Here is a 56360-nt window from a genome sequence, read left to right on the forward strand (position 1 = left end):
TAGGGGATAGGCTTGTCCAGCACATACACGATAAAGTTAGGGATGCGGTACTCGTCGTCGAAGGTGGGGTTGGCGGCGAGTTCTTCGGCTGAGGGCACAGGCTCGTGGAGTGCGCGGAGTGTGAAGCCCGCATCTAGGAATGCCTCAATGTGACTCGACAGAGTGCGGTGCATGTTGACGATTTTTCTGCCGAACCAGTTGAATGTGCGAGGGCCTTCGTCAGTGTAGTTGTCCACAGGATAGAAGAGCTTGGTGTCGCCCTGCTTTATCCAGCCACCTTCCACGCAGCTTCGCATGGGGTGGATGTTGCAGACGACTAAGCGACCGCCCGGGCGCAGCACGCGGTACGCCGCGTTGATGGCGCCGCGATAGTCGAGCAAATCAACGAGGACTATATAGGACACGGCGATGTTGTAGGTGTTGCTCTCAATGCCCTTGAGAGTTTCGGCGTTGCCCAGCAGATATGTTTCCTCGTTGCTCAGAGAACGCGCCCGTTCGATGAAAGGTTCGGTGAGATCAACGCCGGTGACGGTCGCGCCGAGTTTCGACAGCAGGCGGCTGAACCTGCCCTCGCCGCAGCCAATGTCGATGACCGTCTCGCCCCGTACATCGCCGAGCGCATCAAGCATCCACCTGTCCAGCATGCCGGTGCGGCCGGCCTGGTCAGCCTCAATCCAGTCTTGCGCGGCATCGGTCCACTGGGTATGCAGTCGTTCCGGTAGTTCCATAGATTGCCTCCTGATTGCAGGAAATACGGGACGGCATTTTACATCACTCTAGGGACATGTGCACTCGATGAGATTGTAATCCAGAGATTCTAGCCCGTGTGACGAAAATTGGAGCGATTGCATACGCATTGCACGATAGTGTGCTATGCTTATGTGGCGAGCGGGAGTAGCTCAGTGGAAGAGTCCCTGCCTTCCAAGCAGGCTGTCGCGGGTTCGAATCCCGTCTCCCGCTCCACCCCGACCTCCCGCACATCCTGGCGACACGCTCAGAGGTTACTCAATGCGCTTTTCCGGCAAGCTCGTGATTATCATCGCCCTCGCGGTAACTATGCTGCTCGTGAGCAACATCATCGCCGTAAAGCCCGTATCGCTTTTCACACTGCCATTCCAAGTATTCGGTGACAACCTGTTCGTCGTGTCCGCGGCGATAATCTGCTTCCCCATCACATATATAATCAGCGATGTGCTGACCGAAGTGTACGGCTTTCGCGTGGCGCGCGGCGTGATATGGCTCAGCTTCGTGTGCAACCTCGTGATGGTGGTGATGTTCTGGCTGGGCGGCATGATACCCGCCGCAGTCTTCTGGGAAGACCAGTCCGCATATCAGGCGATACTCGGCGCGACAGGCTGGATACTGCTAGGCAGCTTCTGCGCGTTCATCGTGGGTGAGTTCGTGAACGCCACAGTGATGGTCGTGCTAAAGAACGCGACGCAGGGCAGGCACTTGTGGGTTCGCACAATATCGTCAACTATCGTCGGGCAGGGCGTCGATTCCGTGCTGTTCTTCAGCATCGCATTCGGCATATCGGGCTTGTGGCCTTGGCCGGCGGTGTTCGGCGCGATCCTATTCGCGTGGAGCGCCAAGACTGTGTACGAAATCATCGCCACGCCGCTGACATACCTGGTCGTAGGATGGCTAAAGCGCACCGAACGGATGGACATCTACGACGCGCCACGCTCTCTAAACCCCTTCGGCATATTCGGCGGCGAAGAATCCGACAGCGTGAATGCGGCAGCGATGGCGGACTAATCGCGTTAACGCGAGTGGTCTTTACATCTAGCAGAGAATATGACATCAAATGAGCTTCGGCGTTGGCTTAGGCGACAAGGATGTACACTTCATACTCACCGCGGTGGGAGTGGTCATCTCACTGTACGATTAGGCAATCGCGTATCACAATTGCCGATGCATGGGAATCGCAGGGAGCTTGGGCCAGGGCTAATTGCCAAAATCAAGCGAGATTTGGGGTTGAGATAATGCTTGCTTACCCAGTCATACTTGAGACGGATGCAGACTACATAATGGTGACCTCTCCGGATTTTCCCGAACTTACCACATTTGGGGATGACAGGGACGAAGCGTTGAGACGCGCCGTTGACGCCTTTGAGGAAGCCATCGCAGCGCGTATTCATGATGGGCGCGACATTCCGGCGCCTTCTGAGGGCGAGCCGATAGTTGAATTGCCCATAGTAACCGCCAAGAAGGTGATGGCTTATCAAAGCAACGATGTATCTGTAAGGACACATACGATGCCAAGACAAAATTAGACACGCGAACAAGAACTAGCAGTGCTATATCTCAAAGTTGAGATTGGAAAAAGCGGTTTGACGCAAAAGCACCCTACTATTGACAATCTTGCCAAGGCAATGGGACGCACTAAGAACGCCATCTGGATGCGAAAGTGCACTTTTGACGCCTTGGACAATTCAGTACCCGGAGTTGGATTGAGCAAAGTCTCCAATACATGGACTAAACCCGTGTGGGATGAGTACCAATCCAATCCCGATGCAACTCTTTCCAAAGCGAGGAAAGCCTACTTAAAACTGGTTAATGGCACCGGCTGACTATCGAGCAGGGAGAAACCACCATGAGACTCGAAGGCAAAGTCGCGCTTATCACGGGCGGCGCTAGGGGGATGGGTGCGGTAGAGGCGCGGATGTTTGCGAATGAAGGCGCGAAGGTCGGCGTTGCGGATATTGACGAAGGCGCAGGGCGTGCGCTGGCGTCGGAGATTGTCGGTGCTGGCAGCGAGGCGATGTTCGTCAGGCTTGATGTTACGGACGAAGCGCAGTGGTTGGCTGCCGTTGACGATGTTATTTCAGCATACGGTAGGCTCGACATACTGGTGAACAACGCCGGCATTTACGAGCATGGCACTTTGGAAGGGACAAGCGCCGAAAGTTGGGATCGCGTGTTGGACATAAACGGCAGGGGCGTGTTCCTAGGCACGAAAGCAGTCATTCCGGCAATGCGGGCGGGCGGCGGCGGGTCTATCGTCAATATCTCATCGGTCGCGGGGCTTATCGGCGGGCAAGGCACGGCGTACAACGCGTCGAAGGGCGCCGTGCGGCTGCTCACAGAGTCAACAGCTGTGCAATACGCAGCCGAAAATATCCGCGTGAACTCGGTGCATCCGGGTCCCATCGAGACGGACATGCTCGATGTGTTCTTCCAGAACGAAGCAATGCGCGAGCAGCGGGCAGCGGTAACTCCGATACCGCGTCTCGGCGTACCGGAAGATGTCGCCTACGGCGTGCTGTTCCTCGCATCGGACGCGGCGTCGTACATGACCGGCAGCGAGCTGGTGATTGACGGCGGACATACGGCGAGATAGTTGTCCCCGCGATAGCTGCCCCTCTGATATTATAGGCGAGTATAATGCGTCCATTCTCATTCTAGCCTCTCGCCATCGCGGGAGAAGGTGATTCATGCACAAACCACAGGGAGCATCGCACAATGACTACATCTAAGGCGGACGCGGAAGTTAGGCAGTTTGTGGAGAGCACGCCGAAATCGAAGGCGCTGCAGGACGAGGCGGCGCAGTATCTGCCCGGCGGCAGCTCGCGCGGCACAGCATACTTCGCGCCATATCCGACTTTCGTTGACCACGCCAAGGGACACCATGTTTATGATGTCGATGGCAATAGCTACCTCGACTTCATGATTAACGCGACCACGCACATCATGGGACACGCGCACCCCGACATCGTGGCGGCGCTGCAGGAACAAGCGGCGCGCGGCAATTCGTTCAGCGGTCCGACCGAAGCACAGGTGCGGCTCGCCAAGAACCTGTGCGAGCGAGTGCCGTCGTTGGAGACAGTGCGTTTCACGAATTCCGGCACCGAAGGCACGATGATGGCAATTCGCGGCGCGCGCGCATTCACCGGCAAGCACAAGATTGCCAAGTTCGAGGGCGGCTACCACGGCTCGCACGAGTATGTGTCCGTCAGCGTGCGCCCTTCGGCGGAAGCGCTCGGTCCCGATGCCACCACGCCCGTGCCGGAACATCCCGGACAGCCGCCAAGCGTTGCCGATGATGTGCTCACGCTGCCATACAACGACCTGCCAGCCTGCGAGACCATCATCCGCGAGAACGCTGACGAACTAGCCTGCGTCATAATGGAAGTGGTGTCATCGAGCTTCGGCTACCTGCCCGCCGAGTTGGACTTCCTACAAGGCATGCGCGCAATCACCGAAGAGTTGGGCATCGTGCTGATATTCGACGAAGTGCAGAGCTTCCGCGTGTCGTCCGGCGGCTCGCAGGAGATGTTCGGCGTGATACCGGACATGACGACATTCGGCAAGATTATCGGCGGCGGAATGCCCGTGGGCGCTTGGGGCGGCAGACGCGACATTATGGCGCTGTTTGACCCGTCCGCAGGCGCGCCGCTTGCCCACGCCGGCACATTCAACGCGAACCCGATGACGATGGTCGCGGGTGAGGTGGTGATGAACCACCTGACGCCCGAAGTGTACGACCGCCTGAACGCGCTGGGAGACACGCTGCGCGCCAAGCTGCGGGCGGTGTTCGACGAGCTGGAAGTGCCAGCGCAGGTAACGGGCGTGGCGTCGCTGTTCGGCATCCACTTCACGGACGAAGCTATAGTGGACTACCGCTCCACGCTGACCGGCGACTCCGACATGACGAAGGCACTGTTCACTGGCTTGCTGAACGAAGGAATCTTGATTCAGACCGGCGGCGCAGGCGCGTTGAACACACTGACGACGGATGCTGACGTGGACGCTCTGGTGGACGGCGTGCGTAGGGTGGTCGCGCGGGTGCGGTGAGGGATAAGTCTCCGACGGTCCTGGGGCGAATCATCCTACCTTTAGTGGCTTCCCACCGCCGGCGAACCTTCTCGCCCAATTTCTGGAGCCTCCGCAGTAGTGCGGGAATCGAACCCGCTTTCGTACCATCCAAGGATATGGCTCCGAAGCCTGCTGCGGGCACAATGGCCTGTCACACGTCCAGCGCTCGGGCTTTCTGGATGCCCCGTGGACACCCGACTCATCGCCGGGAACAGCATCACCTTAACCCTGCGTAGCAGTTTATTCAGTCACAGGATCATCGGAAACTTGCACCAGTATGACAATGGTTGAGCATCCGCACAAGGCATAACGTATGATATAAAACATTCATAAAGGGAATGTATTGTTTCATGCTCTGGCCGAATGCCTTTGCCTCAGGGGTTCAATCCTTGTGCTCCCCGATGAACTTCCCTACCACGCTGTTGAACTCGGCGGCGGTCTCGAAGTAGGGAGAGTGGCCGGCGGATTCTACGATGTGCAGCCGCGCGCCGGGGATGACCTGCGATACTTCTTTCAGCACGGCAAGCGGGAATATGCGGTCTTGCGCGCCGGCGACCATCAGCGTCGGGATGGCATAATCACCTAGCGCGTCCGGCGCGACGCCTATTTCGCCGGTGCCGGTGTCGCCGATGGGTGGGTTTAGAGCGGACATCTGCCGATACAGCAGCGCCATCGCCGAGTCGTTGTCAAACGCGTCGGGAGCGAGTGCGAGGTGCGGTTCGTTCCAAGCGATGGGGCGGTCGAGGTCTATGGTGCGGCTCTGCGCACGGGCGTCTCGCGCGGCGATGACACCCGGTGTCGTAACACCGCCCGGCGTGCCGGACAGCACTAGGCACGACACACGGTCAGGATGCGAGAGCGCGAACTGCATGCCCGTCCAGCCGCCCATGGACTGGCACACGACGACGGCGCGTTCCACTCCGGCATCGTCCATCACGGCTTGCATATCGCCGGCGAAGTGGCGCGCGTGCTTGTGCTGCTTTTCGCACTTCGACCTGCCCCAGCCACGATGATCGAACACGACGACCTTGTAATCGCGCGCAAAGTGCGCTATCTGCTGCCACCAAACGAGCGTATTGCCGCCCGCGCCGTGCGCAAACACGATAGACGCGCCCTCGCCGTGCGTCTCGTAGTAGATTATCGCGTTGTCGTTATGAACATAGGGCATGTTTTGTCCTTCCTAACCGGGGCGTGACCAGTGCCTAACTAGGGCTTATATTTGGCATCCTGCCCATCTTGTATATCAATGTAAGTTACCGGCTGCCCACATATCAGCCTAGTGCGCCGCAGTCTTTCAGCGCGGCTATTTCGGTGCCTGCATAGCCATATTGAGATAGTACTTCGTCGGAATGCTGTCCTAGCAAAGGCGCCGGCGTTCGCACTGAGCCGGGCGTGTCGGACAACTTCACGGGGACGCCGATGTTGCGTATGCCGCCTGCTTTCGGGTGTTCCAGCGCGACCGACATTTCACGTGACTGCACGTGCGGGTCGGCATAGACCTGCTCGATGGTGTAGATAGGACCGCACGGCACGCCCGCAGTCTCCAGAATCTTGACCCAGTGGCTTGTCGTCTTCGTGCGGAATGTCTCTTCCATTATCGGCGTGAGCGCCTCGATGCTGACCATGCGCTCCGGATTCGACGCGAAACGCTCGTCATCCAGCAAGTCTTCGCGGCCTATTGCGCGGCACATACGCTCCCAATTGTTCTGGTTCGCCGCGCCGATGTTGATATAGCCGTCCCGCGTTGCGAACGCCTGATACGGAGCAATCATGCGGTGCGCGGAACCAAGCGGACCGGCGACTTCGCCCGTCGCGAAGTATGTCGCGGACTCGTATAGTGTATAGGCGATGCCGGATTCGATGAGCGACGCATCAACATGCTGCCCTTTGCCCGTGCTCAGACGATTAATGTACGCGGTCAGGATGCCATAGGCGCAGAACATGCCGGTGTTCAGGTCTGCCATCGGCACGCCGACCTTCGCAGGTGGTGCGCCGGGGAAGCCGTTGATACTCATCAGCCCGCTCATCCCCTGCGCCACGAGGTCGAAGCCCGCGCGACTGCTGTACGGACCGGTCGTGCCAAAGCCGGACACCGTGCAGTACACGATGGCTGGATTGAGCGCGCTCACATCGTCGTAGCCAAGACCCATGCGGTCAACCACGCCGGGCCGGAAATTGTGAATCATCACATCGGCGTCTTCAAGCATGCGGCGCACGACGGCGATGCCCTGCTCAGACTTGAGGTCGAGCACGATGCTGCGCTTATTGCGGTTGAGTGTGAGAAACGCCGCAGACTCGCCCTCGATGAAGGGCGGACCGTAGCGGCGCGTGTCGTCGCCGCCGTTGGGCTTTTCGATCTTGATGACATCCGCGCCCATGTCCGAAAGCAGCATCGTGCAGAACGGGCCGGCTAGAATCTGGCTGAAGTCGATAACCTTAATCCCCTGCAGAGGAAGTCGCTTGTTCACTGGGCTACTCCAATAATCAACTGTGGATATACTAGATACAAGACTATTTCATAAGTCTCTTCCCCCTATTGGAGGAAGGTTAGGATGGGAGCAATAGGGTGAATCAGCGCCGGAGACGACATGCATAATACCCTACTCGCCCTTGAATACGGGCGTGCGGCGCTCAATGAAGGCGGCGCGTCCTTCGTGGAAGTCCGCGCTGTCGAAGTTGGCGAACGGCAAGTCTTCCTCTTCCTGCGACAAGCCTTCGCCGGACGGGTTACACAGCGTGATGTCGCGGATGCGCTTGTTGCGCTTGTGGCTGAGCGGCGCGAGTTCTGCCATCTCGCGAGCGAGCGCGTATGTATAATCGCGCAGTTCGTCCGCTCCGAGCAATGTCGTAATCAAGCCGATGCGGTGCGCTTCGTGCGCGTCAATCAGCCTGCCGCTGAGCAGGATGTACGACGCGTTGCCCGGTCCCACGAGTTGGACGAGGCGACGCATTTCGCCATAGCCGACGAGGATGCCAAGCCGCGCGATAGGGATACCGAAGCGGCTGTCGGCGGACGCGATGCGGATGTCCGTAGCCATAGAAAACTCACAGCCGCCGCCAACACAGAAGCCACGAATCATGGATATGGTCGGCTTGGACATCGCCTCCACAGCATCCATCGCGCCATCAAAAGCCGCCGCATAGACTTTGGCAATCTGCGAGTTGATGCGATACTGCTCGAAGTCCTTGATATCCGCGCCAGCCGAGAACGCCCTATCCCCCGCGCCGGTGAACACGACCACGCGCACCGAATCGTCGCGTTCCAGATCAATCGCAATACGTTGCAGTTCAAGCCAGCCCGCGTAGCTAATCGCATTGCGCTGCGTCGGCCTGTTGAATATCACCGTGGCAACGCCGCCATCGTGCTCGACCAATATATCGTTCTGTTCGTTGGAATTATCGCTCACTATCTCTTTCTCGCTTATGCTCACTTGTGTATTGCCTTCGTAGAAAACTCAGGCTAGAACGCAGGCTCCCAGATTGACTTTAGGTTTAGCGTAAAGCCGGGCAACTCCGGTTCTGAGGAAATGCTATCGGGGTTGTCCAATATCTCGGGCTGTGCGCCGAGGCGGTAGATGTGCGCTTGCCGTGTGGATGGGTCAAGCAACCAGCCTAGCCTTGCGCCGTTTGCTATGTATTCTTCCATCTTCGCCTGCAAAACGCTCAGTCTGTCGGATGGGGATCGCAGTTCGACAACGAAGTCGGGGCATATCTGCGTGAAGCCTCTCTTCTGCTCTGGTGTCAGCGCAGCAAGACGAGATTTCAGTACCCACGAGGCATCCGGCGAGCGAACAGCGCCGTTAGGCAGCGTGAAGCCCGCGCTAGAACCAAACAAGATTCCTCTGCTATCAGCCCTCGCCCAAACTCCTAAGTCAATCACGATTTCCGATTCGGTGGCGCCGGTTTCGCTGCTAGCAGGTGGCATTATTTCAATCACTCCTTCACAATTGCGCTCGATGCGCAGCACATCGTTTTGCGCGCAGAACTGCTCGAACTGCTCGTCGGTCATCGTTATCGCAGGCTCGAACTTGAGCGACAGGGGAGCGATGCCTTCTTCTGTTGCCGGGCTTTTCGGTGTCGCCTGGCTAACCGGTCTGGTAACCGTCTGCGTTGTCATAGCGGTTGTCATAGCGGCGTCTCCTGTGTTATCAATGCAGTGTGGCGTTCTTTCGTGAATCGCGGTGCGCACCTGCCTTAGCCAAACTGTGGGACAATCTCGCTTAGGAATGTGTCGAGTTGGCGCTCTTGCTCAAAGGATGCAAAGCGCACTATGACCGTTTGAGCGCCGGCTTCGCCGTACTGCGAAATGCGCTCGGCGACTCGCCGCGGATTGCCGAACGGCCCCCATCGGTCGCCCCAGATGTTCGCACCATAGTACTGGTGCAAGAATGTGTCGGCTTCCTCGCCGGCGGCGGCTTCGTCTTCGCGCAGATTCACAGTCATGTAGTATGTCGCCTCAGGCGCGCCAGGGTCGCCGCCGTACTCTGCCGTGTAGCCGCGCACCCGGTCCACCACGCGGGCGTATTCGTCCGGATAATCGGAGATGGACATGAAGCCCGCGCCCAGTTTTGCGGCTCGCTGGAACTGCCGCTCTCGTCCCGCCCGCCAATGGCACGCCACCAGGAACGGCACACCATCGGGCTGCAGCGCGCGTGGACGCACGCTGACATCATCGAGAGCAAAGTGCTTGCCTGCGAATGTGACGCCCTCGCCGCTTGTCAGGCGATTAGTGATTTCCAGCACTTCCTCGAACCTGCTTGCGCGCCTTGACGGCTTCACGCCGACATTGAGCCATTCCCGCTGCTGTGCGTCGTTGAACGCGCCGCCGACGCCTGCGCCGAGAATCAGCCGTCCGCCGGACACGGTGTCAACGGTCGCTGCCATTTGCGCGAGCGATACGGGGTGGCGCAGCGCGGGCAGCATCACCGCCGTGCCGAGCCGCACTCTTCGCGTGCGCATCGCAATCGCCGAGAGCGTGGTCAGCGGTTCGAGGCGCGGCTTTGCGGTGAGGCTGTCGCCGACCCAGACTGAATCCAAGCCCGCCTGTTCCGCCGATTCCGCCATCGCCAGCAGCGGCTCGATGCTTGGCGGCTCGTCGCTGCCCATCACCAGACCGCGCGTTGGGAGAAGTATGCCGAGTTTCAAATTCATAAGTCTTTCTCGTCGCTTGTTGGGGTTGAGAGTGCCTTCGCCTGCATCATTTTCGACAGGAAGCCCGGCTGAAGTCGATCACACAGGGCAAGGTCTTCGGGCGTATCCAAATCCAAGCCCAAGCCGTCGCTCAAGCATACAGCATATTGGATTCCGAGCGACGACGCCTGCCGCTTGTGCTTTACGAAGCTATCTTTGCCGAGCAGCGCGGGGAACGACAGGCATTGCGGTATCAGCATTGCGTTTGTGCCGCCGTCCTGTTGCGCCGGCGAGAACACGAGGGTTTCGCCGCCGCCGGACGCTTGCACAATTTTGTAGATGTCGGCGGCAGTGATGAACGGCAAATCCGCGGGCAGATAGAGCGCGGGCAATCCTTCGTCACAAGCGTTCTGCAGCGCGAATGTCAGCGAGTCGTTCAGGTTGTCGGCAGGGTCTTCGTGCCATACGGCACCGGCGCATTCTGCACCCTGACGCACAGCATCGTCGCCGCCGATAACCCATACTTCGCCGAGCGCCTGATGTGCCGCCACGACGACTCTGCTGAACATGGCGAGGCTCAATTCGGCGCGTTCAGTCTGCGACAGCACGCCTGCCAAGCGCGTCTTGGACTGGCTCAGCGGCTTCATAGGGACAACTGCGACAATGCCTCGCGCGGTCATGCGGCAAGCCCGCAGATGTATTCGGCGAGACGCACCTTGTCGTCGTCGGAGATCATCATCGTGTTCGTCACAGCGGCACGCATCCCGAGCGCCTCTATGTCCGGCGCGCGGTCGGCGTCCACATCATCAAGCACGAATATATCGCACAGCCCGCGATACTGCTTTGCCACGCCGACGCAGGACGATTCGATGCCAAGTTCGCCCATCATTTTGGCGGCGGGGCCCTTGATCGCCTGCCCGCCGACAATGGGGCTGACCGCGACGCGCACGCCGTCAAAGCACTCGATGGCGTCGCGCACGCCGGGCACCGCAAGTATGGGCGCGACGCTGACGAACGGGTTTGAGGGGCAGAACACCAGAGCATCGCAGTCTCGCAATGCCTGCGTGAACGACAGCGACGGCTGCGCCTGTTCTGCGCCTGCGAATCGGATGCTGCTGACGACAGGTTCACAGCGGTGCTTTACGAACCAAGTCTGCATTGGAAGTTCGCCGATGGTGGTCGTCAGCATCGTGCGCACGGGGTCGTCGCTCATCGGGACAATAGGATGCGCCACGCCGAGCGCCCTTCGCAGCGAGTCCGTAACAGCGGAGAGCGGCTCGCCTTGTCGCAGCAGGTGTGTCCGGCGGATATGGGTCGCGAGGTCTTTGTCGCCGAGGTTGAACCAGCTGTCCGCGCCATAAGCGTTCAGCCGTTCCAGCGCATTGAACGTCTCGCCTGTGATGCCCCAGCCCGTCTCCGGGTTGGACAAGCCGGCGAGTGTGTACATCACTGTGTCCACATCGGGCGACACGTAAAGGCCGTGAAACTCCTCGTCATCGCCCGTATTGACCACGACGGTAAGGTCGGAAGGCGGCAAAACCCTGGACAGCCCGAGCGCCAACTTAGCGCCGCCCACGCCACCCGCAAGCGCGAGGTAGTTCATGGGGCGCACTCACAGCCGGGGAATACGCGCGTTGCGTCCTCGCCTTGCAGAACAAGTTCGCCAAGTTCCGATAGGTTTATTGTGGATTCATCTATGCCAGTCTGCATCTTGCCCTCTCCCAGCGACCTTCCCCCAATTCTATCAACATTCTTGCGGCGGTTTCTAGCCTGCGCTGTGTTGTGAGACAATTTAGCAAGCCAATACATACCTCTTCCCTGTCGGCCCTTATGGGAGAAGGTTAGGAATGAGACAAGACACAACGACTAAACGCCCAGATTGCTACCCCTGCGACTAGGTTCTGTGGACATTTGCCCAGATACGCTCATCATGTCATTCCGAAACGTAGTGAGGAATCTAAAATCGTCGCATAACAGCCTACTTTAGACTTCAGATTTCTCGCTTTCGCTCGAAATGACAAGGAAATTAGAGCCATCGTCGAAATGTCCACAAAGCCTAACTATCGTCGATCAGCGAAGTCGCCGTTTAAGGCTATGATAAAATCCAACGAAACCTATATCAGCCTATAATCTCAGCGCGGCGAGGCACGACATCTATATCTCGCACATAAGCCTGACGAACTTTCGCAACTATGAGCGGCTGGAGCTTGACCTGCAGCCGGGAATGACCCTGTTTCAGGGCGAGAATGGCGCGGGCAAGAGCAACCTAATCGAGTCGCAATATATGCTGGCGGTGGCACGCTCGCCTCGCGCTTCCACCGACGGCGAGTTGATTCGGCGCACCAATGGCGCAAGCGAGTTCTACACGCAGGTCGCCGCCAATGTGCAGCGGCAGGACGATGTGGTGAACTTGCAGATCAACTTTCGCAGCACCATGTCGGGCGCGAGCGCATCTGCAACGCAGCCTGCGCTATCTACACAGAAATACTTCCGCGTGAACGGAGCGCCGCGCCGGGCGTCTGCGCTGATTGGACATCTAAACGCGGTGATGTTCAGCGCGGACGACCTTGATCTGGTGTACGGCTCGCCAAGCGTGCGGCGGCGATACCTGAACATTCTCATTTCGCAAATCGACAACGAGTATCTGCGCACGGTTCAGCGATACGAGCGCGTTGTGCGGCAGCGCAATTCCCTGCTGAAACAGATTCGCGAAGGCGCATCCCAAGTCGGCGAGCTTGCATTCTGGGATGACCAGTTGGTTGCAGAAGGCAGCCGCATAATGGCGCAGCGCATTGACACGGTGAATGCGCTGTCCGACGGCGCGATGCCGATATATGCAAATCTGAGCGGCGGCAGCGAACGGCTGACTGTCGAATATCAGCCGAATGTCGGGCTGCCGCCTGACTCGGAATCGGCGAGCGCCATAGCGGACGCATTGCGCGCGCAATTGGCGGAACGGCAGCGGCAGGAACTCGCGCGGGGCATCACGGTAACCGGGCCACATCGGGACGATATTGCGCTGGCGCTCGACGGACTGGACGCCGCAGGATTCGCATCGCGTGGGCAGTCGCGCACCGCGGTTCTCGCGCTGAAACTGGCGGAAGGCGCATACCTGAAATCAAAGCGCGGGCAGGAACCTGTTCTGCTGCTGGACGATGTGTTATCCGAACTGGACGCGGTACGGCGAGAGCAAGTGCTCGGACTGGCAGCACAGTATCACCAAACGCTCATCACCACAGCGGACGCAGACGCTATCGCCGCGCAACTGCCATTAAGGACTACGCGATTCAGCATTTGCGCCGGGCTGGCGCGACCGATCGACTAGGCGCAGGCGTTGCGGGCTGGCATTGGGGATGCGCTCAATGTCGCCTTGCACTTCCATGTCTAGCTTGACGGTGGTGGTGTACCAGCCGACTGAGCCGAGATTTGCGCGCTGTTCAGGATTCAAGCACGCGTCAACGAAGGATGGCAGGCTGCGGAACTCCACGCCGTCCGCGCTGCTGTCTAGGATGTCTAAGATGATGCCGCGCAGCAGGTCGTACTTCCACTTGTGGATGCGCGTTGGCTTTTTGCCGGGCGTGGGCGTGTGGCAGACTACCCTGGAGTCGTCGTTCATGAGTGAGTCTTGATCGCTTTACGCAGTCTTGCGTAAGGGACCGTTTGGGCGGAGTTCGTCGAGGATGGCTGTCGTCTCGGCGGCGAGACCGTCGCCGGACTTGCGGCGCTTGGCGAGCAGGTCGAGCGCGTATTCCGATACGCCGGCGCGAATCCGCAAGTCTTCGGGCTTGTAGCGCATGCAACGGCGCATCAGCACTTGTGCCGGACGGCGCGTCTTCTCGGTGCAACCGTATGCGTAGGGGCACATGTACGCATAGCAGGTTGTGATTTCACGGTGGATCGGTGGCACTCGGCTGGACGAAGGCGCGAGGTGCGTGCCAACGAAATCGTCGAGTGGCTTGTCAAGCGCGCCGGGCGTGGGCGTCTTGTAGAGTCGTCGCATCGGGGCATCGCCTCGCGGTCAAGTATGCTAGGTGCGACAAATGTTAAACGGAAAATTATACTTTTACAATACTTTTGAGCGGCGTCTTAAGAGCGTTTTTTTGTGTTTGGGTAGTGGACTCATCCTAACCATCCTGTACACCCCGTTAGATTCGTCTCTGCGTTTGAGCGTAGCGCAAAGCAAAAAGCCTTCCCTTATTGATGAGAGAAGGCCTTTAGGTGATTGTAGTGATGGCGGGTATGAAGCGCGCTATGCCGACTTCTTTTCTAGCATTAGCGGTGGGGTGGGCATCTGAACTATTTCGCCGTTTTTCAGGATTAGTGTTACGGGGGCGTTGCCCCAGATAGCGTCGGCGTCCACCGTGCAGCGGCGGACGTCCTTCATACTGGGCAGTTCGTACATCACATCAAGCAGCGTGTTCTCTAGGATGGTGCGCAAGCCGCGCGCACCAGTCTTGTGCTGCAGCGCCTGCTCTGCGGCTGCGGCGAGCGCGTCGTGTGTGAAGATTAGCTCAACGTCATCCATGTCAAAGAGCGACTGGTATTGACGCACAAGCGCGTTCTTCGGCTCGCTTAGCACCTTGATTAGCGCTGCCTCGTCCAGCGTGTCCAGCGTGGCGATGACGGGCAGGCGTCCCACGAACTCGGGGATGAAGCCATATTCCATCAGGTCGTCAGAGTTGACATGGTGCAGCACATTCTCTTCGGTCTCCGCGCTCCAGCTTGCCGAGCCGGTGAAGCCGATGGAATGCTTGCTCTTGAACACGCGCCGGTTGATGATTTCTTCCATGCCCTCGAACGCACCGCCGCACATGAACAGCACATTGTCGGTCTTGATTTTCAGGAAGTCCTGGTGCGGATGCTTACGACCGCCCTGCGGCGGCACATTCGCCTCGCAGCCTTCGATAATCTTCAGTAGCGCCTGCTGCACACCCTCGCCGGACACATCACGCGTGATCGACGGGTTGACGCTCTTGCGCGCTATCTTGTCTATTTCGTCGATGTAGATAATGCCTTGCTCGGCGCGCGCCACATCGTAATCCGCCGCCTGAATTAGACGCAACAGGATATTCTCCACATCCTCGCCGACATAGCCCGCCTCGGTGAGTGATGTTGCGTCCGCGATGGCGAACGGCACCTGCAATATGCGCGCGAGTGTCTGCGCGATGTGTGTTTTGCCGGAGCCGGACGGCCCTAGCATCAGTATGTTCGCCTTCTGTATTTCCACTTCGGACTGTGTCTGCGCGGAGCTGATGCGCTTGTAGTGGTTATAGACGGCGACGCTCAGGATTTTCTTGGCGAGGTCCTGCCCTACGACATATTCTTCGAGGCTTTCGTAGATAAGCTTCGGGTTTAGGCCAGTCGCCATCGGATTCGCAATGACGGTGGGCTGCGCGGGACCGTCTTCGGCGATAATCTGATCGCAGAGCAGCACGCACTCGTCGCAGATGAACACCCGGTCGGGACCTGCGATTAGGCGCTTAACCTGCGCCTGCGCCTTGTCGCAGAAGGAGCAACGGTAATCGGTCCTGCTAGTCATAATGCGGAAGCTCCGGAAAACTATCTGGGTTGCGACGCCGGCGGTAGATTAAGACGGCCGACGCCATGACACTATTGACACCAAATTGACGACATTACGGAGGATTATCGGATCATCGGGCGCGATGGTTATGCGCCGCTGGATGACGCTAGAACTTCGTCTATCAGCCCGTATTCTTGAGCCTGGTCCGCGCTCATGTAGTGGTCGCGGTCGGTGTCCTGCGCGATTTGGTCGTAGGACTGCCCTGTGGTATTGGACAGGATGGTGCGAATCTTATCCTGCAGGCGCAGGATCTCGCGCGCGGCGATTTCCACATCGCTCGCCTGTCCTTGCGCGCCGCCCATCGCCTGGTGCATATGGATGGTCGAATCCGGCAGCGCGAAACGCTTTCCCTTGGCTCCTGCGGTTAGCAGAACGGTTCCCATGCTCGCCGCCAAGCCAACGCAGATGGTGGAGACATCGGGGCGAATGAGGTTCATAGTGTCGTATATCGCGAGACCGGCGTATATGACGCCGCCCGGCGAGTTGATGTACAGGCTGACATCGCGCTCCGGGTCTTCCCTGTCTAGGAACAGCAGCTGCGCGATGATGGCGTTCGCCACTTGGTCGTTGATGGGTGTTCCCAGATACACGATGCGCTCTTTCAGCAGCATCGAGTAGATGTCGTAGGCGCGCTCGCCGCGTGGGCCAGACTCCACGACCATAGGAATGACATTCTCAGGCCCACCGCCCTGCAGCAATTCACTCGCGCTTAAATCTTCGGGCCTAAACAGCATCGGTATATCTCCTTGAAGCGTAGGGGTCATTCCCCCGGTCAGGTATATTGGTGATTTCAGGTGTGATAACGGTGTGACAGATGTAATCGTCTCCGGCGGTCCGATGTCGCCGGTTATGCGTTTGTTAAGCATTTGTTATGGGCGAACGGGTCTAGCCGCTCGTGGACTCGTCCTGTTCTGCGGTTGGTTCCGCATCGTCGTTGTCGTCGGCGTCGGATTCGGCGGGTTCGCCCGCTTCGGCAGTTGCAGCAGACTGGTCGGTATCGATCGCTTCGCCCTTGGCGATTTCTACGAGACGCTCCATCACCTTTTGCGAGTGCATCATGCGGCGGATGTTGGCTCGCATGTCGTCAGTAATTTCTGGAGTTTCGGGCGCGTCCGGATTCTGTTCGCGGTTTACATCAATGATGGTCTGAATGCGCTCGTCCACCTCGTCGTCCTCAACGTCGATGCCTTCCGCTTCGCCCAGCCTTTCAAGTGCGGCGGCGCGCTTAATTCGCATTTCCGCTTGTTCGCGCATTTGCTCGCGCAGTTCCGCCTCCGTACTGCCGATGGAGCGCATATAGTCGTCCATGCGGATGTTGATGCGGGCGAGCGTCTGCGCCTGCTCGTTCAGCATGTAATTGACTTCGTGCTGAATAATCACCGGCGCGATGGTCGCGGTCGCGCCTTCAATCAAGCTGTCGATTGCGGACTCTCTCAGTTCTTCGGCTGCGGCGTTTTCGGACTCAGCGTTGAGTTCTTCGACAACCTGCTCTCGCAGCGCTTCGAGCGAATCGTAGCCCTCGCCGATGCTCTTCGCGAATTCATCGTCGAGTTCCGGCATTATGCGCTCTTTGATGTCGCTGACGGTAACCGACACTTGCACCTGCTGTCCCGCAACCTCATCGACGGGAAAATCGTCCGCGACCGTCAGATCGAACTCGCTTGGCGTGTCAATCTCGGCGCCGACGAGCGCTTCAGCGAAGCCGGGGAACGGGCGGTCGGCGTCTTCTACCAGCAGGTACACCGTATCGGTCTCATCGAGTATGGTGTCGCCTTCGACAGTGCCGGTGGCGGTCATCGTCACCATGTCGCCCATCGCGACAGGACGCTCTACGGGTTCCCATGACGCCACGCTGCCGCGCAGCCGTTCCAGCCGTTCCTCGATCTGTTCTTCGCCAACTTCCGTCTGTTCGACTTCCACTCGGATGTCCTTGTAATCGCCGAGTTCTACTTCAGGGCGGAGCGGCACGGTCGCGGTGAAGGTAACGGGGTCTAGGTTTAACACCTCCATTTCGGGCATGCCACCGGGTTGAATCTGCTGTTCGTCGATCGCCCTGCCTGTAACCTCGGGCAGCATGGTGTCGAGCACTTCGTTCAGCAGCGTCTCGCGTCCCAGCATCTGCAGCGCGATATGGCGCGGCACACGCCCCTTACGGAATCCGGGATAGGAGATGAGCGGCTTTACTTTCTGGTAGCCGATATCGATGTATGGACGAACTTCTTCGTCTTCCAGTTCGATATGCAGCACGGTCTGTAGATCGACTATTTCCCCTTGAGTAATACGCACCAGAATCTCCTATAAAACAATTGCGATACTGATTAAGATTATAGCACGTGGATTGTGCGCTAGAAAACACTGAAGAAAGTTCACGATTTGCGCACTTTTAGGTAAGTCGGTCAGTTAGTCAGTTGGTCAGGACTGTCAGCCAAGAATGGCGATGTTAACGAATATTGCTGTTGACACGCATTCAGCAGTTGTTTAGGATTTGAGGATAGATAGGCTACGGGTTATAAGCGTATTCGGGGGAACGGGTATGCCTGACCAGTATCAGAAGGAAATCGAGGATATCCTGCGGAAGGCGGAATCGGAAGCGCCGCTGCCTTCGGGTGGCGCAAACCGCAGTCTGCGAGGGATGGTGTGGCAGTACACGCGGCAGGCGCTGAACAGCAAGGCTTGGGGCGTGTCGCCGGGCAAGATTATGCTGGGCGCGCTTGGCATAATTCTCGCGGCTGTACTGCTGCGGCCGTTCATACCGGGTATGGTCGGGCTGCTTGCTTGGGCCGGCCTCATCATCTTCATCGTCGCTTATGGGATGATTTTCCTGCGGCCGTCCAAGTCGCGCGGCGAGCGCAAGATGTGGCGCGGACGATATATCGACGATGACGATGGGGATGAAGATGGCGGCGGGTCGTGGTGGAGCAGGTTTCGCCGTAAGCGGTGATTTCCCCATTTTACCGCCGCAAGAGCGGTAACTCCCATCTTGCACAGACGAAACAGGGGCAGGCTTGAAGCCTGCCCCTGCTTTATATCCTATCCATCCTGTGTATCGATGTTAGTTCTCGCTAGACGGCGCACTCGCCTTCGCCGCGTTCTAGGACGTACTTGACTGTCTTGTCCCAGTCGATGTACTGTTCTAGCGTTTCGCGGTTGAGGTCGGGCAGCTCCTTGAACTCGCCCATCATCTCCTCGAAGTAGCCTGTGCCTTGACGCAGCACGTAGTCCTTGAACAACTCGCCGTCGTCGTGGCTGCTCTGGTAGTCGGCGACGATTTTCTTCAACGCTTCCGGCGCGCGCTTGGCGGGGATCTTCGCCTTGATGCGCTGACCGAATCGCGGGTCGTCCTGCGAGTAGCTGCCGCCGAGGAAGAGTTCGTAAGCAGGCACCTGTCCGCCCGGGCCTCGCGCCGCCGCGCCGTGGAATCCGATGTCCGCGATGTGGTGTTGACCGCAGCCGTTGGGGCAGCCGCTCATCTTCACATGCATCTCGCGCACCAGCGGGTCGGACTTATCGACATCTTCGACCGCGTCGGATAACGCCCTGCCGAGACCCATCGATGCCGTGATGCCCAGCTTGCAGCTATCGGTGCCGGGGCAGGACACGATGTCGGTGATTTCGTGTGCGCCTGATCCGCCGAAACCGATGTCGCTGAGTCGCTGCCAGACTTCGTAGAGCGCGTTTTCCGGTACCCAGCGGAATGTCAGGTTCTGCTGGTGCGTGATGCGCGCACGACCGCCGGCGTACTTGCGCGACATATCGGCGAGCTGGTGGAATTGCCGCGCGTTTATATCGCCGAGCGGCAGTCGGACAGTTACCGCCTTGTATCCGTCCTGACGCTGGTCTTGGACATTCGTCTCCAGCCAGCGGCCGAATTCAGGGTCGTCTCCGAATGCGGCGAAATCGCCGTCGAGCGCCGGGGCATCCTGCTCTTCGTCCTCGACGAACATCAGGTCGGCGGGGTCGAACGATCGCTGCGCCCACGACTGCTTGATTTCCTCTTCGACTTCCTTGCGGAATTCGTCGATACCGACACGCGCGATGTAGAACTTGATGCGCGCCTTCATGCGGTTGCGGCGCAGTTCGTTGGTGCGGTGGAATATGCGCAGCACCGCCTCGGTCATCTTCAGGTATTCTTCGACCGGTACGAACTCAAACAGCGTCGGCGCGATACGCGGCATAATGGATGTGCCGCCACCCACGACCATCTTGAAGCCCTTCTTCCCGTCCTGAACGCGCGGGAGGAAGCCGATATCGTGGATGGGCGTGATGGCGCAGTCGCTGTCGCAGCCGGAGAACGCGCTCTTTATCTTGCGCGGCAGGGACTGGCTGAAAGGATGCCGCACGAAATATCGCGCGTACGCCGCGGCGTATGGCGTGACATCGAACGGCTCGTTGGCGCACACGCCAGCGACCGCGCAGCCGGTAACATTGCGCACGGTGTTTCCGCACGCCTCGCGCGTGCTCAGCCCGACATCGCCGATGAGCCGCATAATTTCGGCGCCGTGATCGAGATTGATGTGGTGGAACTGGAAGTTCTCGCGCGTGGTAACATGCCCCTTCTTCAGCGGCGCGTACTTCTCCGAGACCTCGCCTAGCGCGTCAAGCTGGTCGGCGTTGACGCCACCGAACGGGCACTTGATGCGGAACATCTGCGCGTCCGGCTGGCGCTGGCCATAAACGCCCTGCCGCAGCCGGAATGCCATAAAATCGGTCTCCGACCATTCACCCGCTCGGAAGCGAGCCACCTGTGTCTCAAAATCGGCAATCTCTTCAGGAAGAATCTCGATGATGCTCTTGGCACGAGGCTTCCATTCCGTCTGGGTCATTGCGTAACGCTCTCCTTCCGCGTGTGCGTGGGTGTCGGATGTATTAACTGGGCGGGAATAATGCAGCAAACAGAAAGCCCCGCTTGATTAAATTAAGCGGGGCGTCTTATCGACTTCGGCAAAGCATGCCTGCCAACCCCTAGCGGTCGTTCATACAGGCGCAGATGTTGTCGAAAGCGCAATGCAGCATATTAGAGCAACTGTAACAACCTATCCCCTGTATGTCAACAATAGGGCAACGGCGCGGCGGGGAACATGGATGGACAGGATACGGGTTTCGCCTTGGCAGTTTGAGTTCTGTCGTGTTTGACGAAATAATGCCTTAATAATAGAATACGCAGATACTTTGTGCGATTTGCCACAAAGTTCTGAGTGTGTAGTCAGCGGGGGTAAGGATTCGGATGTCGATGGACTCTGTCGAGGTGCCTGAGGTAGTCGTTCTGAGGCTGCCTCTGTATGTTAGGGCGTTATCACAGCTCTTGTCGGAGTCGATTGATGTGGTGAGTTCGCAGCAACTCGGCAGCTTGCTGCAGATGACGCCCGCACAGATTCGCAAGGACCTGAGCTACTTCGGACGGTTCGGCAAGCAGGGCAGAGGCTACGATGTTCGCTTCCTGCTGAACGAGCTGCAGGAGATACTAGGGCTAGATCGCGAATGGCGCGCATGTCTTGTCGGCGTGGGACGGCTCGGCAGGGCGATCATCAACTATCCCGGCTTCTACCGCGAAAACTTCCGCATCGTGGCGGCGTTCGATGGCGATCGCGCGCAGGTTGGCAATACTATCGGCGAGTTCAATGTGCAGCCGATGTCTGAATTAAGCGATACCGTCATCGACAAGCACGTCACTATCGGCATCGTCGCGGTGCCCGCACAGCAAGCGCAGAACGTCATAGATGTGCTGATAGAGAACAACATCAAGGGCATCTTGAACTACGCGCCCGTCGCCGCCAAAGTCCCGATGAACATAGTAGTGCGCAACATCGATCCCGTCCTATCGCTGCAATCGATGACATTCTATTTGCGCGATATGGAGTGAAGTCGTGTCCGCTTGAGTTAGCGTGGTTCGGGCGGCTTCAAGTCTGCAGAGTAGAGCCGATGCCAGTATGCGCCGTTCTCGTCGCGGGCATCCACGAACTGTTCTAGCTCGTCATATAGCCTGCTCCGCGTTGCCTGCTCCATCTCGTCATCCGGCATAACTGCCGCCACTACCGGATAGGCATCCAGCCCGGTAACCGATCGGACAATCTTGGCATGGTCAGTAGCCCTGTCAACATCCTCCGTGTCTCCGGTATAAGAGGCTTCGACGACGATGTAGTACACCGGTGTCTCGTCTTCGGCAGTGTACAAATTTTCAACTGACGCGATAATATCCGGGCACAGGAAGGTTCTTGTGGCTCTTTTCCTAATGTTCAGAGACTTCACCAAGTCTCTGTTCTCTCTAAGCCACGCCTCCAGATTGTTTCCGGATATATGTCTAGTCTTTATGTCTTCCAAGCCATGCCTGTACGCGAACAGATGGGCAATCTCGATGTCGGATGCGGATGCGGCGCTTTGAGCGTAGTTGCCGCGGAAGCTGGATTGGGCGCGAACTTCTCGCCTGAAGGACTCGCCTAGTCCGTTGATGTCTCTTTCCACGACGTCAAGCCGCCTATCGATAGCGTTGGTCTGCTCAACGATTGCCGCGATGGTCTGGTCCATACGGTCTAGTCGCACGTTGGTCGCGTTGGCATGTCCGACCAACGCCGTGACGCTCTGCGGCACTTCCAGCAGTTCGACGGTGAGCAGTTCGCGCCGCATTGTCGCGCTAAAAGCCGCATCTTCACGCAGAATAAGCAGCAAGTCATCAGGCGTGTTGATAGTAGTCATGCATTGATTATGTATCTATCGCCGAATAGAAAAAGAGTGATGGGAGATTGATTCTGCCTCATCACTCTTTTTCAGTCCGGAATTAACAAGCGCCGCTTTAAGAAGGCTGCGACGGCGGCGGCGCGCCCACACCTCGGCGTGGACGGCGGCGGCGGGCGGCTATAAGCCTGGCTTGCGAGCGTCGCAGCGACATTACGGCGCGCTGCATGTCCCGGTCGGAGGCGCGGCCGGCAATGCGTTCTTGTGCTCGGCGAACTGCGGCTTCGGCGCGCTCGATGTCTATCTCTTCCGCGCGCTCAGCGGTATCGGCGAGGATCGTCACACGGTTGGCGAGCACCTCTAGGAAGCCTCCGCTTACTGCCATGTACGACTCTTCGCCGTCTTTGTCCACGCGGATTTCACCGGGCTGCAATGCCGTCAGCAATGGCGCGTGGTTCGGCAAGATGCCCAATTGCCCGTCGATGCCAGGCGCGACTAGCATATCCACATCTTCGGAATACACTCGCCGCTCGGCGGTTACTATTTCCAGTCGCATAGTAGCCATTCAGCCACTCCCAAGTTGTGTCGCCATTGTGCCAACGCAATTGTACTAACGCGGTTCGTCTAGCTGACTGCTGCCATTTGTTCGGCGCGCTCCACGGCTTCGTCGATTGTGCCGACCATGTAGAATGCCTGCTCCGGCAGGTCGTCGTGCTGTCCGTCGAGAATCTCGCGGAAGCCGCGCACCGTCTCGCGTATCGGCACGAAGCGGCCCGGCGCGCCGGTGAACACTTCCGCAACGAAGAAGGGCTGCGTGAGGAAACGCTGAATCTTGCGCGCTCTCGCCACAGTCTGGCGGTCCTCGTCGGAGAGTTCCTCGATACCGAGAATTGCGATGATATCCTGCAAGTCCGCGTAGCGCTGTAGCACCTGCTGCACGCCGCGCGCAACATCGTAATGTTCCTGCCCGACTACCGCAGGCTCCAGGATGCGCGAGAACGATGTTAGCGGGTCAACGGCGGGGTACAAGCCCTGCGCCGCAAGTGCGCGTTCGAGCGCGACAACTGCGTCTAGGTGTCCGAATGTCGTTACGATTCCGGGGTCGGTGTAGTCGTCCGCCGGCACATAGATTGCCTGGAACGACGTGATGGAGCCGTTCAGCGAGGATGTGATGCGCTCTTCAAGGTCGCCCATCTCGGTGCCGAGCGTGGGCTGGTAACCCACTGCGGACGGCATTCTGCCGAGCAGCGCGGAGACTTCCATGCCCGCGAGAATGTAGCGGTAGATGTTGTCCACGAAAAGCAGCACGTCCTGTCCGCGTTCTTCCTTGAAGTACTCAGCCATCGTCAGGCCTGTCAGCCCGACGCGCGCGCGAATTCCGGGCGGCTCGTTCATCTGCCCGAACACGAGCACCGTGTTGGCGAGCACGCCGGATTCTTGCATTTCGCGCCAGAGGTCATTACCCTCACGCGAGCGCTCGCCCACGCCGGCGAATACGGATACGCCCTCGTGCTCCTCGCTGATGTTGCGGATGAGCTCCTGAATGATGACCGTCTTGCCGACGCCCGCACCACCGTATGCGCCGACCTTACCGCCCTTTGTGAAGGGCGTAATCAGGTCCATAACCTTGATGCCGGTCTCCAGAATCTCGACCTGCGTCGCCTGATCCTCGAAGGTAGGGGGCTTGCGGTGGATGGGCCAGGTGTCGCCGCTTTCGACTTCCTCTAGGTCGTCCAGAGTCTCGCCGAGCGCGTTGAACAGCCTTCCGAGCGTGGGGTCGCCCACGGGAACGGAGACGGCTTGGCCGGTGTCAACGGCATCGACGCCGCGCACAAGCCCTTCTGTCGCGCCGAGCGCGAGGCAGCGCACCCAGTTATTGCCTATGTGCTGCTCAACTTCCAGCACCAGCCGTTCATTGCCGATGCTGGTCTCAAGCGCGTTGTAGATTGCCGGCATTTCTTCCGATGGAAACTCAACGTCCACCACGGTGCCGATGACCTGGGTTACCTTTCCCGTTGCCATGGTTCCTCCGTAAAAGAGTTATCAGTTTTTAGTTATCAGTTTTTAGTTGAAGTGGAGAATCCGAAAAAGTGGAAGTCCAGTAATAAAAATACCTTTGCAGTATCTAAATCACTGACAACCGACTATTGCTAACTGACAACTACCCTATTGTTCGACCGCCGCGACACCGCCAACGATGTCCAGCAGTTCCTTCGTTATCGTTTCCTGCCGCGCCTTGTTCATCACGAGCGTAAGGTCGCCCACCATCTCATTGGCGTTGTCGGTGGCGTTTCGCATCGCGACCATGCGCGCGGACTGCTCGCTGGCGATGCCTTCGAGCAGATAGTGGTAGAGCTGCATTTCCACATAGCGGGGCAGCAGCGCGTCCAGCACGGGGCGCTCGTCCGGCTCGTATATATAGCCGACCGCCTGTGTCGCTTCGAGCTCGGCGGGTACTACGGGCAGAAGCTGCGCTACCGTCGGACGCTGTAGCGTCGTGTTCACAAAGTTGGCGTATGCGACGAACACGGCGTCAACATCTTCGTTCGTGAACGAGTCGATGACCATGCGCGCGACCGGCGTTACGACATCCAAGCCCGGTCGGTCGGGAATATCGGTGAAGACGGCCTGGACATCCTGTCCCGTCCGCACCATAAAGTCCCTGCCCTTCTTGCCGAGCGCGATCACTTTGACGCCTGCGCCTTCCTGATCGACGACGAACTGCCCTGCGGCGCGGTTGATATTGGAGTTCAAGCCGCCGGTCAAGCCCCTGTCCGGCGATATGACGACCAGCCCGACATTGCGGCGCGGTCGTTCCACCAGCAGCGGGTGATGCTCTTCGTCGTCCTGAGTCTGCGCGGCGAGGTGCGCCAAGAGCGTCTGCATCAGATCGGAATACGGCCTTCCACGAAGGGCGGATTCCTGCGTGCGGCGCATCTTGGAAGCCGCGATCATGGACATCGCCTTCGTGATTTTCGCCGTATTCTCGACGCTGCGAATGCGCCGCCTAATCTGTCTTACGCTTGCCATATTTGATCCTGTCTCAGGTGTTCAGCGTATGAATGAGAATGATTCTAGGTCTGCTTTGGACGCTTAAAGTAAGCCCTGATGTACTGACCTCTCATGCCTGAAATTCTTTGGGAAACATTAACAAGTTCCCAGCCTTGACTGCCCAACGAGTTAAGTTCGTTTTGCTCCTCTTCCGGCGTCAACGTGCCTCCCCGCTTCTGTCCAAGAGATACAACTAGATACTCCCATATCGTCATCGCCGAGACCACATATCGTTTACTGATTACTGAAAACCTAATACGGCACATTCGCCTTGAAGTCGTCAATCGCCGCCTTCAGAGCCTCTTCGCTGTCGCCTCCAATGTCCTTTGCCTCCGCTATGCCGGCGAGAAGGTCGGGCTGGTTGGAAGCGAAGTAGCTTGCGAAGGCCGCCTCGAACGCCCGAACCTTTTCGATTTCAACATCGTCCAGATAGCCGTTCGCGAGCGCGTACAGGATTGCCGCCTGCTGTTCCATCGAAATTGGGGCGTTCTGGTCCTGCTTTAGGATTTCGGTGGCGCGCTGGCCGCGTTCGAGCTGCTGTCGTGTTGCAGCGTCAAGGTCTGCGGTGCCGAACTGCGCGAATGTCTGCAACTCTGCGTACTGCGCGAGGTCTAGCCGCAGGCTGCCCGCGACTCCGCGGATTGCGCGAGTTTGTGCGGCGCTGCCCACGCGTGACACCGAGAGACCGGCATTCACGGCGGGGCGGATGCCGGAGTTGAACAGCTCAGGCTCAAGGTATATCTGCCCGTCCGTGATGGAGATAACATTAGTTGGCACATACGCGGACACGTCGCCGGCGAGCGTCTCGATGATGGGCAGCGCGGTGATGGAACCGCCGCCGTTTGCCTCGTCGAGCTTCGCGGCGCGCTCTAGCAGCCGGCTGTGCAGGTAGAAGACATCGCCCGGGTATGCTTCGCGGCCCGGCGGGCGGCGAAGCAGCAGCGACATCTGGCGATACGCCCAGGCGTGCTTGGACAGGTCGTCGTATATTATGAGCGCGTCCTTGCCCTGCCACATGAACTCTTCAGCCATCGCGCAGCCCGCGTATGGCGCGAGATACTGCATTGGCGCGGGGTCGGATGCGTTCGCGGCGACGACGATGGTGTGGTCCATCGCGCCGTATTGCTCGAGTAGCGCGACAGTCTGCGCCACCTTGCCGACCTTCTGCCCGATGGCGACATAGATGCAGATAAGGTCGCCGCCGCGCTGGTTGATGATGGAATCAAGCGCGATGGCGGATTTGCCGGTAGAGCGGTCACCGATGATTAGCTCACGCTGCCCGCGTCCGACCGGGATCATCGCGTCGATAGCCTTGATGCCCGTCTGCACCGGCGTGTCCACCGAGCTGCGGATAGCCACATTCGGCGCGACTACTTCAACTTCGCGCGTGCTGCTTGTGTTGATGGGGCCCTTGCCGTCGATGGGCTGGCCCAGCGCGTCCACGACACGACCGACAAGGTCATCGCCCGTGGGGACGACGACCACGCGGCCGGTGCTCCTGACCTCGCTGCCCTCTTTGACGGCAAGTGGATCGCCCATAATCACGGAACCCACGCTGTCTTCTTCGAGGTTCAGCGCCATGCCCATGATGCCGCCCTCGAACTCCAGCAGTTCGCTGTAGGCGACGCCGGACAAGCCGTGAACCTGCGCAATGCCGTCGCCAACCTCAACGACCGTGCCGACATCAACCATACTCAGGTCGCGCCCGAACTCTTCAATCTGGCGCCTTATTACCGAAGCAATGTCTTGTCCTCTAACTGCCATGCAGCTCCTCCGTCCGAAGCGACGCTCCCAAGGGCATGTCGCTTGTAGTTTTTCTCTGCGCCCTAAATGCGCGATCCTATATGCGTCCTAATGGACTAGGCGCCTTGCACCAGTTCGCGCCGCAGTTCGTCCAGTTTCATTCTAGTGCTGCCGTCGATTACTTTGTCGCCGACACGCGCTACGAAACCTCCGAGCAGGTACGGCTCGACCCTTGTTGTCGCCGTAATGTCCTTGCCTACGATGCCCGTGAGCATCTGCACGATGCGCTGCTGCTGTTCGTCGTCCAGCGGCACGGCGGACACGATTTCGGCGCGTTCGACGCCGTTGTGTTCGTCAAGCATCTGCTGATACGACTCGGTAATGCCCGGCAGGAGCCTAGCCGAATTGCGCGATGCGAGCAACGATATGAGATTGCGCGCGAGCTCGCCTACGGAATCGCCAATGGACTCCGCAATCAGGTCGGTCTTCTGCTGCAATGTGAACTGCGGCGCGTCCAGGAAGGCGGCGAACTCTTCGTTTGCCATCGCGTCTGTGAGCAATGCCAGGTCGTCGAGCCATCTATCAGGCTCGCCCTGATCCAGCGCTATCGCGAAGACCGCTTGAGCGTACCTGCGCGCGGATGCTCCTCTTGCCATTTGACCCTTCTCGCTTCAATTCATGGATGCCGCCAAACGCTGGCAGCCGTTTCGATGTGCCTGTCGCAACCTAGTTACACCACTGCGCTTCAGTTGCTATTTATACGGGAGCCGCTCTCTTCCAGAACGCGGTCGATGATGTCTTGGTGCGCCTGTTCGTCGAGCGAGCGTTCAACAACTTGCTCGGCGGCGGTTATCGCCAAGCCTGCGAATTCGCTGCGGAGCTGTTCGATGGCGGCGTCTCGCTCGCGCTGGATATTGGCTTCAGCGCGGCTGCGCTCCGCTTCGATATCCTGCCTAACCTTCGCGGTCTCTTCCTCGCGGAAGCGGTCGGCAACCTCACGCGCGGACGCGATGAGCTGCTGACCTTCGGCGCGGGCAGCTTCGAGCTGCGCTGCCACTTCTTCTTGCGACGCGGCGGACTCTTGCTGCGCGCGCTCTGCAGCTTCGAGGCTTTCCCGAATGCGATGCGAACGCTGGTCGAGCATGTTCACGATGGGCTTGTACAGCGTCAGCCGCAATACTATGAGCAATACCAGAAAGCTGATAATATGCGTTAACAAGCCCGGCAGGTTGATACCCAAGGCTTCCATGCCTTCTCCCCTATCTTCTGAATGCCTTCATTGCCGCTCCCTTCCCCCAATACCCTATGGGATTACCTGCTATCGGCTTACCGCCGTAGCGCGATTATCACCGTAGCCGTAGGGGAAGGCAGCGCTGTTTGTTTGCTACAGTTGTGTGGTTAGACGAACTTAATGATGATCGCCACGACCAGCGCGTAAATCGCGATAGCCTCGGTGAACGCGATGGCGAGAATCATGTTCTGCTGGATGGGGCCCGCGGCGTCCGGGTTGCGCCCGAGCGACTCCATCGCCTTAGCGGCGAGCATGCCGATGCCGATACCGGGCCCGAGAGCGCCCAGACCGATAGCCAGACCCGCTCCCAAGCTTGCCATATCTTCCATGTTTCACTTCTCCTTCGTATTGATTTCTGCGTACCCTGTACTTTTCAGGTCCTACGCATTTTCGACTGAATGAGATAGATGTTGTCGTGATGCAACAATAACAATGTGGTGATGTAGTTTAGTGATGCTCGCCGCCATGCGCCGTGGTTGCCATCACCGCAAATACCAGCGTGAGCATTGCGAAGATGAACGCCTGTATCGCGCCGACGAACAGCTCCAGACCGAGGAACGGCACGATCCCGATGAGCGGGAACAGGAACGCCATTGCGAACAGCAGCACCTCACCTGCGAACATGTTGCCGAACAGACGGAAGGTGAAGCTGATTATCTTGGCGACTTCGCCGATGGCTTCGAGTATGCCGACGAATAGACCGACGGGTCCTTCTTTGAAGTTGATGAACTTGCCCACATGGCCGAAGCCGAGCGCGGACAAGCCCCATATGTGAATCGTGACCATGGAAATCAACGCGATAGCGAGTGTCATGTTCACATCGGTGTTCGCGCTGCGCAGGAACGGCACTAGAATGCCCGCTTGCTTACCCTCGCCGGCGCTGTGGGTTTCCTCGTACTCGTGGGCGGTGATGTCGTTCCCCAGCGAGCCAAAGCCCAAGTAGCCGAAGCCGCCATCACCCTCAAACACTTGCAGGTGGATGTCGTGCAGGTTAACTTGCTCGCCTTCGGGCAACTTATCTTCGACGTGGTGTATGTACTCTTCCGGCGACTCTATCCTGCCGATTGTGCCGAAGCCGGGCAGGATGCCTGTCCAGTTGGCAACCATGATGAACAGGAAAATTGTCATCACGAGCGGGAAGAAGCGGCGCGCGCGTTCGGCACCTGCGATTCGTTCGCACATGCCAAGGAAGAATTCGATGAAGACTTCTACGAGGTTCTGCAATCCGGTCGGCACTTCTTGCATGCGACGGGTTGCGAGGAAGGAGATAACAATCAGAATCACGATCGCAAGCCAAGCGGCAATCATCGTATTCATGAGTTTCCAGCCGGGCAGGATGTAGCCGGCGAGAACGGGTTCTGCGGGGAGCTGAATATGAGCCAGCGGCGCGCTGAGGAAGCCGAATCCGAACGCGCTGCCAAGAGCACCGCCTAAAAGACTGACTACAAATGCGATTACTGCGATTATAAGTATTGCCAGAGTCTTAGGATTGCTAAGCACGCTCTACAATATCCTTTTCAGTGTCAGCCGTCGGGCTTATCCGGAAAGACAGCCCTATTCGTCCCGTTCGGCGGAAAAGACCGCCAAGAGCATCCGCATCATTCCTACCGCCGCAACCGCAATGCCTAAACCAAGCCCCAACAGAGTGAACAAAGGTCTCAATTCCAGCCATTTATCAAGCAAATAGCCGCCGTATGTTCCGCCTGCGATACAGATTGCCACATACCAACCGATGCCCAGAAGTTGAAGCAGCAGCGCCAATCTTTCGGCGTTCAATCGCGCCTCCTTCAATGGCTTGTGTAGTATATCACAATCATTTTGAGAATGTAAATTTATTGTTACACGAGACGATTTCACAAATCCTTAATGTTGCTATTCCGCGCTGTCTTTGTCATTCCGAACGCAGTGAGGAACCTGAAGCATGTCCCTGCGAAAGCAGGGATCGTTGTATGCAAAACTGTTTCCGAATTCAGATTTCTCGCTTTGCTCGAAATGACAGGTATAAATTGCGTTTGTGAGATCGTCTTTACACGTTGGCGTGTGGCGCTTGCGCTAGTCCCCTGCCCCGCTCGCACAGATTAGCGCCCGGACGAAAGTGGCCTTACAAAATAAATGCCTACCAGCAAAGTCCCGTCCCGCTATGGGAGAAAGGACTCTGGAGCAGCAATAGCACCGTACTTTGCTACCACTATGCGCCATCACTACGACTGAATGCAAATGACCTCGCTATATTTCTAGCGAGGTCATATTGTTCATCACATTGGTAGGCGCAGGGTTACCTATTCTGTGTTGGCGCGTCACCTTGATCCAGATCGATATCCAGCGAGCCGATGAAGTCTTCAAAGGCGGATAGTTTAGCGCGCTCTTCTTCGGTCACCGGGCGCGGCGCATCGAGTTCGTGCTCGGAGGCGTGTACCGCTTTGCCGGTCTCAGCGTCGAGGATGATTGCCGCTTTATCCACGACGGCAGTTTCCGCGAATATGGGAGAGTCGGTGCGCACTGCTAGGGCTAGGGCGTCGCTTGGACGGGAATCTACTTCCATCACGGAGCCATTGACTTGCAGCACGATTTTGGCGAAGAAGGTGTCGTCGGTGAGGTCGGAGACGACGATGCGGTCAACCTGCGCGTTCAGCGATGTGATGACATCGAACAGCAGATCGTGGGTCAGCGGTCGAGGCACGGTTACATTCTGCAACTTCAGCGCGATCGCGTCCGCTTCGCTGGGGCCAATCCAGATGGGCAGGTATTTGTCCGTGTCCTTCACTCGAAGAATGACAACCCGCTGCTGGTTCATTAGGCTCACGCGGATGCCGTCGATGACCAATTCCAGCATCAGATCGTCCCCTCCAGTGGTTAATTTCCGATTGTCAGCATATTGTAAGCACAAGGCAAATGAGTGTCAACGCATGAACGGGGTAACTGCGAGTTGCTTGTGCGCAGTTCATGCCGTTCATAGGGAAGGCATTCTTCGCATCCGCCGATGAAATCTCAGCGCGAGCAGGAAATATCGACACACTCGAATTTCTGGTCGCGCCGTTACCGGGGAGGCGCCGCATCCTTGAACGGCTGCCCGCGCATGCGGCGTTCTAGCGATGAGCGCGGCAGGGTTACGCGGCGAGCGCAGCCTGTGCAGGAGATTCCGATGTCTGCGCCGACGCGGACTACGCGCCAGTCGAATTCGCCGCAGGGATGCCGCTTTTTCAGGCGCACATAATCTCCAATTTCGTACTGCGTTACCACGATACGCCCTCGTTTGCGAGAACATCGTTGATGGCGTCTCGCAGGCGCATTGCCGCAGTGCGCGCGCCGTCCGCGAATTCGCCGGAGCTGCGGTCGGCGTAGATTATGCCGCGCGCGGAGTTTATCAGGATGTTGGGCGGTACGCTGCGGCCGCCGTTATCGCGGTCTATGCCGTTCTTCACGGACGCTTCGAGTTCGCCGCCTTGCGCTCCGATGCCGGGTATGAGTATCGGCATTCCGGGGCAGCGTCGTCTGATTACGCCAATCTGATCCGGGGATGTGGCACCTAAGACCAAACCGATATTGCCGTTGGCGTTCCATTCGGATGCGCGCGCGGCAACCCACTCGTAGAGCGGCATTTCTTGACCGTAGGCTGGTGCGACGTCGCTTTCTGAACTGTCTGCATTGACGGACACAATAATATCCTGGAACTCGCGCGCGCCCTGATTTGATGTGCGGCACAAGACAAAAACGCCCTTGTCCGCGTAGTCCAAGAATGGTGCGAGCGATTCTCCACCCATATATCCGTTCACGGTAACGGCGTCGAAGCCCCAGTAATCGAACATCGCCCCGGCGTACTTGACGCTGGTCGAACCAATGTCGCCGCGCTTGGCATCGCAGAGCAGCACGACATCCGGCGCGGTCTCGCGGATGTGCGCTATCGTGTCGTGCAGCAATTGCAAGCCTTCGATGCCGAGCGCCTCGTAGAAGGCGATGTTAGGCTTGTACGCGCAGACCAGGTCCTTCGTCGCGTCCACGATGGCGCGGTTGAACGCCCGCATATCGCTATTTCTTGCCAGCGCGGGCGGCATCAGCGCGGGATCGACATCCAAGCCCACGCACACTAGACTGCGATTCGTGCTCGCTGCGCTATGTAGTTTGTCGGTGAATGCGCTCAAGTTCGCTCCTAAGTATCAATATGATTGCCATTGCCCCACGACCAGTTTAATATCGCGGCAGTGGCGCGACAAGTGTGGGAAGGCTGCTGATTGTGCTAATTGGCAACGCATCCTATCCTGCCCATTCTGAACATAGATGTACATATAGATGTATATAGTGGAGAAAGAATCACTTTTGACTGAAAGGCTACAAGAAATCTTTGAGCGCCTGCTGGCGCGCTACGGCGGGCAGCGCTGGTGGCCTGCCGACACGCCGTTTGAGGTGATGGTAGGAGCAGTGCTGACGCAGGCGACTTCGTGGGCGAATGTGGAATTGGCTATCGCGCGGTTGAAGGACGCCGGCGCGCTCTCGCCTTCTGCGATTCGCGATATGGACGCGGCAGAACTCGCGGCGCTCATATATTCAAGCGGTTTTTATAACATCAAGGCACGGCGGTTGAAAGCACTGGTAAAGTTCATCGGCGACGCTTACGGCGATAGCATAGACGCGATGCGCGCGGCGGATTGCGACACATTACGGCGCGAACTGCTTGCCGTCAGCGGCATCGGCGAAGAGACTGCTGACGCGATACTGCTGTATGCGCTGGACAAGCCGGTGTTCGTGGTTGACGCGTACTCGCGCCGGCTGACTGAACGGCTTGGAATCGCGCCTCAATCGCAGTCTTACGGCGCGCATCAGCGGCTGTTCACCGACAACCTGCCACACGACCGCGCGCTGTTCGCCAACAATTTACCACAAGATACTGCGCTGTTCGTGGAGTATCATGCGCTCATCGTGGAACACGGCAAGCAAGCGTGCCGCAAGACGCCCGTGTGTGCGAGCTGTTGTCTCGTCGATGTGTGTGCGACCGGGATGGAGCGGAATAGCAGGGAGTAATCCTGTACAACCAGCTTGTACATTACAGCCAGCCTGTACATCGATGTTAATTACACGCCTTGAAATCGGTCTGCGAATTGGGCGGCTAGGGTTTCGTCGCCGGATAGGGCTATTCTGCCGCGTCTGACGGAGCGGCGCAGTTGCAGACGGCTGTAGCAGAACAGGATGTAGGTGTCGGTGTCGCAGGTGAAGGTAACATCGGCAGGCGAGTCGTCGTCTAGTGGCGTATGGCGGAAGCGGTCGCCGGTGATGGTGATGTCGTAACCACCCTCAGCGTCCGTCAAGTCGAAGCGGTAGCGTATCGGCGTGTCTAGCGGAGCGCTTGCCTGAAAGCCCGTGCGCAGCCAGCGCCGCACGAACTCCAGCAAGAACGTCTTGGCGCGCGCGCTGAGATTGGCATTGCGGTCGATCGGGTAGCGGATGTCCCACGAGTGTATCGCAAGCTCGGATGCGCGAATGTCGATGAGCCTGTCCACGCTGATGACGAAATACGGATGCCAAGTGGGCAGCGCATAAGACGATTCGTCGAGGTCTAGCAGCAGCGTGTTGAACCGCTTGCAGCTGGCGTTGAAGTCGTAAAACAGGTCTTCGTGGATGGCGTTGCGCGTGTCCACCAGCCGATCGAGTCCCTGCTCCGGGCTTGATGGAGGATTCCAGCCCATCGGCGGCTCCACGCTGCCCCTCACAGCGTTCGTAATGCTCAACCCGAACACATTCGCGCCAAGGATGAGGTGCGTGATGACATCGGCAATCTTCCAACCGGGACAGGCGCTGGCATACACATCCGGGTCGCGCCAGATATTGTCGGGCAGAGTGTGCAGATACGCTGCCATCTCGTTTGACAGGTCGCGCACGAGTTGGATGCGCTCTTTCACTTGCTGTACATCGCTCATAGTTGCGCCCTTATCTCTTCAGCGATTTCGCGCTCTCGCTTAATATCAATCTGCACCTTGTCCAGTATATCAGCCGACCGTCGTTCAAGCGCGGCGAGGTGCAAGGGACCGTCGCCCCAAAGACTGCTCTTGCGGCGCGGCACGACATGCATGTGGAAGTGCGGGACTTCCTGCATGCTGGCGACGCCGTTGTTATTGTACAGCGTAATGCCGTCCGGCGAGTATGTCTTGACCATCGCGACGGACACTCTACGCACGGCACGCATTATCGCATGCAGTTCATCGTCGGTCAGGTCAAGTATAGTCGGCGCGTGTCTGCGCGGAATGACAAATACTTGCCCCACTTCATACTGCCGTATGTTGACGATTGTGAGCGTCAATTCGGTCTCTTCCACAAGCCCCTTGTCAAACCGCCCCGCTATCAGTTCGCAGAACACGCAAGGCGTCATCTTGGGCAATTCAAAAGGTGTATCCATCATCCACAACTACACTGATAACTGTTCGCTGAAAACTGCAAACTCTTATTTATAGTCCCCTGCTTGCAATATATGCGGCGAGGTCAGCGGTGCGGCAGCTGTAGCCCCATTCGTTGTCGTACCAGCCGACTACCTTGACCATGTTCTCGCCGACGGTCATCGTGGAGAGCGCATCCAGGACGCAGCTGTGCGGGTTCCTGATGATGTCGCTGCTGACTAGCGGCGCTTCGCTGTATTCCAGGATGCCGTTTAGTTCGCTTGCGGCGGCGGCTTGGAATGCGGCGTTTACTTCGTCCGCGGACGCGGGCCGTTCCAGCGTGGCGACGAAGTCCGTGACCGAGCCGGTGGGCGTGGGTACGCGCATCGCCATGCCGTTCAGCTTGCCGTCGAGTTCGGGCAGCACGACGCCGACAGCCCTCGCCGCGCCGGTCGATGTGGGGATGATGTTGACCGCACCGGCACGCGCGCGCCTCAAATCCGAGTGTCCGCCGTCCAGCAGGCGCTGGTCGTTCGTGTATGCGTGGATGGTCGTCATCAGCCCTTGCTGCACGCCGAAATTGTCGTTCAGCGTCTTCGCCATCGGCGCGATGCAGTTCGTGGTGCAGGATGCGTTGGACACGATGTTGTGCTTGTCCGGATCGTAGCGGCGCTCGTTGACGCCCAAAACAAGGGTGATGTCGTCATTGCTCGCCGGCGCCGATATAATGACCTTCTTCGCGCCGGACGCCAGGTGCTTCGCGGAGTTGTCCGCGTCCGTGAATACGCCGGTGCACTCGATAACGATGTCCACACCAGCGTCGCCCCAGCGCAGGTCGGCGGGGTCGGCTTCGGAGAATGCCTGTATAGACATGTCGCCTATGACAATCGATCCGTCGAGCGCCTGCACATCAGATGGATATATCCCGTATGTGGAGTCGTACTTGAACAGGTGCGCGTTGGTCTCGAAGTCGGTCCTGTCGTTGACGACGACGACCTCTAGCGTGTCGGCATGGCGTTCCATAATAGCGCGGAGCGCCTGCCTGCCGATGCGCCCGAACCCGTTGATGCCCACGCGAGTTGTCATAGTATCGTCAAGCCCTTTCTTCAAATTGGCATTCCCATTCCATGGTGGATATGCTTTGCTGTGTCTTTTCAAAATGCAATTGCGATTTCACGAAGGGATGATGCTTCGCTCGAAATTACAAATCTGCTCTGCATTATACAGGGCATATTCCGCGTCTTCGTACATATAGTATGATTCCAAGGATTCCACAATTTCACGAAACCTAGAAAGCTCGTGGTATGACTCTTCAAGGCTGATCGCTAATGCTATCCGTGTGTGTCCAAAGACATCGCTGTCGCCGCGATGGTAGGCAAGCGCCTTCAAGGTTTTCTCCGCAACCTGTTGCGCTACGAAGGATACATAGCTGTATCGCTCGTTCCTCATCAGGTAACGGGCAGTGTGTCTAGGTCATGCTCGGCTTGGCGCATCCATATCCCCGTTACATCTTCACTCTCCCTCATAGATTACCACCCCTTCCGCAAGAGCCCTGCAGATGAATGGGCGGTTTTGGCGCTGCATGCCGTCGAGTTCTTTAGGAGTGTAAATCAGCATGTCTAGGCTTTTGCCCCAGGGATCCCATAACCTGAACACGGGGCGATAGTCCTTATGCCGCTGCAAAAAGTGCTTGTCCGTCTCCGCGACGATTATCAGGTCAAGGCGCTGTACTCGTCTGCGTCGCCGCGCGCATAAGAGCCGAACACGATTGCACGCTGCGCACCGCTTGCTTCGAGCGCGGGCGTGAGCGCGTCCCGTATGGTGTCCAGCGTCGGTATTTCTGCACGAGCCTGCATAGTGTTCCCTTCCCTGACGGACTGATGAACTGACCGACCGAAGAACTACACCCGTGCCATTTCGCGGCGCATCTGGGCTAGGCCCATTGGTCCGAGGTTCAGCGCGCGAGTGTGGAACTCTTTCAGGTCGAAGTTAGCGCCTTTTCGCTGCTTGGCGTCGTCGCGGGCGTCTAGCCATTCGCGCTCGCCGACTTTGTACGATATTGCCTGCGCGGGCATGCCTAGGTAGCGATCAACTTCGCTTGCCACGAAGTCGGGTGGGAAGTGGCTGCGCTGCCGGATGAACTCCAATCCAAGCTCAGGCGACCACGCCTCGCCGGGATGGAAATCCGCGTCCGCCGGTATGGCATAGCCTAAGTGCATGCCGATGTCTATTATCACGCGCACGCTGCGGAGCGCTTGCGCGCGCAGCATGCCGAGATAGTAGTCCGGGTTTCTCAGATAGCCGAGTTCTGCCATCAGCCGTTCGGCGTACAGCGCCCAGCCCTCGATGTAGCCGGATGTGCCACCCATCGCCGTCTGGAAGCGTGACAGCTCGCTGGTCAGATATTTGGCGATGCCTCGCTCGAAGTGATGTCCGGGCACGCCCTCGTGGTACGCGATGGACGCCTCGCCCCAAAGCGGAAATCGCGTCTTGCCGCCGGTCGGATACCATGTCCGCCCGGGTCGGCTGAAGTCTTCAGACGGAGCGGTGTAGTACATCGCGAGCGCGCCGCCGGGTGGCGCAATCATCGCCTCAATACGCTTCACGGGCTCAGGGATGTCGAAGTGCGTGCCGTTCAGCTCGGCGATAGTGGTGTCCTGCAATTCTTGCATCCACCTTTGGAAAGCGTCCACGCCTTCGATGGCGCGGTCGGGGTCGGTCTCCAGCAATTCTTTAGCCGCTTCCACGCCGGCGCCGGGCAGGATGCGCTCTGCGGTCTTTGCCATCTCGCTTTCGACCCACCGCAGCTGCTCCCAGCCCCAAGCGTATGTCTCGGCGAAGTCCAATTCCACGCCGTTGAACGCGCGCGACGCCAGCGCGTAACGCTCTTCGCCCACGCCGTCCTGCGATGATGCCGCATGCAGATATTCGTCGGTCAGGAAGCGCCCGAAATCGGCGTATGCGCTCGCGGCTGCATCTGCGCCTGCCGCGAGATCGCCTCGCAGCGCGTCCGATGCAACGCCAGCTGCGTCGAACGCGTCGATGAGTTCATGGAAGAAGGTCTTCGCGCCGTTATTACCGCCTTCACCCGACCAGACGCGCGCTTGTTGAGCGCAGCCTTCGGCTTGGCGACGGCTGCTCGTGGACGATAGGCGCATGCCTTCAGCAAGGCTTTGGCGGTAGCTCGACAAACCTTGCGGGACGAGCGCCATGCGCGCGGCGATGTTGCGCCAATGCTCTTCGGTGTCGCGCGGCATCAGGTCGAATATCATGCGGATGCTCTGGAACGGGCTGCCCAGCACGCGCAGGCTGCGCAGGTGTTCGCCGGCGTCGTGCGTGTCCAAGTCGGTCCGCAGGTCGTCGAGCATCGCTTCTTTGGCGATGCGGTCGCGCTCGCCTTCGACGGCGGCGGCTTGCAGCGCGGCGATGGTCCGGCGTTTCAGGTCGGCATTGGCATCCGCGCCCTGCGGCGAGAAGTCTGCCATCTTGTCGTCGTATCCCGGTACACCGATGGATGTCGCGCTGAACGGATTGAGCGCGGCGTATCGCTCCACATAGTCGTTCGCGATGTCGTAGATTTCGGACATTTGTAAAGTAGCCTTTCACTGGTAATGCCGGAGGCTGTGAAGCGCTAAGCGGCAAGGTTCACGCTGGGTCGATTACGCGCGCTGCGGCACACGCTCGCCTTTATACAGCCTACCCCTGTCCCCAATCGTGCGCTCTCGCTCGAATGACATCACCGGCACACCGTAGCCACAGCTCGTGCTGGTCTTCTCCACCTGAATGTCTATCACTTGGCGCATGGGTAAAGCGATGTCGTCTGCGGCATATCCGAGCAGCAAATCGGCCAGCGGCGAATCTTCGATTGGCATAGTGCGCGCGCGACCGTACAGCCGAATTATGCCCGCATTATCTTCCTCAAAGGAGCAGACCATCACGGTAACAGGGCTGCCCGCGTCCGAATGCCGCGCCGTCTCGTTGCCGCTGCCAACATAGTCAAGATACGCCACACGGTTCGGGCTGATGATGTGCAGCGGAACGCCGCCCTTCGGCGATACATTCACCGCATCAATATCGCCATCCTTGCCGCCGTCGAAGTCCGCGGATCCCACGAAGAACACGGGCGCGCCGCGAATCATCGCCGCCTGTTCGTCCGTTATGAGCGAATATGCCGTTGCCATTATGTTCCTCCGTCCCGTGATTTTATCCGCCGGAATTGCCGCCCGGTTACTTGCCCCTCAAAAAACGCTCAAACACCTGCCGCCCTGCGAACCGCGCCCTGCCGCCAAGTTCTTCCTCGATGCGTAGTAGGCGGTTATATTTGGCGGTGCGTTCGCCGCGGGCGGGGGCTCCGGTTTTGATTTGCCCTGCGCCTACGCCGACAGCAAGGTCGGCTATCGTGGTGTCTTCGGTCTCGCCGCTGCGGTGGCTTATCACCACGCCCCAGCCGGCATCTTGCGTCATTTTGACAGCGTTCAGCGTTTCGGTTACCGTGCCAATCTGGTTGAGCTTGATTAGCACTGCGTTGCCCGCGCCCATCTCGATGCCCTTGCCTACGAGCTCCGTGTTTGTGGTGAACAAGTCATCGCCTACGAGCTGCACACTGCCGCCAATCGCGTCTGTCAGCGTGCGCCAGTCCTCCCAGTCGTCTTCGGATATGCCGTCTTCGATGCTGACTATCGGGTACTTGCCAACCCAGTCGCCGTAGATGGCGATGAGCCTATCCGCGGGGTAGGCGTTCTTGCTCAGCTCGGACGCGGCAACATCGAGCGCGATGAGGCACTGCTCGCCGGGGCGGTAGTTTGCGTGCTCTATCGCCTCAATTATCAGATCGACGGCGGCTTGGTTGTCGCCGAGCGGCGGCGCGAATCCGCCTTCGTCGCCGACGCTAGTGCTCAATCCGCGCGAACCCAGTATGCCCGCAAGCGCGTGATATATCTCCACGCCCGCGCGCAGCGCCTCGCGAAATGTGTCGAATCCCGCCGGCACTACCATGAACTCTTGGAAGTCGGTTGAACCCGCAGCGTGCGCGCCGCCGTTGATGATGTTGAGCATCGGGACTGGCAGCAGGCACGCGCCATCGCCGCCGAGATGCGCATACAAGGGTTTACCCGCGCTCTGAGCCGCCGCGCGCGCCGCCGCCATCGATACGCCCAGAATCGCGTTCGCGCCAAGCCGCGACTTGTTCGGCGTGCCGTCGAGTTCGATTAGCGCATTATCCAGCGCGTCTTGCTCGGACGTGGACATTCCCAGCACTGCCGGCTTGATGTGCTTGTCGATGTTCGCAATAGGCGCGAGAACGCCGCGTCCTCTGTATCGCTCGCCATCGCCGTCGCGCAGTTCGAGCGCTTCGTTCGCGCCGGTGCTCGCGCCGGACGGTACGAGCGCGCGCCCAACGGTGCCATCGGACAGCGCGACATCGACCTCTACGGTCGGGTTGCCCCGCGAATCCAGCACTTCCCTCGCCTTCACATCTGATATTGTCGTCCCGGTTGCTTTTGTCATGAGCGCCTCATCTGTCGTATATTTCAGGGATGGTTGACTTACCTGCAGCGATGTCCGCGAGCCGCTGATTTGCGGCTGCGATTGCCTTTTCGGCGGCGTCTGCTGGATCGGTGGCGCGGATGATGCTGTAGTCCGGTCCGCCGTCCGGAGTGCCGCCGCGTATGAGTTCCCAAGTTTCCAAGCCGATGACGGGCATGCCGTCACCGAGCGCGTGCCCAATCTCGGACAGCGTGCCGTATGCGCCGCCGACTGCGACGACCGCCGCGCCCGTCTTCGCCACGATGGTATTTCGCGCGTAGCCCATGCCGGTGATGATTGGGATATCGATGTAGTCGTTGCCGGACAACGGATTGTCGCCGGGCAGAATGCCGATTGTCGTGCCGCCGACGGACTTCGCGCCGCGGCAAACCGCTTCCATAACGCCGCCAAGCCCGCCGCAAGCGACGATGACCCCACGCCGCGCCAACTCCGCGCCGACTTGTTCCGCGAGAAGCGCGATGCGTGGACGCGCGTTGCCTTCGCCTATGACTGAGATAATCGTCCGCCTGTCCATGGAGTGTTTGCCTTCCGGTAGTCCCTTCCCCTTAACGGGAGAAGGTTAGAATGGGGGTGTTGGTCTTCGCAAGGCGGCATTCGCTAAGTATGGACCAGTAACTCGCCGCACAGGGATTATACGATTATAGTACAGGCGCTTGATAGTATGGGCGAGATTCTATAACTTAATGATAAGTGGTGTCGGAGGGCGTTCTGCTTTGCGCTGTCCGGCGAGTCCTGTGAGTGGCAATTTTGCCCCACCCTAACCCTACCCTTGAGGAGTACGGGACATCGATGGCTGCGCGGACAATGCAATTGTACGAGACGGGGTTTGCCACCGGACGAGAAACGCAATCGAGGCAACATTCGCTGCCATAATCGCGGCATTTAGATGAACACACTCTCGGCATTGATATATTTGACGAGGCGCTATGTTTTCACGGTTTCGGCGCACTGAGCGTGGTGGGCATGTTCCATCCGTAGTCATTTTGGGCGGCGGGTATGGCGGCGTGCATGCGGCTATCGAGTTGCAGCGCGCGGCGAAGCGTGGCGAGATTGAGTTGACGCTAATCAGCAGGGACAACTTCTTCCTATTCCAGCCGATGCTCGCAGAGGTCATTTCCGGCGCGATAAGCCCGCTCAATGTGGTCAGCCCGGTGCGCCGCATCGTCCCGTACGCGAATGTGCATCAGGCGGAAATAGAGTTCGTAGATACGGATGAGCGCACGGTCGCCATTCGATACCCCGGACACGCGCGGCTCACATATGTCAAGTACGACCACCTGATATTCGCCATAGGCAGCGCGACCGATCTATCGCAGTTTCACGGCGTGGAAGAGCACGCGCTACCATTCAAGACGTTGGGCGATGCGATACGCTTACGCAATCACCTGATTAGCATGCTGGAAGCCGCCGATGTGGAAGAAGACCCGTTTGAAAAGCATTGCATACTGACATTCGTCATCGCGGGCGGCGGGTACACCGGCGTTGAGGTTACATCGGAAATCAACGAATTCCTGCGCGTGGCGAGCAAAAGCTACCGCAACGTCGATCCCGATGAATTTCGCGTTATCCTGCTGCATCGCTCCGGGCGCATCCTGCCCGAACTAGGCGAAAGGCTGGCGAACCTGAGCCACAGGCTGCTGGAAAAACGCGGCATCTACATTCGCCTGCATACGAGTCTGGTCGGCGCGACGGGCGCATCCGCGCTGCTCGCGAACGACGTGTACATCCCCACCAAGACACTCGTCGCGACCATCGGCGCATCGCCCAACCCTATCCTGTCCGACCTGACATGCGAGCTGGAGCGCGGGCGGCTCGTCGTGGACGATACGCTTGCCGTGCAAGGCGGCGAGAACCTTTGGGCGGTGGGCGATTGCGCGCTAGTGCCGGATGCGCTGCGCGGCGGATTTTGCCCACCGACGGCGCAATTCGCGCTGCGGCAGGCGAAACAAGCCGCGCAAAATGTGCTTGCCAGCATTCGCGGTATGCCAACGAAGACATTCCGATACAAGAGCCGCGGCGTGTTCGTGCCGCTGGGCGGATTCGCGGCGGCGTGCCAATCGTTCGGAGTCGAGATGTCAGGCTTTATCGCGTGGTGGCTGTATCGCACGTTCTACCTGCTGCAACTGCCGCGCATCGAGCGCCGACTGCGCGTGGTAACGGACTGGACGATGGACCTGATATTCCCGCCGGACATTGTGAAGGTGGACATCGACCGACCGCACGGCACATCGCGGCAGCACTACGAGGCGGGTGAGTACATATACAGCAGGGGCGACATCGCGCAGGACTTCTATGTGATAATCTCCGGCGAGGTGGAAGTGCTGCACGAACAGGACGGTAATGAAACGCAGGTGGCAGAGCTGGGCGTGGGAGAATACTTCGGCGAGATGTCGCTGCTGAGAAACGCTCCACGCTCGTCGTCCGTCAGAGCCAACACACGCGTGGAACTGCTGGTTATGACCGGCGAAGACTTCCTCGCGCTCGCTTCATCGTCGTTGCTGTTCGGCGATATGCTGCGCGAAGTCGTCCGAGAGCGCAGCGACAGCAACGTGGCGCGCATGCAGGACTTGTCAGCTGACGGTACGCAGGATGGATCGCAGGACAAGCCGCCTGAAATGTCGGACGAGGCAAAGTGAATTGCTGATATTACTTCGCAGACGCGGTAAGAACACGGCGGGCACCGGCGGTGCAGATACTCGCGGCGCATACGCTACCGGCGGCAATGTGCTTATCACCGGCGCGTCTTCGGGCATCGGTAGGGCAACTGCGGTGCATCTCGCAGCCTGCGGTTTCGATGTGATTGCCACCAGCCGCGACGCGTCTCGCCTCGATGAGATGTTGGCGGAAGCGGAGGGACTCAGTGGCTCGGTAGCCGGCGTGGAGTTGGACATCAATTCTGATGCGGAAGTCGCGCGAGTCATGCCGGCGCTCATTGAACGGCGCGGTGCGATGGAGGCACTGGTGAACAACGCGGGCTTTGGTCTGTGGGGACCGGTCGAAACGCTTTCGGACGCCGAGTTGAAGGCGCAGTTCGAGACGAACTTCTTCGCCGCCGTGCGAATGACGCAGGCGGTGCTGCCCGCGATGATTCGACGGCGGCGCGGCACAATTGTCAACATCAGCTCGGTGCTAGGACGGATCGGGACGCCGTTCAACGGCGCGTATGTTTCCAGCAAATTCGCGCTGGAAGGCATCAGCGAATCGCTGAAGACGGAAGTGCAGCCCTTCGGCGTGCGCGTGGCGATGGTTGAGCCGGGCTTGTTCCGCACCAACTTCCCGGACAACTCCATCAGAGGCGCGGCGGCGGACAGCGATACGGTGTATTCGCCATACATTGGGCGCTATCATCTCAACCGCGATATGTTCCACCGCTTCGGCGGTGATCCGGCGCGCGTGGCGAGAGTCGTGCACAAGGTCATCACATCGCCCGCGCCAAATTTCCGCAACCCGGTAGGCATAGACGCGCGATCGGCAACGCTCGCGGCACGGATGCTGCCGGAGCGCGTATATTGGCGCTTGTTAAGCAAGGTGACCATGCGGCATTAGGCGGTTGGCGCCGTGTAGGGTCGCCGGTCGGTCGCCCCTACGAAGAACGCATACGGGAGTACGATTATCCAATCACGCCGTCTTCCCTCATTTGCTCAACATCTTCCGCTGTGCAGCCGAGAATGGTCGTCAGCACTTCGTCGTTGTGTTCGCCGTAGCGCGGAGCGCGCGTTACGGTGGCGTCTTGGTCGGATAGTTTGATTGGGCAGCCGAGCATCGTGTAGTCGCCGCGCACTTCGTCTTCGACGGTTACGACCATCTCGCGCGCTTTGAGCTGCTCGTTTTCCAGCAAGTCGTAAGAGTTCATCGTCGCGCCTGCCAGAACACCTGCGCCTGCGAGAATTTGCATCGCGTCGTGCTTTGTGTGTTGGCGCGTCCAAGAGGAGATAATCTCTTCGATCTCGTCCGCGTGCTGCGCTACCGACTCTAAGTCTGCGAACCTATCGTCGCCAATCAGGTCTTCCCTGCCCATTGCCACGAACAGCAGCTGCCACATTTCGCCGCGCGGGAAAATCATGATGTAGTCGTCCGCACCGCCGGGAGCGCAGGGAAAGACGAGTGGCATTCCCCTGCCCGCGCGGTGGCCGCGCCGCGCCTCAGGCTGCTGCAACCCCAGAACGGGTGTCATCTGCATTCGCATCAGGTTCACCACGGCGTCTTGCATGGCGACCTCCACGCGCTGTCCTTTGCCGGTGATGTCGCGCTTTCGCAGCGCGGCGAGAATACCTATCGCGGCGTGCAGACCGCTGCCTGAATCGCCCACGCCCGGCGACAGATAGACCGGCGGCCTGTCCGGATAGCCCGTCGTCGCCATCGCGCCGCCGACCGCCTGCGCGACCATCTCCCAGCCCTTGTATTGAGCGTATGGCCCGTATGTACCGAAGCCTTTGATGGCAGTATAGACTATGCCCGGGTTGATTTCCTGCATCGTGTCCCAGTCGAAGCCGAGTCTGTCCAGCATGCCGAGCGAGAAGTTTTCCACGAGCACATCCGCCCACTTCAGCAGCCCGGTGAAGAGTTCTTTGCCCTTTTCCGTCTTTAGATTGATGCTGACGGCACGCTTGTTGTTGTTGAATATCAGGAAGTAGAAGCTATCCGAATCGTCGTCGTGCCGCAGGTCTCTGCGTGTAGAATCGCCGCCCCAGACATCTTCGAGCTTGATGACATCCGCGCCGAGAAAACCGAGCAACTGCGTGCAAGACGGACCCGCCTGCACATGCGTCAAGTCCAGCACCTTCACGCCCTCCAAAGCCTTGTCCATTAGGTACTCCCTTCGTTAGAGATTGATTATCAGAGTAGTGGCTGAGCATTGCCAAAGAGAACGGCATGGTTTCGTCTGCATTCGGCAAATTGCCCTATGCTAACCTTCTTCTTATGAAGCAAGGGGCGTCAGTGCGCCGACAATGCCTCGCCGTTCCATCTGCCGGCGTATGCGCTTCGCAGCCATAGAAGCCATATAGTAAACGCGGCAACTACCATTGACAGTTGTGATACAGCCAAGTGCAAGAAATCGAAGTGTTCCGGAAAAGTGATGCCTATCAGCATTAGGCTGATTATGCGCGCGAAATTCAGTGCGATTATCGCGGGTATTCCCAGCGCGAGCGCCCACATCCGCGCTTTGAGCGGCACCGGGAAGATTAACACGCCCGCGCAGAACACGAGAATGATGTCGATGGCGGTGCATTGCGCGGCGACGAACGCGCTGAAACCGCCGGCTTCAATAATTGCGCCATCAGACGACGCGGAAACGCCCAGCGCGCCCGCCGCCTGCGCCGACAGCCAAGCAAGCGCGGTTGCTAAAGCGCCAACGCCCGGCGGTTCGAGAGTTCCTATCGCTATCGCGGACGCCACGACGACGCTGGCGCCCACCACGCCTATCCGCAGCGCCGGTTTCATGAAATGCACAACCACTATCGAGCCTGCTTTAATGCGCGTGTTGCGATGTATATTGACGTGTACTCGGAGAGAAATACCTCACCGTCATTGCGCTCGTCAGATAGCCGTCTGTCTTCGTAGAATCCGGTAATGACGAAGCCTGCATCAATCTGCCCACCGATCTGGTCCGTCAGCGTATGTCCGAATACCAGCGGTACGCCTTCATCCAGCCAGTGTTGAAGACCGTCTTCCGACAGGCTATTCGTGTCCGAGTATGGCAGCGTATGTTTGACCACAAACTCGCCCTTTTCCAAGAGTTCAAGGTCAAATATGAACTCCAGCGGATTGACGAACCCTGCCATCAGCACGCCGCCCGGTCGCAGCACGCGATAGGCTTCTCTCCACACAGGGAGCACGCTTGGCGCGAAGATGTTGGATATGGCGTGAAACACAAGGTCGAAGCTGGCGTCCGCAAACACGGACAGGTCAGCCATGTCGCCTTGCACCGTTCGCAGTGCCAAGTCTTCCCGCTCCGCAACGAGCCTATCCTGGGCAAGCATCCGCTCCGAATTGTCGTAGGATGTTACATTGTATCCGGCAGCGGCAAGGAGCGGCGCTTGCTGCCCGCCGGCCGAAGCTAGGCACAGAATATCGTTTCCCGGAATCTCCGCGAACCAGCCGGGCGGCACCGGAGTCTTGTCAGTCAGCCAGACGACAGGCTCGCCTTGTTTCGCGGCGGCGATTGCGTCCTCATCCACCGGAATAGTCCACACATTGCCGCGGTCAACATTCCTGTCCCACGCGGCTCTGTTGTACTCTAAAATATCCATCGTTTCCTTTCAGTGTGTCAGGCAATCAATCTATCAGATAGTCGTCAACTACTGACGACCGATAACTGAATACTGATTCGCGACAACTAATCGTTGCAAACGGACGGCTTTCATTATAACCTTTCGCCATCGTGGCTGCGCCAATGACACGGGACTTTAACGCGAAGAGCGTGAACAGGTTGAGGAGGTACGATGAACGCTGAAAATGTGAGGCTTGGCATCCTCGTCGGCGGCGGTCCGGCGCCCGGCATCAACAGCGCCATCAGCGCCTGTACGCAGGCGGCGCTCGCCAATGGCGCAGAAGTGTTTGGCATTATGGACGGCTTCAGCCATCTGATGGCGGGCAGCACCGAACATGTCAAACCTCTGACGGCGGCGGATGTGCGGTTCATCCACTCGGAAGGCGGCGCTATCCTGCGCACATCGCGCGCCAATCCCACGCGCAATCCTGAACACCTGCAGAATTGCGTGGACTCGCTGCGGCGGATCGGCATCACGCGGCTGGCATCCATCGGCGGCGAAGATACGGCATTGTCCGCGGCGGAGGTGGCGAAGGCGTCCGGCGGCGCGGTTCGCGTGGCGCACATCCCCAAGACCATCGACAACGACCTGCCGCTGCCCGGGGATATACCCACATTCGGCTTCGAGACGGCGCGGCATCTCGGCACGGAGCTTGTGCAGAACCTGATGCGCGACAGCCGCACAACGAACCGCTGGTATGTGGTCATAGTGATGGGGCGCAAGGCAGGACACCTCGCGCTCGGCATCGGCAGCTCGGCAGGCACGGCGCTCAGCATCATCCCGGAAGAGTTCCCCGACCCGGTAATTAAGGTTGACGATGTGGTGAAGATGACCGAAGGCGCGATGCTCAAGCGCAAGGCGGTCGAAGGGCGCGAAGACGGCATTGCGGTCATATCCGAAGGCGTCGCAGAACGGTTCGATCCGGAAGAGTTGGCGGCTCTCGCCGGCATAGAGGTCAATCGCGATCCGCACGGGCACATACGGCTGGGCGAACTGCCGCTGTCCGCAATGCTGCGCCGTGCGATACAGCAGCGCTTCGCGGACGCGGGCAAGAACCTCGGAATGGTAGATGTTACAATCGGCTACGAACTGCGCTGCGCATCGCCATTGTCGTTCGACATCGACTACACGCGCAGTCTGGGCTACGGCGCGGCGCGGCTGCTGCTGTCCGCGCCCGAAGACGACAGATTCGCCAACGGCGGCTTAATCTACCTAGACGGCGAAAAGTTGAGCACGCTGACATTCGACGAACTGCGCGACCCCGACACCGGCAGGACGCGAGTCCGCATGGTCGATACCGACTCCGAGCGCTACAAAGTCGCACAACAATATATGGTGCGAATCCAACCCGAAGACTTACAAGACGACGCGCTAGTATCCGAGATGGCAGCCTACGGCAACCGCAGCCCCGAAGAGGTCCGCGAGCGATTCGGCGACAGCGACAGTTAGCGATATCCTCTGTTAAGATTAGAACCCGCGCAAGGCTACAACAGATTGTCGGAGGCTGATGGTGGCAACGACAAGGACTACAACCAAGACATTCAAGAAGATAACCAACGCTTGGGTTAACAGGACGCTGCCCGACATCTTCTACGAAGAGCCGGAACCGGTGGAGGACGGTGTGCTGCAAGAATCACCCCTAATGAGAATCATCAATCTGCTCAGGGAACTCTTTGAAGACCGTCCGGATGTATTCATGTCAGGCATGGTATTCGTCTCCTACGACGAAACCAACGGCAATGCCCGCGTCGCGCCGGACTTTTTCATCGCATTCGATGTCCCTAACGAATCCATCCGTCGTAACCTGCCCAACTTTTGGATATGGGAGATTGGCAAGGCACCCGACTTTGCGCTGGAAGTGGCGTCGCAAAGCACCGCCTTGAACGACTTGGGACACAAGCGCGACCTGTACGCGGAGTTGGGGATAGCCGAGTACTGGCGCTTCGACCCGACGGGCGGCGACTACTACGGACAGCCGCTTGCGGGCGAGCGGTTGGTCGAAGGCGAGTATCGGCAGTATGAACTTCAAGAGGAAGCGGACGGTTCGGTTATTGGATACAGTCCACTACTGGAAGTGGACTTCTACTGGGACGGGAACGAATTCGATGTGCTTGACCCAGTAACGGGCAGGACGATTGATAAGCGTATCGCAGCCGAAGAGCGCGCCGACGCAGCTGAAGAGCGCGCCGATGCAGCCGAGGCGCGCAACCGTGAACTTCTTACGGAAATCGAACGGCTGCGCCATCAAATATCCGAAAAATAGGCAATCACGATCACAACATCACAACCACCATGAAGGAGGAACTGAATTGGCAGAACACAAAGTGGCATATGTAGGCAGAGGGGCGCCTGACACCACCCTCATTGAGGAAGGCTTGCAAGGGTTGGACTACGAGATTGAAATCAGCGTGGTCGAGACTCAGGGCGAGATTATCGAGGCGTGCAAGGGCGCGGATGTCATTCTGAACGGCGGCGTGGAGATGCCGCGCGAGGTTATCGAGGAGATAGACACGGCGCAGGCTATCATCGTCGGCAGCCACGGCTTCAACCAAATCGACCACAACGCCGCGACCGACCAGGGCCTGATGGTTATCAACTGCGCGGGCTTCTGCACCGAAGAGGTGTCGAACCACGCGATCGTGATGCTGATGGCTTGCGCCAAGAAGCTGACCATCCTGCACAACCTAGTGCGCGAGGGCAAGTGGGGCGCGGAGACTCGCGACGCAATTATGCCTATGGCGCCCATCGACGGGCAGACTCTCGGGCTTGTCGCGTTCGGCAACATCGCCCGAGCGGTCGCGCGCAAGGCGCAGGCGCTCGGCATGGATGTCATCACTTACGATCCGTACTGCCCGCCGTGGGTAACCAAGGAATACCGCGTCCGTCCCGTCGCCACTCTCGAAGAGCTCGCGGCAGACTCGGACTTCGTTTCCATGCACACGCCTCTCAACGACGAGACTCGCAAGCTGGTCGGCGCGGACTTCTTCAAGCTGATGAAGCCCACTGCGTACTTCATCAACACCTGCCGCGGACCGACGGTTGACGAAGCAGCGATGATAGACGCGCTGAACAACGGCGAAATCGCAGGCGCAGGCTTGGACGTGTTCGAGGAAGAGCCGACGCCGGCGGACAATCCGCTGCTGAAGATGGACAATGTCATCGTAACGCCGCACTCGGCGGGCAGCTCCAACAACTCGCGCGTAAGGTCGCCCATGCGCGTCGGGCAGGAGACCGCGCGCGTACTGACCGGCAACTTCCCGATGTCGCTAGTCAACCCCGAAGTACGCTCCAATCTCCCCATCAGGGAGCCGGCGGTGAACGTGTAGAGCATAACCGCGACTGACGCGAAACAGAGCGATAAGAGAACGCTATCTCTGTCCGATACATCGATACCGGGCTAGGGATGGCGTTCTCATTTATCTTATTGCCACAGATTATCGGGGAAGTGCATGTGCAATCCTCGCCCCCCTCCAAGCCTTATCAAGGGGAAGGTACTGCCTACTCCATCGTCAGCACTAATTTGCCGAAGAAGTTTAGCGCTTCCATAGCTTCGTGCGCTTTTGCGGCTTCTTCTAGTGCGAATGTTTCGTGGATTATGCTGCTGATTACACCTCTGCCGGCTTGTTCGACTATTTGGCGTAGGTCTTCTTTGCGGCCCATGAAGACGCCGAAGATGGTGTGATAGCGCAGGAACATCAAGCCCATCTGCAGGTCGGCGCGGTAGCCGCTGGTTACGCCGCAGATGCCGTAACGTCCGCCCATCGCGAGTGACCTTACTGCCGCCGGGTAGAAGTCCGCGCCTACATGGTCTAGCACGACATTTACGCCCTGCCCGTCGGTGATTTCCTTCACGCGCTCGGCGACATCTTCCGTCGTGTAGTTGATAACCTCGTCCGCTCCGAGTTCTCGCGCCCTCTGCGCCTTTTCCTCGCTGCTGGTGGTGGTGATGACGCTCGCGCCCAGCACATTCTTCGCGACCTGTATGCCCGCCGTGCCCACGCCGCTGGACGCCGAAGGTATCAGCAGTGTCTCCCACGCCTTGAGCTGAGCCTTTCGCACGAGTATCGTCCAGCACGGCAGGAACACCGTAGGCAGCGACGCCGCCTGCACATACGATAGCGAATCCGGTATCGGCTCCACATTGACAGCAGGCACGCAGACGTATTCCGCATATCCGCCGCTGACGGTCGAACCGAGCATCCTAGCGTTGGGACACAGTTCTTCTTCTCCCGACAGGCAGAAACGGCACTGGTTGCAGGTGATGCGCGGATTGACCACGACACGCTCGCCCACACCCACGCGGCGCACTTCTCCGCCCACTTCGGCCACCTCGCCGGACACGTCGCCACCCAGCACATGCGGTCCCTTGAATCGTATGCGAGTGCCGCGAGCCCCCTGCCGCGTATAGACATCCAGCCGGTTCAACGCGCACGCGCGCACGCGCACCTTGACATCGTTGGCGCCTACCTCCGGTTCCGGCAAGTCGCCGTAAGTCAGCGCGTCCGTGCCGCCGTGTTCCGTTATGTAAACTGCCTTCAATTCGTCCCTCCAAGTTTCAAGTTTCATTCACGTAAGACAGCGACGCGCCTTTGCAGCAACGCTGCCGTCGATTCCCAAAGTCCCTTCCCCCCTTTAGGGTAAGGTTAGGCGTACGGGATAACATAAGAAAACACTCAATCATCAATGAATCATCAGCCAAGTTTTCCATCAAAAACAAGCCATCGTGATGGATACGACATCCGCGATAGCACCGCCATGGCACCGCAACCGCATAGGCGCCGCCTGCTTTCTGATATTATACGACTATGGAGCCTACGGTATGGATATATTCTGTGAGGGGTTGGTAATTGCGGGCATCGGTGTTTCGTTCATGCTTACGCCCTAGCCTTCCTCTTGATGGGAAGGGACAATAAGAATTATCGGAACAATTGAAACTGCTCTATTACAATACGCACAGGAGGAATGAATATGACAGAACGCTACGAAGACATGCTATTGCCGAACCAGCGGGACAAGACCATTAGCCGCGTGGTGCAAGCGCTGAAGGCGAACGGCGATTTATCGGCGGAAACGGTGGCCAGATTCAGACAGTTATTACGCAAGGGTAAGCCCATCCCCGGCTTCAATAAAGACCCTGTCAAGGCACCCCCGCCGCAACTGAAGCAGCACATCACCGAGCGTGTGGAAATCCTTCCGGAATTCGGACCCGTCATCGTCGAAGCTTGGGCGGAAGCCGAGCAGGGGCTGCGCGAAGTCGTCGACGAACATCTCAATGGAATCGACAAGGCGGTTTTTCTCGCGGATGAAGCGGATGAGGATTTTTGGGATACGCAAGTCGCGCTGCTGGCTGAAAAGCACGACGACTTCGATGAAGACGACATACTGCAGATGACCAAAGCCCGCTTCGCCTACGCAAGAATGCACGCGAAGTCCGAGAGCGACGAGAACGCTTCGTCTGAGGATGCGACGGGCGGCACAGTTCTTGCGGCAGCAACGCGGGCCGAGTTGGAACTGGCGCTGAACACCATGCTCACTGCGCTGGGAGACACGCCCGCGACCGCTGCTATCTGGCAAGATACCATCCCCGCGTTCGCCGAATCGTTGCAAGAAATATCCGTACGAAAGGACGAAGAGCGACTTCGCATCGGCGGCTTGCTCGACGACCTGAACGCCATATTCAGCGACTTCGAGGCAGAGTTCGCATTCTTCTGGCAGCAGAGCGCAGACTGGGATATAGATTACCTCGCGCATGCGATGGCAACTCTCGAAGGCGTGGACGATGCCAAGCAGACGCTGGCGGCATTCAGGACAGACCTCGACGCGTACCGACAGATTCAGCCGCGAGCGGAAACCTTCGCAGCGGAACAGGAACGCCGGGAGCAGCGCAACGTCCTAGAAGAAACCATCGTCGGGACACTCACGAAATTGCACGAAATCGCGCAGATGTCCGTTGCGCCCGCCTGTGATGCAACGCCGGACGATTCGCAGTCCGGTGCAGATGATGCGGACGCACCGGACGGAACGCAGACTGCGGCCACGCAACACGAGACAGTCGCGAATCTTCAGGACGAGCTTTCCGCGCTGCAAGAGCAGTACGATGCCTTACAGACCACCAACGAAGAGTTGACGCAAGACAACGCCCTGACGACAGACGGCTTCCGCGCGCTGCAAACCCAAGTAAACGCACTGCAGGGCGAGGTCACCGGGCTGAATGCCGACAAGAAGACGCTGTCCGACGAGGTGGCGGAGCTGAAAGACCAGCTGCGAATCAGCGAGGCGCAGGAGCTGAACTGGCGCAGCGCGTACGAGTCCGAAGTGAGCAACCGAGACGCCGCCGCGCCGGAGCCGATGATTGCCGAAGTCGAGAGCGTGCGGCAGGCTTGGGAGCTGGCGGAACAGCGATACCGCGACCGGCTGGCGTTTCGCCTGAACAAGAAGTCGGATCCCGACTACAACTACAGCAGGCCTAAGGAAGTCTGGAGCGCTCTGGAGTGGCTTGCGACGACATATCACGGCTCGCAGACCGGCGCATCGCGCGTCGTGGATTTGGACGACTCCATCCGCAACACTTGCAGCGGCTGGCGGTACGCTGCCGATCAGACGGACACCACCTTTAACATGTACCGCGAGTGGTACACGACTAGCAAGGACGGCACGACTTACGAGCTGCGCAAGCACATCGGCAAGGGTATCGGCCGCGATAGCAACGTCATCCGCATCGCCTTCGCCTGGGACGAAGACTCCGAGCGCGTACTCGTCGGCTACATAGGACCCCACCAGCGCAGCCGCGGGTCGTAATCTTCAAGCCGCTTTCAATTTTCGATACGGAAGAATCGCCCAAGAATCAGCAACGAACAGCACGACCCACAATTACCATAAGTCACATTAACACAACCTACAAGCACCACAAGCCGCCACAATCAAGGCAAGGAGGCATGCAATGGAATTCGGATTTGGAGTGCCTAGCCGCGGGCCCCTGGCATCGCTGGAAAATATCGTCACACTGGCGCAGCAAGGCGAGCAGATGGGCTTCGACATTCTCAGCGTCAGCGACCACATAGTCGTGCCCACGAGCATCGACTCAATCTACCCGTACAATGACACCGGCGAGTTCGTCAGCTCGGCGTCCGGCGAGTATATGGAACAGCTCGTCACCATCAGCTACTTGGCGGGCATCACATCCACCATCAAGTTGCTCACATCGGTCATGGTTTTGCCGCACCGCGCGCCCGTGCTCACGGCGAAGATTCTCTCGACCATCGATGTCGTGTCGCAGGGCAGGCTCATCGTGGGCTGCGGCGTCGGCTGGATGCGCGAGGAGTTCGAGGCGATCGACGCGCCGCCATACGAAGAGCGCGGCGCGGTCAGCAACGAGTACATCGCCGCGTTCAAGGAACTGTGGACAAGCGACAACCCGACATTCGACGGTAAGTATTGCAGCTTCTCCGACATCAGTTTCGCGCCGAAGCCGGTGCAGCAGCCGCACCCGCCCATCTGGATAGGCGGCGAAAGCCCGCCCGCACTGCGCCGCGCAGCCCAGCTCGGCGACGCGTGGTATCCGATATGCAGCAACCCGAAATTCCCGGTCGGCACATTCGACCAACTCGCCGAATACCACGCGCGTGTGCGCGCCAATGCGGAGCGCGTCGGCAGAGACCCGGCGACGCTCGATTTCGCGTACAGCGTGAACTGGTACAGCGATGCCGGCGCGCAGGAAGTTGACGGCGAGCGCCGCCTGCTCACAGGGGACCCGGCGCAGGTCGCCGCCGACATCAACCGCCTAGAAAGTATGGGCATCAACCACCTGATGCTCAACTTCCCCACCGACAGCGTGGACGAGACGCTCGCCGCGATGGATAGGTTCGTCAGCAATGTGAAGCCGCTGCTGTAGCGTGGTAATTTGCGTCGATACACAGCACGAGCATGATGAATAGACAGGAAGGTGATTGATTGAATATGACAGGCGATAGACTGCTTGCGCTACCGGAAGACTGGGACTGCATGCTGGCGGTCGCGGCGCATCCGGACGATTTGGAGTATGGCGCAGCGAGCGCGATAGCCCGTTGGACATCGCAAGGCAAGCGGGTAACCTACCTGATGGTTACGAGAGGCGAGGCGGGCATAGACGCGATGACGCCGGAGGTGGCAGGTCCGCTGCGCGAGCAGGAAGAGCTGGACAGCGCCGCAGTGGTCGGCGTGGACACCGTAGAGTTTCTGAACTACACGGACGGCATAGTCGAGTATGGATTGCCGCTGCGCCGCGACCTCGCGCGTTCCATCCGCAGGCACAAGCCAGACATCGTACTCACCAACAACTTCGAGCTGCGCTGGGGCGGCGGGCAGTTCAACATGGCGGACCATCGCGCCGTCGGTCTGGCGACGCTGGACTCCGCAAGAGACGCAGGCAACCGATGGATATTTCCCGAGCTGCTGGACGAAGGCTACGAGCCTTGGAACGGCGTGCGCACCGTGCTGACGGGCGGCGCGGCAGACTCCACGCATGCCGTCGATGTAACGGACTTCATCGACAAGGGCGTGGAATCGCTGGAAAAGCACCGCGTCTATATTGACAACCTAGGCGTGGACTTCGACCCGGACACCTTCCTAACCTTCAACGCCGCCGCCACCGGCGAACGCTTCGGCTGCGACTACGCCGTAGCCTTCGAAGTGTTTCAGATTTAGGCGCGTAGTCGGTCTTCCAATGGCGTCTCTTTGTCCCTTACGTCTGTCGGTCCCGATGAGAGGAAGCTAGGAAGGGGACAAAGCGAAATACGCCGCCCGCCAGCGCGCTATTGCGAATGGGGGCAGGTCAAGATAATATGTGCCTGTAAGATTCGTGCTTGTGATACGCGGTGTCGCAAGCTTGCATGTGAGGCGGATTTATGGCGAATGTTGTGCTCGTAACGGATATGGTCGTCGGCTTTATGGAAGACGGGCATAACCTGTATTGCGGGGACGCCGCGCGCGAAATTATCCCGAATGTGCAACGCCTCATAGAGAGCGAGCAGGCGGCGGGCGGTAGCGTCGTGTTCATATGCGACACGCACGACCCGGACGACCTCGAGTTCGAGATGTTCCCCGTGCATTGCGTTCGCGGCACGGGAGAGCCGGATATCATCCCCGAACTGAGTGGTTACGAAGGCATTCACCTGACCAAGCGCCGCTACAGCGCGTTCTTCGAGACGAACCTCGCGGGCATACTCGCCGAACTTCAGCCGGAACGCGTCATCGTCTGCGGCGTGTGCACCGACATCTGCGTGATGCACACCGTCGCGGATGCGCGCAACCGCGACTACGCCGTGTATGTCCCGCTGGACTGCGTCGCGTCATTCGACGAACAGGCTCACGCCAACGCATTGGAGCACATGGAGAAAATCCTAGGCGCACGGCTGGTAGGTGCCCCGCAGTAAACGGGCGCGTTACAATAGTCCGCTTCCGAATGAATATCAACCAAGCAAGGCACTATTCTCTATTCGATTCGCCCCCATTCAAACATTCCCGAATCAATCATTCCCGGATAAACGGGACGGAACGATTCCTGTAATCGCAAATCCAAGACGGTAACGGACAGGCATATATGACCACTTCCAATTTTGAACTCGCACCATCCTTGCTGGTTGGCGATCGCACCGATGTGCAGTCGCAGCGGACGCAGACCATCCTGCGCACCGAGAATATCAGCCCGACTGTGACGCTGGAGTTCAGTCCGACGCGCGACGGCGTGCTGTGCGGCATCGGCGAAGTCCGCGTGCTGCTGGGCAGGGTGCTGCCGGAGACCGGGGTTGAAGTCTGGGCGCTTAACGAAGGCCGCGCGATGGTGGCAGGCGAAGTCGCGCTGCGGATCAAAGCCGCGTACACGGTCATCGGGCTGTACGAGAAGACGATATGCGGAATGCTGG

61 protein-coding genes and 1 tRNA gene (3 of these 62 running past the window's edge) are annotated in these 56360 nt (G+C 58.7%); 20 read left to right on the forward strand and 42 right to left on the reverse strand.

The window, feature by feature from the left end:
• Positions 1 to 133, reverse strand: partial view of a crotonase/enoyl-CoA hydratase family protein gene (locus F4X57_14765; protein MYC08407.1) — the start only. The gene continues 929 nt to the left of window position 1, outside the view; the window shows 133 of its 1062 coding nt (coding positions 1-133); it begins with the start codon at positions 131 to 133; its stop codon lies off the left edge, out of view.
• Positions 1 to 728 carry the 5' portion of a class I SAM-dependent methyltransferase gene (locus F4X57_14770; GenBank protein ID MYC08408.1) on the reverse strand. 1 nt of this gene lie to the left of the window's left edge, so the window shows 728 of its 729 coding nt (coding positions 1-728); it begins with the start codon at positions 726 to 728; only part of the stop codon is in view: it crosses the left edge, with 2 bases visible at positions 1 to 2. Before F4X57_14770 ends, F4X57_14765 begins: the two co-directional genes overlap by 134 nt.
• A 160-nt stretch (positions 729 to 888) precedes the next feature.
• On the opposite strand from F4X57_14770, the gene F4X57_14775 reads away from it, so the two are divergent.
• From F4X57_14775 to F4X57_14800, 6 genes are all read left to right on the forward strand, one after another.
• Positions 889 to 963, forward strand: a tRNA-Gly gene (locus F4X57_14775).
• A 45-nt stretch (positions 964 to 1008) separates the two neighbouring features.
• Positions 1009 to 1758 carry a queuosine precursor transporter gene (locus F4X57_14780; protein ID MYC08409.1) on the forward strand — a complete coding sequence of 250 codons (750 nt, stop codon included), beginning with the start codon at positions 1009 to 1011 and terminating at the stop codon, positions 1756 to 1758.
• 39 nt (positions 1759 to 1797) lie between these two features.
• Positions 1798 to 1986 (forward strand): type II toxin-antitoxin system HicA family toxin, encoded by a 189-nt coding sequence (locus F4X57_14785; protein MYC08410.1) that lies wholly within the window; start codon positions 1798 to 1800, stop codon positions 1984 to 1986.
• Positions 1986 to 2276 (forward strand): type II toxin-antitoxin system HicB family antitoxin, encoded by a 291-nt coding sequence (locus F4X57_14790; GenBank protein MYC08411.1) that lies wholly within the window; start codon positions 1986 to 1988, stop codon positions 2274 to 2276. The genes F4X57_14785 and F4X57_14790 overlap by 1 nt, the downstream gene beginning before the upstream one ends.
• Positions 2277 to 2596: 320 nt before the next feature.
• Entirely contained in the window at positions 2597 to 3343 is a 747-nt protein-coding gene (locus F4X57_14795; GenBank protein MYC08412.1) for a glucose 1-dehydrogenase, read from the forward strand.
• A 122-nt stretch (positions 3344 to 3465) separates the two neighbouring features.
• Positions 3466 to 4797 (forward strand): aspartate aminotransferase family protein, encoded by a 1332-nt coding sequence (locus tag F4X57_14800; protein ID MYC08413.1) that lies wholly within the window; start codon positions 3466 to 3468, stop codon positions 4795 to 4797.
• A 403-nt stretch (positions 4798 to 5200) separates the two neighbouring features.
• Here F4X57_14800 and F4X57_14805 read toward each other — a convergent pair whose 3' ends face one another.
• The 7 genes from F4X57_14805 to F4X57_14835 form a co-directional block, all read right to left on the reverse strand.
• Positions 5201 to 5986 carry an alpha/beta fold hydrolase gene (locus F4X57_14805; protein MYC08414.1) on the reverse strand — a complete coding sequence of 262 codons (786 nt, stop codon included), beginning with the start codon at positions 5984 to 5986 and terminating at the stop codon, positions 5201 to 5203.
• A gap of 103 nt (positions 5987 to 6089) precedes the next feature.
• Positions 6090 to 7286: a CoA transferase gene (locus F4X57_14810; GenBank protein ID MYC08415.1), complete on the reverse strand. Its 1197-nt coding sequence runs from the start codon at positions 7284 to 7286 to the stop codon at positions 6090 to 6092.
• Between the two features lie 132 nt (positions 7287 to 7418).
• Positions 7419 to 8249 carry an enoyl-CoA hydratase gene (locus tag F4X57_14815; protein MYC08416.1) on the reverse strand — a complete coding sequence of 277 codons (831 nt, stop codon included), beginning with the start codon at positions 8247 to 8249 and terminating at the stop codon, positions 7419 to 7421.
• A gap of 29 nt (positions 8250 to 8278) precedes the next feature.
• Positions 8279 to 8827 carry a Uma2 family endonuclease gene (locus F4X57_14820; GenBank protein MYC08417.1) on the reverse strand — a complete coding sequence of 183 codons (549 nt, stop codon included), beginning with the start codon at positions 8825 to 8827 and terminating at the stop codon, positions 8279 to 8281.
• A 185-nt stretch (positions 8828 to 9012) separates the two neighbouring features.
• Entirely contained in the window at positions 9013 to 9969 is a 957-nt protein-coding gene (locus F4X57_14825; protein MYC08418.1) for an LLM class flavin-dependent oxidoreductase, read from the reverse strand.
• Positions 9966 to 10628, reverse strand: coding sequence for a 2-phospho-L-lactate guanylyltransferase (cofC, locus tag F4X57_14830; protein MYC08419.1), 663 nt, complete (start codon positions 10626 to 10628; stop codon positions 9966 to 9968). The genes F4X57_14825 and cofC overlap by 4 nt, the downstream gene beginning before the upstream one ends.
• Positions 10625 to 11551: a 2-phospho-L-lactate transferase gene (locus tag F4X57_14835; protein ID MYC08420.1), complete on the reverse strand. Its 927-nt coding sequence runs from the start codon at positions 11549 to 11551 to the stop codon at positions 10625 to 10627. Before F4X57_14835 ends, cofC begins: the two co-directional genes overlap by 4 nt.
• A 513-nt stretch (positions 11552 to 12064) precedes the next feature.
• On the opposite strand from F4X57_14835, the gene recF reads away from it, so the two are divergent.
• A complete protein-coding gene (gene recF, locus F4X57_14840; protein MYC08421.1) occupies positions 12065 to 13273 on the forward strand; it encodes a DNA replication/repair protein RecF in 1209 nt (402 codons plus the stop codon).
• On the opposite strand, the gene F4X57_14845 is transcribed toward recF, so the two are convergent.
• From F4X57_14845 to tig, 5 genes are all read right to left on the reverse strand, one after another.
• Positions 13220 to 13564: a hypothetical protein gene (locus F4X57_14845; GenBank protein MYC08422.1), complete on the reverse strand. Its 345-nt coding sequence runs from the start codon at positions 13562 to 13564 to the stop codon at positions 13220 to 13222. The two genes, recF and F4X57_14845, sit on opposite strands and share 54 nt — an antisense overlap.
• Positions 13565 to 13582: 18 nt before the next feature.
• Positions 13583 to 13948 carry a hypothetical protein gene (locus tag F4X57_14850; protein ID MYC08423.1) on the reverse strand — a complete coding sequence of 122 codons (366 nt, stop codon included), beginning with the start codon at positions 13946 to 13948 and terminating at the stop codon, positions 13583 to 13585.
• A 249-nt stretch (positions 13949 to 14197) separates the two neighbouring features.
• A complete protein-coding gene (clpX, locus tag F4X57_14855) occupies positions 14198 to 15487 on the reverse strand; it encodes an ATP-dependent Clp protease ATP-binding subunit ClpX (protein ID MYC08424.1) in 1290 nt (429 codons plus the stop codon).
• 128 nt (positions 15488 to 15615) lie between these two features.
• Positions 15616 to 16263 carry an ATP-dependent Clp endopeptidase proteolytic subunit ClpP gene (clpP, locus tag F4X57_14860; protein MYC08425.1) on the reverse strand — a complete coding sequence of 216 codons (648 nt, stop codon included), beginning with the start codon at positions 16261 to 16263 and terminating at the stop codon, positions 15616 to 15618.
• A 151-nt stretch (positions 16264 to 16414) separates the two neighbouring features.
• Positions 16415 to 17821 carry a trigger factor gene (tig, locus tag F4X57_14865; protein ID MYC08426.1) on the reverse strand — a complete coding sequence of 469 codons (1407 nt, stop codon included), beginning with the start codon at positions 17819 to 17821 and terminating at the stop codon, positions 16415 to 16417.
• Between the two features lie 241 nt (positions 17822 to 18062).
• On the opposite strand from tig, the gene F4X57_14870 reads away from it, so the two are divergent.
• Positions 18063 to 18470 carry a hypothetical protein gene (locus F4X57_14870; protein MYC08427.1) on the forward strand — a complete coding sequence of 136 codons (408 nt, stop codon included), beginning with the start codon at positions 18063 to 18065 and terminating at the stop codon, positions 18468 to 18470.
• A 121-nt stretch (positions 18471 to 18591) separates the two neighbouring features.
• Here the strand turns inward: F4X57_14870 and F4X57_14875 are convergent, their stop codons facing one another.
• Positions 18592 to 20352, reverse strand: coding sequence for a nitrite/sulfite reductase (locus F4X57_14875; GenBank protein ID MYC08428.1), 1761 nt, complete (start codon positions 20350 to 20352; stop codon positions 18592 to 18594).
• Positions 20353 to 20759: 407 nt separating this feature from the next.
• On the opposite strand from F4X57_14875, the gene F4X57_14880 reads away from it, so the two are divergent.
• Positions 20760 to 21389: a redox-sensing transcriptional repressor Rex gene (locus tag F4X57_14880; protein ID MYC08429.1), complete on the forward strand. Its 630-nt coding sequence runs from the start codon at positions 20760 to 20762 to the stop codon at positions 21387 to 21389.
• A gap of 17 nt (positions 21390 to 21406) precedes the next feature.
• Here F4X57_14880 and F4X57_14885 read toward each other — a convergent pair whose 3' ends face one another.
• From F4X57_14885 to pyrF, 14 genes are all read right to left on the reverse strand, one after another.
• Positions 21407 to 22219: a hypothetical protein gene (locus F4X57_14885; protein MYC08430.1), complete on the reverse strand. Its 813-nt coding sequence runs from the start codon at positions 22217 to 22219 to the stop codon at positions 21407 to 21409.
• A gap of 97 nt (positions 22220 to 22316) precedes the next feature.
• Positions 22317 to 22763, reverse strand: coding sequence for a F0F1 ATP synthase subunit epsilon (locus tag F4X57_14890; GenBank protein ID MYC08431.1), 447 nt, complete (start codon positions 22761 to 22763; stop codon positions 22317 to 22319).
• Positions 22764 to 22822: 59 nt separating this feature from the next.
• Complete coding sequence (atpD, locus tag F4X57_14895; GenBank protein MYC08432.1) at positions 22823 to 24220, reverse strand: F0F1 ATP synthase subunit beta; 1398 nt, start codon at positions 24218 to 24220, stop codon at positions 22823 to 22825.
• Between the two features lie 144 nt (positions 24221 to 24364).
• On the reverse strand, positions 24365 to 25228 hold the full coding sequence (gene atpG, locus F4X57_14900; GenBank protein MYC08433.1) for an ATP synthase F1 subunit gamma: 864 nt from the start codon (positions 25226 to 25228) through the stop codon (positions 24365 to 24367).
• A gap of 44 nt (positions 25229 to 25272) precedes the next feature.
• Entirely contained in the window at positions 25273 to 25533 is a 261-nt protein-coding gene (locus tag F4X57_14905) for a DUF4177 domain-containing protein (protein MYC08434.1), read from the reverse strand.
• Positions 25502 to 27013 (reverse strand): F0F1 ATP synthase subunit alpha, encoded by a 1512-nt coding sequence (locus F4X57_14910; GenBank protein MYC08435.1) that lies wholly within the window; start codon positions 27011 to 27013, stop codon positions 25502 to 25504. The genes F4X57_14905 and F4X57_14910 overlap by 32 nt, the downstream gene beginning before the upstream one ends.
• 95 nt (positions 27014 to 27108) lie before the next feature.
• Positions 27109 to 27648 (reverse strand): F0F1 ATP synthase subunit delta, encoded by a 540-nt coding sequence (locus F4X57_14915; GenBank protein MYC08436.1) that lies wholly within the window; start codon positions 27646 to 27648, stop codon positions 27109 to 27111.
• An 89-nt stretch (positions 27649 to 27737) separates the two neighbouring features.
• The gene (gene atpF / locus F4X57_14920; protein ID MYC08437.1) at positions 27738 to 28241 is read right to left on the reverse strand and encodes a F0F1 ATP synthase subunit B; all 504 of its coding nucleotides are present in this window, start codon (positions 28239 to 28241) and stop codon (positions 27738 to 27740) included.
• A gap of 149 nt (positions 28242 to 28390) precedes the next feature.
• Positions 28391 to 28612 (reverse strand): ATP synthase F0 subunit C, encoded by a 222-nt coding sequence (atpE, locus tag F4X57_14925; protein ID MYC08438.1) that lies wholly within the window; start codon positions 28610 to 28612, stop codon positions 28391 to 28393.
• Positions 28613 to 28730: 118 nt separating this feature from the next.
• Positions 28731 to 29783, reverse strand: coding sequence for a F0F1 ATP synthase subunit A (gene atpB / locus F4X57_14930; protein ID MYC08439.1), 1053 nt, complete (start codon positions 29781 to 29783; stop codon positions 28731 to 28733).
• Positions 29784 to 29837: 54 nt separating this feature from the next.
• The gene (locus tag F4X57_14935) at positions 29838 to 30140 is read right to left on the reverse strand and encodes an AtpZ/AtpI family protein (GenBank protein MYC08440.1); all 303 of its coding nucleotides are present in this window, start codon (positions 30138 to 30140) and stop codon (positions 29838 to 29840) included.
• A gap of 418 nt (positions 30141 to 30558) precedes the next feature.
• On the reverse strand, positions 30559 to 31116 hold the full coding sequence (locus F4X57_14940) for a bifunctional nuclease family protein (protein ID MYC08441.1): 558 nt from the start codon (positions 31114 to 31116) through the stop codon (positions 30559 to 30561).
• 203 nt (positions 31117 to 31319) lie between these two features.
• Complete coding sequence (locus F4X57_14945) at positions 31320 to 31523, reverse strand: DUF951 domain-containing protein (GenBank protein MYC08442.1); 204 nt, start codon at positions 31521 to 31523, stop codon at positions 31320 to 31322.
• Entirely contained in the window at positions 31517 to 32422 is a 906-nt protein-coding gene (gene pyrF, locus F4X57_14950) for an orotidine-5'-phosphate decarboxylase (GenBank protein MYC08443.1), read from the reverse strand. The genes F4X57_14945 and pyrF overlap by 7 nt, the downstream gene beginning before the upstream one ends.
• A 157-nt stretch (positions 32423 to 32579) precedes the next feature.
• Between pyrF and F4X57_14955 the strand changes: the two genes are divergently transcribed.
• Positions 32580 to 33299: an endonuclease gene (locus F4X57_14955; protein MYC08444.1), complete on the forward strand. Its 720-nt coding sequence runs from the start codon at positions 32580 to 32582 to the stop codon at positions 33297 to 33299.
• A gap of 50 nt (positions 33300 to 33349) precedes the next feature.
• Here F4X57_14955 and F4X57_14960 read toward each other — a convergent pair whose 3' ends face one another.
• The 9 genes from F4X57_14960 to F4X57_15000 form a co-directional block, all read right to left on the reverse strand.
• Positions 33350 to 34192 carry a maleylpyruvate isomerase family mycothiol-dependent enzyme gene (locus F4X57_14960; protein ID MYC08445.1) on the reverse strand — a complete coding sequence of 281 codons (843 nt, stop codon included), beginning with the start codon at positions 34190 to 34192 and terminating at the stop codon, positions 33350 to 33352.
• Complete coding sequence (locus F4X57_14965; protein ID MYC08446.1) at positions 34189 to 34671, reverse strand: HIT domain-containing protein; 483 nt, start codon at positions 34669 to 34671, stop codon at positions 34189 to 34191. Before F4X57_14965 ends, F4X57_14960 begins: the two co-directional genes overlap by 4 nt.
• Before the next feature lie 46 nt (positions 34672 to 34717).
• Positions 34718 to 35731 carry a type I glyceraldehyde-3-phosphate dehydrogenase gene (gene gap, locus F4X57_14970; GenBank protein MYC08447.1) on the reverse strand — a complete coding sequence of 338 codons (1014 nt, stop codon included), beginning with the start codon at positions 35729 to 35731 and terminating at the stop codon, positions 34718 to 34720.
• Between the two features lie 87 nt (positions 35732 to 35818).
• Positions 35819 to 36094 (reverse strand): HEPN domain-containing protein, encoded by a 276-nt coding sequence (locus F4X57_14975; GenBank protein MYC08448.1) that lies wholly within the window; start codon positions 36092 to 36094, stop codon positions 35819 to 35821.
• 263 nt (positions 36095 to 36357) lie between these two features.
• Complete coding sequence (locus F4X57_14980; GenBank protein MYC08449.1) at positions 36358 to 36501, reverse strand: nucleotidyltransferase domain-containing protein; 144 nt, start codon at positions 36499 to 36501, stop codon at positions 36358 to 36360.
• A gap of 45 nt (positions 36502 to 36546) precedes the next feature.
• Positions 36547 to 38232: a DUF885 domain-containing protein gene (locus F4X57_14985; protein ID MYC08450.1), complete on the reverse strand. Its 1686-nt coding sequence runs from the start codon at positions 38230 to 38232 to the stop codon at positions 36547 to 36549.
• Positions 38233 to 38304: 72 nt separating this feature from the next.
• Positions 38305 to 38826, reverse strand: coding sequence for a pyridoxamine 5'-phosphate oxidase family protein (locus F4X57_14990; GenBank protein MYC08451.1), 522 nt, complete (start codon positions 38824 to 38826; stop codon positions 38305 to 38307).
• A 46-nt stretch (positions 38827 to 38872) separates the two neighbouring features.
• Positions 38873 to 40150: a phosphopyruvate hydratase gene (locus F4X57_14995; protein ID MYC08452.1), complete on the reverse strand. Its 1278-nt coding sequence runs from the start codon at positions 40148 to 40150 to the stop codon at positions 38873 to 38875.
• A gap of 7 nt (positions 40151 to 40157) precedes the next feature.
• Positions 40158 to 40703, reverse strand: a complete 546-nt coding sequence (locus F4X57_15000; protein ID MYC08453.1) for a TIGR00725 family protein — start codon at positions 40701 to 40703, stop codon at positions 40158 to 40160.
• Between the two features lie 412 nt (positions 40704 to 41115).
• Here F4X57_15000 and F4X57_15005 point away from each other — a divergent pair, with 412 nt between their 5' ends.
• On the forward strand, positions 41116 to 42825 hold the full coding sequence (locus F4X57_15005; GenBank protein ID MYC08454.1) for a cyclic nucleotide-binding domain-containing protein: 1710 nt from the start codon (positions 41116 to 41118) through the stop codon (positions 42823 to 42825).
• Positions 42779 to 43735 carry an SDR family oxidoreductase gene (locus F4X57_15010; GenBank protein ID MYC08455.1) on the forward strand — a complete coding sequence of 319 codons (957 nt, stop codon included), beginning with the start codon at positions 42779 to 42781 and terminating at the stop codon, positions 43733 to 43735. The genes F4X57_15005 and F4X57_15010 overlap by 47 nt, the downstream gene beginning before the upstream one ends.
• Positions 43736 to 43799: 64 nt before the next feature.
• Here the strand turns inward: F4X57_15010 and F4X57_15015 are convergent, their stop codons facing one another.
• The 3 genes from F4X57_15015 to F4X57_15025 form a co-directional block, all read right to left on the reverse strand.
• Positions 43800 to 44996: a formyl-CoA transferase gene (locus F4X57_15015; GenBank protein ID MYC08456.1), complete on the reverse strand. Its 1197-nt coding sequence runs from the start codon at positions 44994 to 44996 to the stop codon at positions 43800 to 43802.
• A gap of 128 nt (positions 44997 to 45124) precedes the next feature.
• On the reverse strand, positions 45125 to 45646 hold the full coding sequence (locus F4X57_15020; protein MYC08457.1) for a hypothetical protein: 522 nt from the start codon (positions 45644 to 45646) through the stop codon (positions 45125 to 45127).
• On the reverse strand, positions 45646 to 46440 hold the full coding sequence (locus tag F4X57_15025) for a class I SAM-dependent methyltransferase (GenBank protein MYC08458.1): 795 nt from the start codon (positions 46438 to 46440) through the stop codon (positions 45646 to 45648). The genes F4X57_15020 and F4X57_15025 overlap by 1 nt, the downstream gene beginning before the upstream one ends.
• A gap of 192 nt (positions 46441 to 46632) precedes the next feature.
• On the opposite strand from F4X57_15025, the gene F4X57_15030 reads away from it, so the two are divergent.
• The 3 genes from F4X57_15030 to F4X57_15040 are packed head-to-tail and all read left to right on the forward strand — an operon-like array spanning position 46633 to position 49787.
• The gene (locus F4X57_15030; protein MYC08459.1) at positions 46633 to 47910 is read left to right on the forward strand and encodes a 6-phosphofructokinase; all 1278 of its coding nucleotides are present in this window, start codon (positions 46633 to 46635) and stop codon (positions 47908 to 47910) included.
• Positions 47911 to 47968: 58 nt separating this feature from the next.
• Complete coding sequence (locus F4X57_15035; GenBank protein MYC08460.1) at positions 47969 to 48724, forward strand: Uma2 family endonuclease; 756 nt, start codon at positions 47969 to 47971, stop codon at positions 48722 to 48724.
• Positions 48597 to 49787, forward strand: a complete 1191-nt coding sequence (locus F4X57_15040) for a C-terminal binding protein (GenBank protein ID MYC08461.1) — start codon at positions 48597 to 48599, stop codon at positions 49785 to 49787. The genes F4X57_15035 and F4X57_15040 overlap by 128 nt, the downstream gene beginning before the upstream one ends.
• Before the next feature lie 172 nt (positions 49788 to 49959).
• On the opposite strand, the gene F4X57_15045 is transcribed toward F4X57_15040, so the two are convergent.
• Positions 49960 to 51027 carry a zinc-binding dehydrogenase gene (locus tag F4X57_15045; GenBank protein MYC08462.1) on the reverse strand — a complete coding sequence of 356 codons (1068 nt, stop codon included), beginning with the start codon at positions 51025 to 51027 and terminating at the stop codon, positions 49960 to 49962.
• A 402-nt stretch (positions 51028 to 51429) separates the two neighbouring features.
• On the opposite strand from F4X57_15045, the gene F4X57_15050 reads away from it, so the two are divergent.
• From F4X57_15050 to F4X57_15070, 5 genes are all read left to right on the forward strand, one after another.
• Positions 51430 to 53259, forward strand: coding sequence for a hypothetical protein (locus F4X57_15050; protein ID MYC08463.1), 1830 nt, complete (start codon positions 51430 to 51432; stop codon positions 53257 to 53259).
• Between the two features lie 142 nt (positions 53260 to 53401).
• Positions 53402 to 54352: an LLM class F420-dependent oxidoreductase gene (locus F4X57_15055; GenBank protein MYC08464.1), complete on the forward strand. Its 951-nt coding sequence runs from the start codon at positions 53402 to 53404 to the stop codon at positions 54350 to 54352.
• Positions 54353 to 54417: 65 nt separating this feature from the next.
• Positions 54418 to 55143: a PIG-L family deacetylase gene (locus tag F4X57_15060; protein ID MYC08465.1), complete on the forward strand. Its 726-nt coding sequence runs from the start codon at positions 54418 to 54420 to the stop codon at positions 55141 to 55143.
• 200 nt (positions 55144 to 55343) lie between these two features.
• Entirely contained in the window at positions 55344 to 55871 is a 528-nt protein-coding gene (locus F4X57_15065; GenBank protein MYC08466.1) for a cysteine hydrolase, read from the forward strand.
• 167 nt (positions 55872 to 56038) lie between these two features.
• Positions 56039 to 56360, forward strand: partial view of a nicotinate phosphoribosyltransferase gene (locus F4X57_15070; GenBank protein MYC08467.1) — the 5' end (the start) only. The gene runs 677 nt beyond the window's last position; 322 of the gene's 999 nt are visible here — the first part of the coding sequence; the start codon lies at positions 56039 to 56041; its stop codon lies off the right edge, out of view.

The organism is Chloroflexota bacterium (genome assembly GCA_009840355.1).
GTDB lineage: Bacteria > Chloroflexota > Dehalococcoidia > Lucifugimonadales > JADFKI01 > Bin90.

Bases quoted from the DNA above. Each gene is read 5' to 3' on its own strand.
- F4X57_14910 (MYC08435.1), bottom strand. From the start codon at position 27,013: ATGGCAGTTAGAGGACAAGACATTGCTTCGGTAATAAGGCGCCAGATT.
- F4X57_15060 (MYC08465.1), top strand. From the start codon at position 54,418: ATGACAGGCGATAGACTGCTTGCGCTACCGGAAGACTGGGACTGCATG.
- F4X57_14790 (MYC08411.1), top strand. From the start codon at position 1,986: ATGCTTGCTTACCCAGTCATACTTGAGACGGATGCAGACTACATAATG.
- atpG (MYC08433.1), bottom strand. From the start codon at position 25,228: ATGGCAAGCGTAAGACAGATTAGGCGGCGCATTCGCAGCGTCGAGAAT.
- F4X57_15065 (MYC08466.1), top strand. From the start codon at position 55,344: ATGGCGAATGTTGTGCTCGTAACGGATATGGTCGTCGGCTTTATGGAA.
- F4X57_14990 (MYC08451.1), bottom strand. From the start codon at position 38,826: ATGGCAACGGCATATTCGCTCATAACGGACGAACAGGCGGCGATGATT.
- F4X57_14880 (MYC08429.1), top strand. From the start codon at position 20,760: ATGGACTCTGTCGAGGTGCCTGAGGTAGTCGTTCTGAGGCTGCCTCTG.
- clpP (MYC08425.1), bottom strand. From the start codon at position 16,263: ATGCTGTTTAGGCCCGAAGATTTAAGCGCGAGTGAATTGCTGCAGGGC.
- F4X57_14985 (MYC08450.1), bottom strand. From the start codon at position 38,232: ATGTCCGAAATCTACGACATCGCGAACGACTATGTGGAGCGATACGCC.
- F4X57_14805 (MYC08414.1), bottom strand. From the start codon at position 5,986: ATGCCCTATGTTCATAACGACAACGCGATAATCTACTACGAGACGCAC.
- F4X57_15035 (MYC08460.1), top strand. From the start codon at position 47,969: ATGGTGGCAACGACAAGGACTACAACCAAGACATTCAAGAAGATAACC.
- F4X57_14800 (MYC08413.1), top strand. From the start codon at position 3,466: ATGACTACATCTAAGGCGGACGCGGAAGTTAGGCAGTTTGTGGAGAGC.
- F4X57_15030 (MYC08459.1), top strand. From the start codon at position 46,633: ATGAACGCTGAAAATGTGAGGCTTGGCATCCTCGTCGGCGGCGGTCCG.
- F4X57_15010 (MYC08455.1), top strand. From the start codon at position 42,779: ATGGATCGCAGGACAAGCCGCCTGAAATGTCGGACGAGGCAAAGTGAA.
- F4X57_14965 (MYC08446.1), bottom strand. From the start codon at position 34,671: ATGATGGATACACCTTTTGAATTGCCCAAGATGACGCCTTGCGTGTTC.
- gap (MYC08447.1), bottom strand. From the start codon at position 35,731: ATGACAACTCGCGTGGGCATCAACGGGTTCGGGCGCATCGGCAGGCAG.
- F4X57_14795 (MYC08412.1), top strand. From the start codon at position 2,597: ATGAGACTCGAAGGCAAAGTCGCGCTTATCACGGGCGGCGCTAGGGGG.
- clpX (MYC08424.1), bottom strand. From the start codon at position 15,487: ATGACTAGCAGGACCGATTACCGTTGCTCCTTCTGCGACAAGGCGCAG.
- atpE (MYC08438.1), bottom strand. From the start codon at position 28,612: ATGGAAGATATGGCAAGCTTGGGAGCGGGTCTGGCTATCGGTCTGGGC.
- F4X57_14980 (MYC08449.1), bottom strand. From the start codon at position 36,501: ATGCAGGCTCGTGCAGAAATACCGACGCTGGACACCATACGGGACGCG.
- F4X57_14850 (MYC08423.1), bottom strand. From the start codon at position 13,948: ATGCGACGACTCTACAAGACGCCCACGCCCGGCGCGCTTGACAAGCCA.
- F4X57_14870 (MYC08427.1), top strand. From the start codon at position 18,063: ATGCCTGACCAGTATCAGAAGGAAATCGAGGATATCCTGCGGAAGGCG.
- F4X57_15050 (MYC08463.1), top strand. From the start codon at position 51,430: ATGACAGAACGCTACGAAGACATGCTATTGCCGAACCAGCGGGACAAG.
- F4X57_15000 (MYC08453.1), bottom strand. From the start codon at position 40,703: ATGGACAGGCGGACGATTATCTCAGTCATAGGCGAAGGCAACGCGCGT.
- atpD (MYC08432.1), bottom strand. From the start codon at position 24,220: ATGGCAACGGGAAAGGTAACCCAGGTCATCGGCACCGTGGTGGACGTT.
- F4X57_14915 (MYC08436.1), bottom strand. From the start codon at position 27,648: ATGGCAAGAGGAGCATCCGCGCGCAGGTACGCTCAAGCGGTCTTCGCG.
- F4X57_14835 (MYC08420.1), bottom strand. From the start codon at position 11,551: ATGAACTACCTCGCGCTTGCGGGTGGCGTGGGCGGCGCTAAGTTGGCG.
- F4X57_15025 (MYC08458.1), bottom strand. From the start codon at position 46,440: ATGGATATTTTAGAGTACAACAGAGCCGCGTGGGACAGGAATGTTGAC.
- F4X57_14820 (MYC08417.1), bottom strand. From the start codon at position 8,827: ATGACCGACGAGCAGTTCGAGCAGTTCTGCGCGCAAAACGATGTGCTG.
- F4X57_14975 (MYC08448.1), bottom strand. From the start codon at position 36,094: ATGAGGAACGAGCGATACAGCTATGTATCCTTCGTAGCGCAACAGGTT.
- F4X57_14885 (MYC08430.1), bottom strand. From the start codon at position 22,219: ATGACTACTATCAACACGCCTGATGACTTGCTGCTTATTCTGCGTGAA.
- F4X57_14825 (MYC08418.1), bottom strand. From the start codon at position 9,969: ATGAATTTGAAACTCGGCATACTTCTCCCAACGCGCGGTCTGGTGATG.
- atpF (MYC08437.1), bottom strand. From the start codon at position 28,241: ATGGAAGCCTTGGGTATCAACCTGCCGGGCTTGTTAACGCATATTATC.
- cofC (MYC08419.1), bottom strand. From the start codon at position 10,628: ATGACCGCGCGAGGCATTGTCGCAGTTGTCCCTATGAAGCCGCTGAGC.
- F4X57_14995 (MYC08452.1), bottom strand. From the start codon at position 40,150: ATGACAAAAGCAACCGGGACGACAATATCAGATGTGAAGGCGAGGGAA.
- F4X57_15005 (MYC08454.1), top strand. From the start codon at position 41,116: ATGTTTTCACGGTTTCGGCGCACTGAGCGTGGTGGGCATGTTCCATCC.
- F4X57_14875 (MYC08428.1), bottom strand. From the start codon at position 20,352: ATGACCCAGACGGAATGGAAGCCTCGTGCCAAGAGCATCATCGAGATT.
- F4X57_15045 (MYC08462.1), bottom strand. From the start codon at position 51,027: ATGAAACTTGAAACTTGGAGGGACGAATTGAAGGCAGTTTACATAACG.
- F4X57_14960 (MYC08445.1), bottom strand. From the start codon at position 34,192: ATGAGCGATGTACAGCAAGTGAAAGAGCGCATCCAACTCGTGCGCGAC.
- F4X57_15015 (MYC08456.1), bottom strand. From the start codon at position 44,996: ATGGACAAGGCTTTGGAGGGCGTGAAGGTGCTGGACTTGACGCATGTG.
- F4X57_15055 (MYC08464.1), top strand. From the start codon at position 53,402: ATGGAATTCGGATTTGGAGTGCCTAGCCGCGGGCCCCTGGCATCGCTG.
- F4X57_14780 (MYC08409.1), top strand. From the start codon at position 1,009: ATGCGCTTTTCCGGCAAGCTCGTGATTATCATCGCCCTCGCGGTAACT.
- F4X57_14785 (MYC08410.1), top strand. From the start codon at position 1,798: ATGACATCAAATGAGCTTCGGCGTTGGCTTAGGCGACAAGGATGTACA.
- F4X57_14940 (MYC08441.1), bottom strand. From the start codon at position 31,116: ATGCTGGAATTGGTCATCGACGGCATCCGCGTGAGCCTAATGAACCAG.
- F4X57_14845 (MYC08422.1), bottom strand. From the start codon at position 13,564: ATGAACGACGACTCCAGGGTAGTCTGCCACACGCCCACGCCCGGCAAA.
- F4X57_14890 (MYC08431.1), bottom strand. From the start codon at position 22,763: ATGGCTACTATGCGACTGGAAATAGTAACCGCCGAGCGGCGAGTGTAT.